Source organism: Streptomyces bikiniensis, from assembly GCF_000716625.1.
Taxonomy (GTDB): Bacteria; Actinomycetota; Actinomycetes; order Streptomycetales; family Streptomycetaceae; genus Streptomyces; species Streptomyces bikiniensis.
On sequence record NZ_JNXJ01000016.1, the window covers coordinates 1 to 55,467 of the forward strand.

Genomic DNA, 55,467 nt, shown 5'->3' on the forward strand with positions numbered 1-55,467 from the left:
GGGCGGGGGCGGTGGGGGCCTTGTCCCGGGGGGCCCGGGGGGCCCGGGGGCCACGGGGGTCCCGGGGGTCTTGGGAGTCCTGGGAGTCGCGGGGGCCCTGAGGGTCCCGGGAATCGTGGGAATCGCGGGGTGCCGTGGTCGTGCTCACGCGGCTTCCTCCTCGGTGAGCTGGGAGAGGACGATCTCCCGGTAGGTGGGGTCGTCCCGCAGGAGGGACGCGTGGGTGCCGGTGGCGACGACCCGCCCCCGGTCGAGGACGACGATCCGGTCGGCGTGGCGGACGGTGGAGATCCGCTGGGCGACCACCACCACGGTGGAGCCGGCCGTCTCCTCGGCGAGCGCGGCCCGCAACCGCGCGTCGGTGGCGGCGTCGAGGGCGGAGAAGGAGTCGTCGAAGAGGTGGAGGCGGGGGCGGGCGGCGAGGACGCGGGCGATGGCGAGCCGCTGGCGCTGGCCGCCGGAGAGGTTGGCGCCGCCCTGGGAGACGGGGGCGTCGAGGCCCGCGTCGAGTTCGCGTACGAAGTCGGCGGCCTGGGCGGTCTCCAGGGCGCGCCACAGCTCCTCGTCGGTGGCGTCGGGCCGGCCGTAGCGGAGGTTGGAGGCGATCGTGCCCGAGAAGAGGTACGGCTTCTGGGGGACGAGTCCGACGGTCCGCGCCAGGAGGGCGGGGTCGAGGGTGCGGACGTCGGCGCCGTCGACCAGGACCCGGCCCTCGGTGGCGTCGAAGAGGCGGGGCACGAGGCCGAGGAGGGTCGACTTGCCGCTGCCGGTGGAGCCGACGATCGCGGTGGTCTCGCCGGGCCGGGCGGTGAACCGGACGTCGTGCAGGACGGGTTCCTCCGCGCCGGGGTAGCGGAAGCCGACGCCGTCGAGTTCGAGCCGGCCGGGGCCGTGGAGTTCGCGGACCGGGTGGGCGGGCGGGACGACGGAGGAGCGGGTGTCGAGGACCTCGCGGACGCGTTCGGCGCCGGCCTCGGCGCGCGGCATGTGCATCAGGAGGAAGAGGGCCATCATCACGGACATGGAGGTCTGGAGCAGGTAGCCGAGGAAGGCGACGAGCCCGCCCGGCTGGAGGGCGCCGGAGTCGATGCGGTGGGCGCCGACGTACACCAGGGCGACGGTGGTCAGCTCCCAGATCACCAGGACCGTGGGGAACATGACGGCCTGCAACCGGCCGGCCCGCAGACCGACGGCGAACAGCTCGTCGTTGGCGGCGGCGAACCGTTCCCGCTCGTGCCGGTCGCGGACGAACGCGCGGACGACCCGGACGCCGGTGATCTGTTCGCGCAGGATGCGGTTGGTCCGGTCGACGCGGAGCTGCATGCCCCGGAAGAGGGGCCGCAGGCGCAGCACGACGGTGCCGACGGCCCCGGTCATCACGGGTACGAAGAGGACGAGGACGAGGGCGAGCGGCACGTCCTGGCGCAGGGCCATGGCGATGCCGCCGACGCACAGGAGCGGGGCGGCGACCAGCATCGTCAGGACGAGGACGGTGAACGTCTGGATCTGCTGGACGTCGTTGGTGGTGCGGGTGATGAGGGAGGCGGCGCCGAAGCGGCCCCGCTCCCGGGCGGAGAACTCCTGGACGCGCCGGAAGACCTCGGAGCGCAGGTCGCGGGCGACGCCCATGGCGATGCGGGCGCCGGTGTAGGTGGCGGCGGCGGCCGCCGCGACCTGGAGGAGGGTGACGGCGGTCATGGTGGCGCCGCCGGAGAGGACCCGGCCGGTGTCGCCGCGCAGCACGCCGTGGTCGATGAGGCCGGCGTTGAGGGCGGGCAGGGCGAGGGAGGAGAGGGTCTGGACGAGCTGGAGGCCGACGAGGAGGGCGAGGAGGGCCCGGTACGGCCGGAGACGGGGGAGGACGATCCGGAACAGCACGGTGCCGCCTCCTCACGCGCCGTACGGGCGGACGGACTTGGCGTCCCGGAGGGCGTGGCCCCACCAGGCGAGCTGGTCGAGGAGGGCCTTGGCCGCACCCTCGGCCCCGGCCGGGTCCTTGTGCCGTCCGTCCTCGTCGAACTGCTCGTGGGCGTGCTGGAAGGAGACGGTGTCCCGGACGGTGACGGCGTGCGTCTCGGCGAAGACCTGGCGGAGCTGTTCGACGGCCCGCAGGCCGCCGGAGATCCCGCCGTAGGAGACGAAGCCGACGGGCTTGGCCTGCCATTCGGTGTAGTGCCGGTCGATCAGGTTCTTGAGGGCGGCGGGGAAGGAGTGGTTGTACTCGGGGGTGAGGACGACGAAGGCGTCGGCGGCTTCGAGGGCGGGGGTGACCTTGGCGAGTTCGGCGCGGACGGCCGGGGAGGGGGCGTACGAGAGGGAGGTGGGGAGGTCGACCCCGGCGAGGTCGACGACCGTGGTGGTGAAGTCCTCGCGCTCGGCGAGGCGGGAGAGGAGCCAGTCGGCGAGGACGGGGGCGAAACGCCCTTCGCGGTCGCTCGCGACGACGAGGGCGAGGGAGAGGGGGGCGGGGGGAGCGGAAGGGGCGGAAGCGGTGGGGGGAACGGTGGGCTGCGTGGAGTTCGTGAGGTCCATGCCGGTGATCGTGGTACCTCAAGTTTGGTTGAGGTCAAGCGGTGTCCGGGACCGCGCGGCGGGAACGGCCGGGGCCCTCGGTCACCCGTTCGGCACCGGTCGCGAGCCGGCGTGTCGAAAACGCCTCCGACCTGCGAAAACGTACGGTTTCCAGGCGGCGCGCCGTATCGAACGGCCCCATCCTGATGCCCCATCAGCAGGCGGAGGGGGCGCGGCGGTCCTTATCTCGGTCACAGAAGGTCCGTCTCCGGGAAGTCCCTCCCGGGAGGACCGTCCCGGCATGACCGCACGCGCGCTTCGGAGGACCCCATGCGCACCACTGCCCGCCTGCTCACCGGTACCGCCCTGACGGTCGCCGCGCTCGGGGCGTTCGCCGTCCCGGCGGCGCACGCCGGCGAAGAGTGGAACGACTCCGGGGGGCGGCACGAGACCCTTGAGATCTACCCGTCGTCCGCGTCCCCCGGCACCACCGTCACCGTGAACACCCTCGCCTGCGGCAAGAACGGGCGCGGCGTCGGCGACGCGAACGCGCTCGGCGCGGGCGAGTTCCACCTGAAGCCGAGCACCCACAAGGAGATCGTGGTCGGCCAGTTCACCGTGCCCCAGCACGCCAGGGCCGGTACGTACGGCATCAGCGTGGCCTGCGACAACGGCAAGACGGCCCGGGGCGACCTGACCGTCACGCACCGGCGTCCCAGCGGCCACGTCCAGACGGGTGTCGGGGGCAGCGTCGGCCCCGACACCGCCCAGGTCGCGGCGGGCGCGGCGGTGCTGGCCGCGGCCGCCGTCGGCGGTGCCCTGCTCCTGCGCCGCCGGGCGAGCGGCGCGCGGGGGCACTGAGGCACCGCCCCTTCCTGCCCCCGCCGCACGCCCGCACGGGCCCGGCGGGGGCAGGACCACATCCCGGCGCGTTCCGGCGGCGCCGCGAGGGACCGAAGAGACGGACCCGAGGGACCGAAGAGACGGCCGCGAAGGGCGCGAAGGACCGAAGGACGCGACGGCCCGAAGAGACGGAAGGGAGCCGGGCAGGTGAGCAACAGGAGCAAGGGCTGGGGCATAGCGGTGGCCGCCTGCGTGGGCGTCTGGCTCGTCCAGAACGGCTCGGCGGACGTCACCCCGCCCGTACCGTCCGCCGCCCAGGCCTTCGCCGCCGGGCCGAGCGTCCACACCGACGCCGCCGCCGACCCGCTGCCGCCCTCGGCGCCCGTACGGCTGCGCATCCCCGAGACCGACGTGGACGCCCCGGTGACGGGGCTCGGCCTGGCGGCGGACGGCTCGCTCGAAGTGCCGCCGGCCGGGGACAGGAACCTGGCGGGCTGGTACGAGGGCGGGACCGCGCCCGGCGCGAAGGGCACCGCGATCGTCGCGGGCCACGTCGACAACGCGGAGGGGCCGGCCGTCTTCTACACCCTCGGCGCGCTGAAGAAGGGCCACCGGATCGAGGTGGACCGGGAGGACGGGCGCACCGCCGTGTTCACGGTCGATGCGGTCGAGGTGTACGAGAACGACGCCTTCCCGGACGACAAGGTGTACGCCGAGGCGGACCGGGCCGAGATCCGGGTCATCACCTGCGGCGGCGGCTTCTCGAAGAAGAACGGCTACCAGGGGAACGTGGTCGCCTTCGGACACCTCATCGGGGTCAGGGGACCCGCCTCCTGAAGGTTCGGGCCCATCGACGGCTCAGGACCGCTGACCGCTCACGCCCACTGGTCGAAGGCGAGCTTCGCGACCAGCGAGAAGACGACCACGAGCAGCACCCCGCGCACGAACCCGGCGCCCCTGCTCAGCGCCATCCGGGCCCCGACCGTCCCGCCGACCAGGTTGAAGACCGCCATGACGGCGGCGAGCTGCCAGTACACGGTGCCCTGGTACGCGAACATCGCGAGGGCGCCCGCGTTGGTGCAGACGTTGACGATCTTGGCGGTGGCGGAGGCGGTCACCAGGTCGAGGTGGAGGACGGCGGTCAGGGCGAGGACCAGGAAGGTGCCGGTGCCCGGCCCGAACAGACCGTCGTAGAAGCCGATCCCGCCGCCGACGACCACGATCGCGGTCACGATCCGGGCCCGGGTCAGCGGCCCCCGCTCCTCCCCCTCGGCCCGCGCGCCGAAGGAGGGCCGGAGCATCACGAAGGCCGCCACCCCGAGCAGCACCACCATGATCACCGGGCGCAGCACGTCGCTGCTGATCCCGGCGGCGAAGAAGGCGCCGGCCATGGAGCCGGTCAGGGCCGCGAGCCCGATCCGCACGGCCGTCCCGACCCGGACGGGCGCCTTGCGGACGTAGGTGACGGCGGCGCCGGTGGTGCCGACGATGGCGACGGCCTTGTTCGTGCCGAGGATCTGCGCGGCCGGGGCGTGCGGAAGCCCGAGCAGCAGGGCGGGCAGCAGGAGCAGCCCGCCACCGCCCACCACGGCGTCGATCCAGCCCGCCAGGAGCGCGGCGAGGCAGAGCAGGACGAGGGCGGTCAGCGATGTCTCGGGCATGGGCACGACCCTAGGGACGTGATCGTTGGCCCGTCCATCAATCCCGGGAGAGTTGAGCTACGTCAGAGCTTGCCGTGCCCGGCGGGCGGTCGGGCGCGGGCGGCGCGGCCGGGGTGACGGTGGCGGTGAGCAGGGTCGCGGCGAGCGCCCCGGTGCCGAGGAGCCCGGCGGCGAGGAGGCGGCGGGCCCGTGCCACCGGGGAGGCCGGGGCGCCGTGCCCGGCGGTGGCCGGAGCCCCGGCGGGAGTCCTGGTCGCGTTCGCGGGTCTACGCACGGTCGAAGTCCTCGCTGTGGATGCGGGCGGCCGGGACTCCGGCCCGGCGCAGGGAGGCGGTCGCGGCCCGGGCCATCGCGGGCGGGCCGCACAGGTACACGTCGTGGGCGGCGAGGTCGGGCACGAGGTTGCGCAGGGCCCGGGGCGCGAGGGGGTCGAAGGAGCCGTCGGAGGGGCCGAGGAGGAAGTGGAGGGCGGCCCGCCGCTCGCGGGCGATGGCCTCCAGCTCCTCGCGCAGGACGACGGAGGCGGCGTCCGGGGCGCGGTAGAGGAGGGTCACGTCGCCGGGCCCGCCGGGCAGGGTCTCGAAGAGGGCCCGCAGCGGGGTAATGCCGACCCCGCCCGCGAGCAGCAGGACCTTGCGGCGGGTACGGCGGTGGGCGGTGAGCGCGCCGAAGGGCCCGGTGGCGAGGACGCGGGTGCCGGGGCGCAGCCGCCGGACGCGGCGGGTGTGGTCGCCGAGCGCCTTGACGGTGATCCGCAGGGTGTCGTCGCGGACGGGCGCGGAGAGCGAGAAGGGCAGGGCGGTGGCCCACAGGCCGCGCCGCAGAAAGCGCCAGCGGAAGAACTGGCCGGGTTCGGCGCGCAGGTGGTCCACTCCCCTGCCCCGGATCAGGACCGAGACGACCCCGGGTCCCTCGTCGCGGACCTCGGCGACCCGCAGGTCGTGGCGGAGGGCGGCGCGGACGGGGACGACGATCCGGTACCAGACGAGGAGGACGGCGACGAGGGCGTGCGCCAGGGACCAGAGCCAGCGGGTGAGCAGGCCGCCGGCGATGTCGGGGCCCGCGAGCTGGTGGACGAAGCCGAGCGCGGCGGCGAGCAGTGCGCCGAGGTGGACGGCCCGCCAGGTCTCGTGCCGGAGCCTGCGCCGTACGGAGCGGGCGGAGGTGATCCCGACGGCGACGAGCAGGGCGGTGCCGGCGGTGGCGGCGGCGATCGCGCCGTACGAGAGGAGGTCCCCGGCGGCGGTGAACAGGTCGGCGTGGGTGTGGACGGCGTGGCCGCAGAGGGCGAGGACGCCGTGGGCGGCGATCAGGCCGAGGACGTACCGGCCGCCGAGGGCGTGCCGGCGGGCGAGCCGGTCGGCGCCCACGCCGTGTTCGACGGCCGGGACCCGGGCCATGAGCAGCAGCAGGACGAGGACGCCGTACCCGGCGAGGAGCCCGGTGAGGTGGGCGCCGGACGCGAAGAGGACGTCGAGCCGGGCGGAGGGCCGGGCCTGGAGGCCCCAGAGGAGGCCGACGCCCCCGGCCCCGGCGGCGATCCCGGTCCGCAGCCGCCCGGGGGCGAGCCGGAGGGCGGGGACGGGCGGGGCGGCGGGCGGGACCGGAGGGCGCCGTCGGCGGCGGGGCTCTTCGGCCCGCGGCGCGGCGAGGGGCGCGAGGGGTACGTAGAGGGGGTGGCTGGCCTCGGTGGTCACATCCGGCACCCTAGGGGCGCCCGTATACGGGAATCCGCAGCTCAGCCGCGTCCGTCCGATCCTTAAGGCGGCCTTGAGGCGAGGCTGACCACGGGTTAACCCCGGGGCCGGTCCGGCGGGTCTCGCGGCGGACGGGGCCGGGTCCCTCACGGCGAGCGGGCCCACGGCCTCTCACGGCGAGCAGCCTCGCGGCCTCTCACAGCGAGTGGGCCGGCGGTCCCTCACGGCGAGCAGCCTCGCGGCCTCTCACAGCGAGCGGGCCCACGGCCTCTCACGGCGAGCGGCCCGGCGGTCCCTCACAGCGGGCGGGACCGGGAGCGGAGATCAGCGTTCCGTACGGGAAACAGACGGGATGCCGCCGGGTAACACCGGCCCCGCACGCTTCCGGCATGAGTACACGGATCGTGGTGGTCGGGGGCGGGACGGCGGGCGCCCGGCTCGCCCGGCGCCTGCCCGTCACCCTCCTCGGCGAGGAGCCGCACGCACCGTACAACAGGGTGCTGCTCGCCGACGTCCTCGCCGGGCGGTACGCCCCCGAGGTGATCGCCCTGCCCGGGACCCGCGAGCCGGCCCGGCTCGGGACGCGGGCGGTGCGGATCGACCGGGCGGCCCGGACGGTGGAGTGCGCGGACGGCTCGCGCGTCGGCTACGACCGGCTGGTCCTGGCGACGGGCTCCAACCCGGTGCTGCCCCCGCTGCGCGGACTGCGCGGGGCGGCCCTTCCGGCGGGCGTCCACCCCTTCCGCACGATCGACGACTGCCTGGCGCTGCGCGCGGCGGTACGGCCCGGAGTGCGGGCCGTGGTCGTCGGCGGCGGGCTCCTCGGGGTGTCGGCGGCCCGCGCGCTCGCGGAGGCCGGCGCGGACGTGGTCCTCGCCCAGCAGGGCGAGCGCCTGATGGAGCGCCAGCTGGACGTCCACGCGTCGGCGCTGCTCCGGGAGCACGTCGAGTCGCTGGGTGTCGAGGTGCACACCGAGTGCCGGGTCGGCGGCCTGCGGCAGCGGGACGGGGCGGTCACGGCGGTCGAACTCGCCGACGGCTTCGTGCTCGACGCCCGGGTCGTGGTCCTGGCCTGCGGGGTGCGGCCCCGGGTGGCCCTGGCCCGGGAGGCGGGGCTCGACGTCGCCACCGGGATCGTGGTGGACGACGAGCTGCGGACCTCCGACCCGCTGATCCACGCGGTGGGCGACTGCGCGGAGCACGCGGGCCGGGTGTACGGGCTCGCGGGCCCGGCGCTCGAACAGGCGGACGCACTGGCGGAGGTGCTGGCGAGGGAGACCGGGGCCGGGGCCTCCGACGCGCCCGCGTCCGGCACCACCGGAGCCACCGGAGCCACCGGCACCACCGGCACCACCGACACCACCGGCACCACCGACACCGCTGGCACCACCGACACCGCTGGAGCCCCGCCCGCCTACACCGGCACCCGCGCCCTCACCCGGCTCACCCTCACCGGCCCGCGCCCGCTCGACCTGGCCGCCTTCGGCGAGGTCACCGCGCGGCCGGGCGACGACACCGTCCAGCTCACCGACCCCACCCGCGGCGCGTACCGCAAGGTCGTCGTCCGGGGCGACCGGCTCGTCGGGGGCGTCCTCCTCGGCGACCTGGCCGCGGTCGGCGCGCTCGCCCGGGCCTGGGAGGGCGACGAAGCCCTCCCGGAGGCCCCCCTGCTCCACCTGCTCACCCACGACGGAGGCTCCTGACATGAGCGCTGACGCTGACACGCGTGCCCGCACGAGCGCCGGTACGGCCGCGCACACCCCGACGATCGTCCTGGTCGGCCACGGAATGGTCGGACAGCGCTTCCTGGAGGCGCTCGCCGACCGCGGCGTCACCCGGCGGGCCCGGATCGTGGTCCTCTGCGAGGAGCCGCGCCCGGCCTACGACCGCGTCCAGCTCACCTCGTACTTCTCCGGGAGGACCCCCGACGACCTCTCCGTGGTCGGGGCGGGGTTCATGGAGGAGCACGGCATCGAGCTGTACGTGGGGGACGCGGCCGAGTCGGTGGACCGGGCGGCCCGGACGGTCACCGCCCGCTCGGGCCGGGTCTTCGCGTACGACACGCTCGTCCTGGCCACCGGCTCGTACCCCTTCGTCCCGCCGGTGCCCGGCAGGGACGCCCGGGGCTGCTTCGTCTACCGCACGATCGAGGACCTGCTCGCGATCGAGGAGTACGCGAAGACGGCGACGACCGGCGCGGTGGTCGGCGGCGGGCTGCTCGGTCTGGAGGCGGCGGGCGCGCTCAAGGGCCTCGGCCTGGAGACGCACGTGGTGGAGTTCGCGCCGCGCCTGATGCCGGTGCAGGTGGACGAGGGCGGCGGCGCGGCCCTGCTGCGCACGATCGAGCGGATGGGGCTGAGCGTCCACACGGGGACGGGGACGCAGGAGGTCGTGACGGCGGACGGCGCCGTGACGGGCATGCGGCTGTCGGACGGCTCCGAACTGGACGTGGACATGGTCGTGTTCTCGGCGGGCGTACGGCCCCGGGACCAGCTGGCCCGGGACTGCGGCCTGGCCGTGGGCGAGCGCGGCGGCATCGCCGTGGACGAGCGGTGCCGGACCTCGGACCCGGCGGTCTTCGCGATCGGGGAGTGCGCGCTCGCGGTCGACGGGCGGGTCTACGGCCTGGTGGCGCCGGGCTACGAGATGGCGCAGACGGTGGCGGCGGTCCTCTCGGAAGAAGTGGACGAGGAGGACCGGGGGTTCACGGGCGCCGACGTGTCGACCAAGCTGAAGCTGCTCGGCGTGGACGTGGCATCGTTCGGTGACGCGCACGGCACGGCCGAGGGCTGTCTGGACGTCGTGTACTCCGACTCCCGCTCGGGCGTCTACAAGAAGCTGGTGGTGGACGGCGAGGGCGTGCTGCTCGGCGGCGTGCTGGTCGGTGACGCCGACTCGTACGGGCTGCTGAGGCCGCTGACCGGTACGGTGCCGCCCGTCTCCCCCGAGCAGCTGGTGCTTCCGGCGGGCGCGGGCGCGCCGGTGGCGCTCGGCCCGTCGGCGCTGCCGGACGAGGCGGTGATCTGCTCCTGCCACAACGTCACGAAGCACGCGATCGGCCAGTGCTCCTCGCTCGCCAAGGTGAAGAAGTGCACCAAGGCCGGTACGGGCTGCGGCAGTTGCGTGAAGGTGATCGAGAAGCTGCTGCCGGCCCCCGCCGACCAGGGGCTCTGCGGCTGCTTCCCGTACGGCAGGAGCGAGCTGTACGAGATCGCCCGCACCCTGCGCGTGACCTCGTTCGCCGCGCTGCTCGACTCGCACGGGCGGCCGGAGGCGCGGGGCGGGGAGGGCTGCGAGGTCTGCAAGCCGACCGTGGGCTCGATCCTGGCAAGCCTCAACAACGGCTACATCCTGGACGGCGAGCAGGCCTCCCTCCAGGACACCAACGACCACTTCCTCGCCAACATGCAGCGCAACGGCTCCTACTCGGTGGTGCCGCGCATCCCCGGCGGCGAGATCACCCCGGACAAGCTGATCGTGATCGGCGAGGTGGCCCGGGACTACGGCCTCTACACGAAGATCACCGGCGGTCAGCGGATCGACCTGTTCGGCGCGCGGGTGGACCAGCTCCCGGCGATCTGGACGCGGCTCGTGGACGCGGGCTTCGAGTCGGGGCACGCGTACGGCAAGGCGCTGCGCACGGTGAAGTCCTGCGTCGGGCAGACCTGGTGCCGGTACGGCGTGCAGGACTCGGTGAGGATGGCGATCCAGCTGGAGCTGCGCTACCGGGGCCTGCGCTCGCCGCACAAGCTGAAGTCGGCGGTCTCGGGCTGCGCCCGCGAGTGCGCCGAGGCGCAGTCGAAGGACTTCGGGGTCATCGCGACGGCGAACGGCTGGAACCTGTACGTCGGCGGGAACGGCGGCGCGACCCCGCGCCACGCGGACCTGCTGGCCCAGGACCTGTCGGACGCCGAACTGGTCCGGCTGATCGACCGGTTCCTGATGTTCTACATCCGGACGGCGGACCGGCTGGAGCGGACCTCGACCTGGCTGGAGCGCCTGGAGGGCGGGCTCGACCACCTCAGGGACGTGGTGGTGCACGACTCGCTCGGGCTCTGCGACGAGCTGGAGTCCCTGATGGCGGCGCACGTCGACGCCTACCAGGACGAGTGGGCGCAGACCCTGGACGACCCGGAGCGGCTGCGGCGCTTCGTCTCCTTCGTGAACGCCCCGGACGCGCCGGACCCCTCGGTCCGGTTCGTGCCGGAGCGCGACCAGATCAAGCCGGACCTGACGTTCCTCACCCTGGAAGGGGTCGCCTCCCGATGAAGACGCCCGAACCGCGGAAGACGCCCGAACCGCTGAAGACGCTCGAACTGTCCCTCTCCCCCGAGTCCTGGATGACCGTCTGCGAGGAGAGCCGGCTGACCCCGGGCCGCGGCGTGGCGGTGCTGCTGCCGGACGGCCGGCAGGCGGCGGTCTTCCGGGACCGGTCGGGCCGGACGTACGCGATCGACAACCGCGACCCGTTCACGGGGGCGCAGGTGCTCTCCCGGGGGCTGATCGGCTCGGCGGGCGGACGCCCGTTCGTGGCCTCGCCGCTCCTGAAGCAGCGGTTCGACCTGGAGACGGGCCGCTGCCTGGACGACGAGGAGGTCGCGGTGGCGGTGTATCCGGTGCGTGCGGTCCAGCTCGATCCGGCGCTCCCCTAAGGAACTTGACCGATCGTTCCAGATAAATCTAGGGTCATGTCGTGGCCAGGACCAAGGAATTCGATCCGGACGCCGCGCTCCGGGCAGCCCTCGAACTGTTCTGGGCGCGCGGCTACGAGGCGACGACGATGGCGGACCTCGTGGAGCACCTCGGGGTGGGCCGCGCCAGCATCTACGCGACCTTCGGGAGCAAGCACGAGCTGTACCTGAAGGCGCTGGACCGGTACGCCGAGAGCCAGGACCCCCGGCTCGTCGAGGAGCTGTCCGCGCCGGGCCCCGCCCTGCCGGCCGTCCGGGCGCTCGTCCGCCGCTTCGCCGCCGAGGCGGCGACCGACGGGGAGCGCCTGACCGGCTGTTTCGTCACCAACTCGGCGGCGGAGCTGGGGCCGCACGACACGGCGGTGGCCCGCCGGGTCGAACTGAGCTGGGAGCAGCTGGAGACGCTGCTGCACGCGGCGCTCGTCCGGGCCCGCGCCGGGGGCGAGCTCCCGGCCGGCCGCGATCCGCGCGCGCTGGCCCGGATGCTCCTGGTCCTGCTCCAGGGCGTCCGGGTGGTCGGCAAGGCGTCGAGCGACCCGGCCAGGGTGCGGGACGCGGCGGAACAGGCGCTGACCCTGCTGGACTGAACGATCCGCCGGCCTGGACGGTCCGGGGACGGGCACCCTCGCGGGTGCCCTTCCTTCGGTCCTCATATTGGAACGTACGGTCAAGAATTTGCCGTCACGACAGAAGGAGTCCCTCGTGTCCGCACGCTTCACCGATCGCGTCGTCCTCGTCACCGGAGCCGGTTCCGGTCTCGGCCGGGCCGTCGCGCTCGCCTTCGCCGCCGAGGGCGCGAAGGTCGTCGCCGCCGGACGCACGGCGGAGACGCTGGAGGAGACGGTCGCCCTGATCGGGGCCGCCGGGGGCACCGCCGCGGCGGTCACCGCCGACGTGACCGACGCCGACTCCACCCGGGAGCTGGTCCGGCGCACGGTCGAGCTCTTCGGCGGCCTGGACGTCGCCGTGAACAACGCGGGGATCTTCCGGGGCGGCGGCCACAGCGCCGCCGACCTCCCCCTGGAGGACTGGAAGGCCCTGCTCGACGTCAACGTCACGGGGGTCCTGCACGCCCTCCAGGCCGAGGTGGCGCACATGCGGGCGCACGGCGGCGGGGCGATCGTGAACGTCTCGTCCAACCTGGGCGCGCACGTCCGGGTCCCCGGCGTCTCCGGCTACCAGGTCTCCAAGGCGGCGGTGTCGGCGCTGACCCGGGCCGCGGCCCTGGACCACGTCGGCGACGGGGTCCGGATCAACGCGGTCAGCCCCGGCGCCTCGGAGTCCACGATGTCGCTGCGGCCCGGCGAGACCGAGGCCGAGCGGGAGGTCCGGATGAAGGGCGAGTCGCCGCTGGGCCGGATCTCGTCCGCCGCGGAGGTGGCGGCGGCGGTCCTCTACCTCGCCTCGGACGCGGCCGGCTCCGCCGTCGGCACGGACCTCGTGGTCGACGGCGGCGTCGCGGCCTGAGTCCCCGCCCGGTCCGGGGCTCAGCCCTGGTCGGCGGCCGGGTCCATCCAGAAGACCTCCCAGTGGTGGCCGTCCAGGTCGGTGAAGGAGCGCCCGTACATGAAACCCATGTCCATGGGCTCCTTCGCCGGCGTGCCACCGGCGGCGAGGGCCGCGTCGGCCAGCGCGTCCGCCTTCTCGCGGCTCTCGGCGCTCAGGGTGATCAGGACCTCGGTGGCCTTCGTGGCGTCGGAGATCTCCTTGCCCGGGGCGGTGAACTCCTTGAACTTCTTCTCGGTGAGCAGCATCGCGAAGATCGTGTCGCTGATGACGAGACAGGCGGCGGTGTCGTCGCTGAACTGCGGGTTGAAGGAGTAGCCGAGCTTCTCGAAGAAGGCCTTGCTGGCGTCGAGGTCCTTCACGGGCAGGTTCACGAAGATCATCTGCGGGGCCATGGCGTTCTCTCTTCCTCGGTCGGCCGGCCCGCTCGGTGCGGTTCCGGCGCTTTCAAGAGGTAGGACGGGGACGCCGCCCGGAACTCATCGCCGTTCCGGAAAGAATTTTTTCGCCCGGCCCGGCCCGCCGAGGTCGGGTGGGGTCGGGCGGGGTCGGGCGGGGTCAGGCGACGGTACGCAGCCGGAGGGCCGCCAGGGGGACGAACCCGCCGTTTCCGCCCCCCGTGGACGCGTCGGGCCCGGCGAGCCGCCGCAGCATGGCCAGGGCGATCCGCTCCCCCTGCGCCTTGGCCCGCTCGGCCCGCGGCCCCGCGTGGAGGCCGTCGACGGAGGCGCGCCAGAGCTGCACCCAGCGCCCGAAGTGGGCGGCGGTGAGCGGCCGGACGGCGTGGAGGGCGGCGTGCGGCGCGAAGGCGTCCCGCCCGTAGGAGGCGGTACGGAACAGGGCCCGCTCCCAGAAGTCGGTGATCCCCGGCAGGTGCGCCTCCAGATCGGTCCCGGCGACCTCCGTGAAGAAGGGCCCGACGAGCGGATCGGCGAAGGCCTCGCCGTAGAAGCGGCGCAGCAGCACGTCGAGGTCGGCGCGGTCGCGGATGTCGCGGGTCGCGCGGGTCTCCCTGGTCTCCCTGGCGGCGGACATGCCCCCAGTCTCCCCCGGACCGGGCGGCTCCCCCAGTGCCGAAGGTCCCGGGCCCCGCGCCCGGCCCCGCTGCCCGGGCCTCGGTCGTCCGCCGCGCTCCAGCGGTGCAGCGTCCCGCCCTCGTCGTACGTGAGCCGGGTGCCGTCGCCGTCCGGGCTCGCCGAGGCGCCGCCCCGGCCCCGGTCCGGCCAGGGCATCGGGAGGACGGCCGAGGGCGCCGACTCCCCCGCGAACAGGTCCTCCAGGTCGTGGACCTCCGGGTCGTCGCCGTGGAGGAGCGGGGCGCGGTGGGGCGTCCCGGCGGATCTCGAGGGCGGTGCCCCGGACCAGGGACGCGGCGCCCGGCAGCCGTACCGAGTCGAGCGGGCGGGCGCGGACCGGCCGCACGGTGACGGACACGGTCCGAAGGCAACGCCCACCACCGACAGCCCGCCCCCGGCCCCGGCCTGCTCCAGCCGCCCCCGGCCTCCTCCGGTCACCCCCATGCCCCCCCCCGCATCCCGGCCTCCTCCGGTCGCCCCGCACCCGCCGTCTCCCCTTCACCGCTCGTTGGCGCCCCGTCAACTCCCCGCTCCTAGGTTCCGGAGACGCGCGACCCCGGCGCCGACCGGTGCGGCGGGGCGGTTCACCATCCTTCTCGGGAGTGAGACGTGGAGCGACGCGGTTTCCTGCGCGGAGCGGTCATCGGTACCTCGGCCGCCGCCTTCGGCGGCAGCCTGTGGCACGGTGCGGCCTTCGCCGCCCCGGCCCAGCCCGGCACCGGCCCCTACGGGGCGCTCGGCCCGGCGGACGCGAACGGCATCCAGCTTCCGGCCGGGTTCACCAGCCGGGTGATCGCCCGGTCCGGCCAGACGGTCAGCGGCACCTCGTACACCTGGCACAGCGCCCCCGACGGCGGCGCCTGCTTCGTCGACGGCACCGGCTGGATCTACGTCTCGAACTCGGAGATCAACCCCAACGGCGGCGCGAGCGCGGTGAGGTTCAACGCGTCGGGCACGATCACCGGCGCGTACCGCATCCTCTCCGGCACCCGGCAGAACTGCGCGGGCGGCGCCACCCCGTGGAACACCTGGCTGTCCTGCGAGGAGGTGTCCCTCGGGTACGTCTACGAGTCGAACCCGTGGGGCGGCACGGCGTACCGCCGGGACGCGATGGGCCGCTTCAAGCACGAGGCGGCGGCGGCCGACCCGGTCCGCAGGGCGATCTACCTGACCGAGGACGAGTCGAACGGCTGCTTCTACCGCTTCCTGCCCACCACCTGGGGCAACCTCTCCTCCGGCACCCTCCAGGTCCTCAAGGCGTCCACGGCCACCTCCGGCACCTTCACCTGGCAGAACGTGCCGGACCCGGACGGTTCCCCGACCGCCACCCGCGACCAGGTCTCCGGCGCCAAGCGCTTCAACGGCGGCGAGGGCTGCTACTACGCGGACGACACCGTCTGGTTCACCACCAAGGGCGACAACCGGGTCTGGCAGGTCAACCTCGCCGCCGGCACGTACGAGCTGGCCTACGACGACTCGCTGGTCTCCGGCGGCGCCCCGCTGACCGGCGTCGACAACGTCACCGGCACCTCCTCCGGCGACCTGTACGTCGCCGAGGACGGCGGGAACATGGAGATCTGCGTCATCACCCCGGACGACGTCGTCGCCCCGTTCCTGCGGATCAACGGCCAGTCCGGTTCGGAGATCACCGGACCGGCCTTCTCCCCCGACGGCAGGCGGCTGTACTTCTCCAGCCAGCGGGGCACGAGCGGCAGCTCCTCGGGCGGCATCACCTACGAGGTGACCGGCCCGTTCCGCGCGTAGCAGCGCAGCTCCACCTTCTTCTGCTGGGCGCCGCCGAGGAGTGCGGCGCCCAGCGGCGTCAGGGTGTGCAGGACCGCGTTGCCGTGGCGCAGGGTCGCGATGAGCCCGGCCTCGCGCAGGACGCCCGCGTGCTGGCTGGCCGAGGCGAGCGACACCCCGGCGCGGCGGGCGAGTTCGCTGGTCGTGCCGCCGTCCCCGATGGCGTGCAGCACCGCCGAGCGGGTCTGGCCGACGAGCTTGGCGAGCGAGGAGCCGCCCGGCGCGCGGACGGTCGGCGCCTCGCCGTGGGTGACGGGGTAGACGAGGACCGGCGGCAGCGCGGGGTCGCGCAGCACGACCGGGGTCCCCCGGCAGAAGTACGAGGGCTGGAGCAGCAGCCCCCGCCCGTCGAGGTGCACGTCCCGGTCCACCGGGTAGTCGGCCTCCAGGACGGGCGCGCGCCAGCGCAGCATCGGCGGCAGCGAGGCGAGCAGTTCCTCGGCGCCGCCGTCCAGGAGGGCCCGGCCGCGGCGGGCCCGGTCGGCCTCGACGCGGGCCCGGATGTGCGGCCAGTACGGCTCGACGACGGCCCGGTGGTAGCCGCGCAGGGCCCCCAGGAGCCGGTCGAAGGGCTCCGCTCCCCCGTCGGCGAGGGCGCGCAGCGAGTGGGGCACGGTCCGTCCGCCGGAGCGGTCGGCGGCGAGCAGCGAGAGCTCCCCGCGCAGCCGGCCCGGGTCGGTCGCGCGGATCGCCTGCAGGCCCTCGTCCAGGCCGTTGACGCCCTCGGCGGGCGTCAGGAAGTCGGGGAAATAGCCCCTGCTGGGGACGAGGGCGGCGAGGAGCCGGGTCTCACCGCCGAGCCGCGTCCGGACCTCGGAGCGCCATTCTCCGTAGACGACGGGGCCGCGCCGGTCCCTTAAACGGTGAAAGCTCAGAATCGTTTCCCACAGAACATCCGGCCGGGCCGCCGTCCGCACCCCCGCCAAGTCGTTTCCGGTGAAATGAATCCGCAGCATGAGGTCCCCACCTGTGCACTCGCAACCACCCCCGACGACGAGTATGCACAGCATCACTGCACGTTACCAGGGTGTTTCAGCCACAGTTGAAAAGCATCGCGGCGAACGAGGCGGAACCGAAAAGCTGTACGGGTCGGGCAGGAAACCTTCTGGACCGAGGTGACGTGGTGAAGACCGTGGGGGGCTTTGCCCGTCCGGCGGCGGTCGGCGAGGGTTGCGGCTCACCTGCCCGGCATCGGTAAAGGGCGCGGCCCCCGGGTGGGGATCCGGGGGCCGCGCCCGCCCCGCCCTTTGCGGCGCGGAAACAGAAAAGTTCAACGGCGAATAATTCAAACGGCCGTAATTGAACACGAATCCACATCCGAACGACGGCCCGGCGAAATGAGCGGCCGCCCCCCGGGAGAAACACGACGGGACGGACACCTCCGCACAAAGGTGTCCGTCCCGTCCCTGTGAATCCGGAGCCGCCGCCCGCCGGTGAGGGTGGTGAAGTGGACCGGCGACGGCCCCGGGGGTTCGGTGAACCCGCTGCTGAACGGGGGTTCAGCAGGAGTTCGGGCCCGTTCCTGAACCGGGGTTCAGGAGTGGCCGGGCCTCCGGCCGGACCGGAGCCCGGCGGAGGCCCGTACCGCCTCAGCGGCTGTCGCTGCCCTTCGACTCGGCCGCCGCGCGGCCCGCCTCCAGGCGCGCCACCGGGATCCGGAAGGGCGAGCAGGAGACGTAGTCGAGGCCCACCTCGTGGAAGAAGTGCACCGACTCCGGGTCGCCGCCGTGCTCGCCGCAGACGCCGAGCTTGATGTCCGGGCGGGTGGCGCGGCCGGCCTCGACGGCGCTGCGGACCAGGGAGCCCACGCCGTCCTTGTCGATGGTCTCGAAGGGACTGACGCCGAAGATGCCCTTCTCCAGGTACGCGGTGAAGAAGCTGGCCTCGACGTCGTCGCGGGAGAAGCCCCAGACCGTCTGCGTCAGGTCGTTGGTGCCGAAGGAGAAGAACTCGGCGGCCTCGGCGATCTGTCCGGCGGTCACGGCGGCGCGCGGCAGCTCGATCATGGTGCCGAGCGCCAGCCTGAGGTCGACGCCGGTCTGCGCCCGGACCTCCTCGATGACCTGCTCGGCCTCCTCGCGGACGATCTCCAGCTCCTGGACGGTGCCGACGAGCGGGATCATGATCTCGGCGCGCGGGTCGCCCTTGGCGTCGATCCGCTGGGCCGCGGCCTCCGCGATGGCCCGGACCTGCATGGTGAACAGGCCGGGGATGACCAGGCCGAGGCGGACGCCGCGCAGGCCCAGCATCGGGTTCTGCTCGTGCAGCCGGTGGACGGCCTGGAGCAGGCGCAGGTCGTTCTCGTGCGGCTCCTTGCGGGACTCCGCGAGGGCGACGCGGACCGACAGCTCGGTGATGTCGGGCAGGAACTCGTGCAGCGGCGGGTCGAGCAGCCGGACCGTGACGGGCAGCCCGTCCATGGCCTCGAAGAGCTCCACGAAGTCCTGCTTCTGGAGCGGCAGGAGGGCCTTGAGGGCGTCCTCGCGCTCGGCGTCGGTGTCCGCGAGGATCAGGCGCTCGACGTACTGGCGGCGCTCGCCGAGGAACATGTGCTCGGTGCGGCACAGGCCGATGCCCTGGGCGCCGAAGCGGCGGGCGCGCGAGGCGTCCTCGGCGTTGTCGGCGTTGGCGCGGACCCGCAGGCGGCGGACGCGGTCGGCGTAGGCCATGATCCGGTGGACGGCCTGGACCAGCTCGTCGGCGTCGTCGGCGCCGGCGTGCATCCGGCCCTCGAAGTACTCGACCACCGGGGACGGCACGACGGGCACCTCACCGAGGTAGACCTTGCCGGTGGAGCCGTCGATGGAGACGACGTCGCCCTCCTCGACCACCTGGCCGTCGGCCGTGGTCATCCGGCGGCGCTTGGTGTCGACCTCCAGCTCCTCGGCGCCGCAGACACAGGTCTTGCCCATGCCGCGGGCGACGACGGCGGCGTGCGAGGTCTTGCCGCCGCGCGAGGTGAGGATGCCCTCGGCGGCGATCATGCCGTCCAGGTCGTCGGGGTTGGTCTCGCGGCGGATGAGGATGACCTTCTCGCCGGAGCGGGACCACTTGACGGCCGTGTACGAGTCGAAGACGGCCTTGCCGACGGCGGCGCCCGGGGAGGCGGCGATGCCGCGCCCGATCTGCTCCACCTTCGCGTTCTCGTCGAACTTGGGGAACATCAGCTGGGCGAGCTGGGCGCCGTTGACGCGCTGGAGCGCCTCGGCCTCGTCGATCAGGCCCTGGTCCACGAGCTGGGTGGCGATGCGGAAGGCGGCACCGGCGGTGCGCTTGCCGACGCGGGTCTGGAGCATCCAGAGCTGGCCGCGCTCGATGGTGAACTCGATGTCGCAGAGATCCTTGTAGTGGGTCTCCAGGGTCTCCATGATGTGCATGAGCTGGTCGTACGACGCCTTGTCGATCGACTCCAGGTCGGCGAGCGGCACCGTGTTGCGGATGCCGGCGACGACGTCCTCGCCCTGCGCGTTCTGGAGGTAGTCGCCGTAGACGCCCTGGTGGCCGGAGGCGGGGTCGCGGGTGAAGGCGACGCCGGTGCCGGAGTCCGGACCCAGGTTGCCGAAGACCATCGAGCAGACGTTGACGGCGGTGCCGAGGTCGCCCGGGATGCGCTCCTGGCGGCGGTAGAGCTTGGCGCGGTCCGTGTTCCAGGAGTTGAAGACGGCCTCGATGGCGAGGTCCATCTGCTCGCGCGGGTCCTGCGGGAAGTCGCGGCCGGTCTGGGCCTTCACGATCTTCTTGAACTGCTTGACGACCTTCTTGAGGTCGGCGGCGTCCAGGTCGGTGTCGCTGGCGACCTTCTTCGCGGCCTTGACCTCGTCGAGGGCGTCCTCGAAGAGCTCGCCGTCCACGTCGAGGACGGTCTTGCCGAACATCTGGATGAGCCGGCGGTACGAGTCCCAGGCGAAGCGCTCGTTGTCGGCCTGCCGCGCGAGGCCCACGACGGACTCGTCGGAGAGGCCGATGTTGAGGACCGTGTCCATCATGCCCGGCATGGAGAACTTGGCGCCCGAGCGGACGGAGACGAGCAGCGGGTTGTCGGCCTGGCCGAGCTTCTTGCCCATCGTGCGCTCCAGGGCGTCGAGGTGGGCGGTCACCTCGTCGCGGAGCTCGACCGGCTCCGAGCCGCTCTCCAGGTAGACCTTGCACGCCTCGGTGGTGATCGTGAAGCCGGGGGGGACCGGGAGGCCGAGGTTGGTCATCTCCGCCAGGTTCGCGCCCTTGCCACCGAGCAGGTCCTTCAGGTCCCTGTTGCCCTCGGTGAAGTCGTAGACGAACTTCTGATCATTGTTTTCCGACACGGGCCACGACTCCTCGACGACTCGGTTGGCTGCCCTGACGGCGAGGAACATACCCAGATCGAAGGCTTCTAGGGAGGTACGCCTAGCGGTCAGCTGGTCTTAACCACCCGTCCGCCAGCGCTTCGAAAGTAACCGAGCGGTAGCTTCCGCTTTCAGGGCCCGAAGACGCGATGACTCAAAACAGAGGTAAGCCGCTCAGGTGAGCGATCATCGCGACTTTTGCGTTCAACTCCTGAACACAAAAAGGGTGGCACCGGGTGCCACCCTTCAGGCGGTGCAGTCGCCCGTAACCTGCTCATGTGAGCACCTACCCCCTCAAGGGTGGCGAGGATCACTCCCCGGGAAAGGCCGGATCTCAGCCGCCGGACGTGTCCAGCTCGGCGTCCTCGCTCACGCCGGAGCAGTCGTACGGGTCCTTCAACCAGCCGTCCGGCAGGACGACTCGGTTGTTTCCGGACGTACGGCCCCGAGGGCCGTCCGCGCCGACGGGCCACGGCTGGTCCAGGTCGAGCTCGCTCAACTGAGCGCGCAGCTCGTCCAGGGACGAGGTGATCGCCAGCTTCTTACGCATCTCCGAACCGACCGCGAAGCCCTTCAGGTACCAGGCCACGTGCTTGCGGAAGTCGATGACACCGCGTGCCTCGTCCCCGAGCCACTCGCCGAGCAGCCGGGCGTGGCGCACCATCGCGTCCGCGACCTCCCGCAGCCCCGGCTGCGCGTACGAACCCGTGCCCTCGAAGCCCGCCACGAGGTCCCCGAAGAGCCACGGGCGGCCCAGGCAGCCGCGTCCGACCACCACTCCGTCACAGCCGGTCTCGCGCATCATCCGCAGGGCGTCGTCGGCCGACCAGATGTCGCCGTTGCCGAGGACCGGGATCTCCGGCACGTGCTCCTTGAGGCGCGCGATGGCGTCCCAGTCGGCCGTGCCGCCGTAGTGCTGGGCCGCCGTCCGCCCGTGCAGGGCGATCGCCGTGACGCCCTCCTCGACCGCGATCCGGCCCGCGTCCAGGAAGGTGATGTGGTCGTCGTCGATGCCCTTGCGCATCTTCATCGTGACCGGCAGGTCGCCCGCGTTGGTCACGGCCTCGTGCAGGATCGCCCGCAGCAGCGGCCGCTTGTAGGGCAGGGCCGAGCCGCCGCCCTTCCGGGTCACCTTGGGGACCGGGCAGCCGAAGTTCAGGTCGATGTGGTCGGCCAGGTCCTCGTCCACGATCATCCGCACGGCCTTGCCGACCGTCACCGGGTCCACTCCGTACAGCTGGATCGAGCGCGGCTTCTCCGTCGCGTCGAACCGGATGAGCTGCATCGTCTTCTCGTTGCGCTCGACCAGGGCGCGCGTCGTGATCATCTCGCTCACAAACAGCCCCTTGCCGCCGGAGTACTCGCGGCAGAGGGTGCGGAAGGGGGCGTTGGTGATGCCGGCCATGGGGGCGAGCACCACCGGCGGCTGCACGATGTGCGGCCCGATGGCGAGGGGGGTGAACGCGGTCATCCGCCCATTGTCGCGCACGGCGGCGGTCACGGGTCGGCCGTACGGCCCGAACATGCCCGACCTCACATCCGGGCGGCGTCCTGCGGGGGTACGGGCGGCGGCGGCCGCCGCCCGTACCCCTGTGCGCCTTCCGGTCCCCGCCACCAGCGGACGGGGGCGGTCCTCGGGTCGTCGAAGACGGCGTCGCCCCGGCCGGTCCGGAGCTTCAGCGTGCCGTCGGCGTCCCGGGCGGGGATGTCCGCCCTCCCGTCCCCGACGACGGTCTCGGTGGAGGTCCAGTTCCGGACGGCGGGCTTCTTCGGCTGGAAGGTGCCGTCCGGTCCGCGGATCCACACCATGAGATCGCCGGAATCCACGGCCGCCTTCCTCCCGACCGCGAAAAGGGCCCGGGCGGGGAACGCCTCGGGCCCTTCGTCGTGCGGTGCCGGTTACTCCCGGCCGGTACCGGTCGTATCGGCGCTCCCGGCGCCCTCCGTGCCGCTCGCGGCTTCCTGCGCGCGCTCGCGCATCTTCCTCAGGAGTTCCTGCTTCTGGTCGGCGGCCGTGCGCCGGTCGGCGGCGCGGCTCCGGGTGGTGGCCTGCTGGTCGGCGCGGGACAGCTTCTTGCGCTGTCCGCCGACGCCGAGGAGGTTGTTGCGGCTCTTCGCCACGGGGTTCTCCCGTCGTTCGGTGAGGTGGTCGGTGGTCGCGGGCCCGGTCAGCCCCGGCGCTGGGCGCTCACTCGTAGATCTGGAAGAACGAAGACATGCCGGGGACGCTACCCCGGCCGCTCCCCGGAGGCACCCGGTTTTCCCCGCACCACTCCAAGGAATGACAGATATTGAAATCTGTCATCGCCCATGTCAAGGTTGAACCATGACCACGACACCGAGCACCACCCCCGCCCCCGACCGCATCCCCACCCGCCGGCTGGGCGCCGCCGGCCCCCGGGTCTCCGTCCTCGGCCTCGGCTGCATGGGCATGTCCGCGCTGTACGGCGAGAGCGACCGCGCCGAGTCGATCGCGACGATCCACGCCGCCCTGGACGCCGGGGTGACCCTCCTCGACACCGGCGACTTCTACGGGATGGGGCACAACGAACTGCTGATCGCCGAGGCGCTGCGGACCGCGCCCGCCGGCGCCCGCGAGCGGGCCCTCACCAGCGTGAAGTTCGGCGCGCTCCGCACCGTCGAGGGCGATTTCACCGGGTACGACGGGCGGCCGGCCGCCGTGAAGAACTTCGCGGCGTACTCGCTCCAGCGCCTGGGCGCCGACCACATCGACGTCTACCGGATCGCCCGCGTCGACCCGGACGTGCCGATCGAGGAGACCGTCGGCGCCATCGCCGAGCTGGTCGAGGCGGGACACGTGCGGCACGTCGGGCTCTCCGAGGTCGGCGCGGACACCCTGCGTCGGGCGGCGGCCGTCACCCCGATCTCGGACCTCCAGATCGAGTACTCGCTGATCTCCCGGTCCATCGAGGAGAAGATCCTGCCGACCGCCCGCGAGCTGGGCATCGGGATCACGGCGTACGGCGTGCTCTCGCGCGGCCTGATCAGCGGCCACTTCACCCGGGACCGGGAGCTGGCGCCGGGCGACTTCCGGGGCATGAGCCCGCGCTTCCAGGGCGAGAACCTCCGGCGGAACCTGGACCTGGTGGACCGGCTGCGGGCGCTCGCGGAGGCGAAGGGCGCCTCCGTCGCGCAGATCGCCGTCGCCTGGGTCCTGGCCCAGGGCGAGCGGCGGGGCGCGGACGTCGTGCCGCTGGTCGGCGCCCGGCGCCGGGACCGGCTCGCGGAGGCGCTGGGCGCCCTGGACGTCGTGCTCGACGATGCCGACCTGGCCGCGATCGAGGAGGCCGTCCCGGCGGGCGCGGCGGCCGGCGAGCGGTATCCGGCGGCGCAGATGGCCCACCTGGACAGCGAGCGGTCGTGAGCGCCGACGGCCCCCGGCCGCCGGGTACTGTCCTTCCATGGCCGCCACCGAGACCCTGACCGCAGAGCGCATCCTCGAAGCCACCGAGGAGGTGCTGCGGCGCTACGGCCCGGCGAAGGCGACCGTGGTGGACGTGGCCCGGGTCCTCGGCGTCAGCCACGGCAGCGTCTACCGCCACTTCCGCACCAAGGCGGCGCTGCGCGAGGCGGTGACCGAGCGGTGGCTCTCGCGCACCGAGACCGCCCTCGCCGAGCTGACCGCGGCCCCGGACCGGCCGGCGCCGGAGAAGCTCCACGCCTGGTTCGCCCACCTCTTCGAGGCCAAGCGGCACAAGGCGGGCGACGACCCCGAGCTGTTCGCCACGTACAACGTGCTGATCGACGAGAACAGCGGAGTGGTCGAGCAGCACATCGGCGTCCTGATCGACCAGGTGCGGTCGATCGTGGCGGAGGGCGCCCGGGAGGCCGAGTTCACCGCCCCCGATCCGGACGCGACCGCCCGCGCCCTCTTCGACGCGACCTCCCGCTTCCACGACCCGGCCTACGCGCCGGAGTGGCGGCGCCCCACGATCGAGACCGAGTTCGAGGCCGTGGTGGGACTGCTCCTGCGCGGCCTGCGCGCCTGACGCCCGGCGGGTTCCGTACGACAGGGAAGCCCCCGGCTCCGTGGTCCGGAACCGGGGGCTTCGCCGTACTGCCGTATGACAGAGGTGCCGCGACTCAGCAGCCGAGGAGGCGGCTGCCCAGGTAGCCCTGGATCTGGTCGAGGGAGACGCGCTCCTGCTTCATGGTGTCGCGCTCGCGCACGGTCACCGCGTTGTCCTCCAGGGTGTCGAAGTCGACGGTGATGCAGAACGGGGTGCCGATCTCGTCCTGGCGGCGGTAGCGGCGGCCGATGGCGCCGGCGTCGTCGAACTCGATGTTCCAGTTCTGGCGCAGGTCCGCCGCGAGGCCTTTGGCCTTCGGGGAGAGCTGCGCGTTGCGGGAGAGCGGCAGGACCGCGGCCTTGACCGGGGCCAGGCGGTGGTCGAGGCGCATGACGACGCGCTTCTCCATGACGCCCTTGGCGTTGGGGGCCTCGTCCTCGGTGTACGCGTCGAGGAGGAAGGCCAGCATCGTGCGGCCGACACCGGCCGCCGGCTCGATGACGTACGGCGTGTAGCGCTCGTTGGACTCCTGGTCCAGGTAGGTCAGGCTGGCGCCGGAGGCCTTGGAGTGGGCGCTCAGGTCGTAGTCCGTGCGGTTGGCGACGCCCTCCAGCTCGCCCCACTCGCTGCCGCCGAAGGAGAAGCGGTACTCGATGTCGGCGGTGCGCTTGGAGTAGTGGGAGAGCTTCTCCTGCGGGTGCTCGAACCAGCGCATGTTCTCCTCGCGCAGGCCCAGGCCGGTGTACCAGTTCCAGCGCTGCTGCATCCAGTACTCCTGCCACTCCTCGTCCTCGCCCGGCTTGACGAAGAACTCCATCTCCATCTGCTCGAACTCGCGGGTCCGGAAGATGAAGTTGCCCGGAGTGATCTCGTTCCGGAAGGACTTGCCCATCTGCGCGATGCCGAACGGGGGCTTCTTCCGCGCGGTCGTCTGCACCTGGGTGAAGTTGGTGAAGATGCCCTGGGCGGTCTCGGGACGCAGGTACGCGACGGAGCCGGAGTCCTGGGTCGGGCCGAGGTGGGTGGAGAGCAGGCCCGAGAAGTTCTTCGGCTCGGTGAAGGTGCCCTTGTTGCCGCAGTTGGGGCAGTTGAGGTCGGCGAGGCCGTTCTCGGGGAGACGGCCGTGCTTCTCCTCGTACGCCTCCTCCAGGTGGTCCGCGCGGAAGCGCTTGTGGCAGGAGGTGCATTCGGTCAGCGGGTCGGTGAAGGTGGCGACGTGACCGGACGCCTCCCAGACCTCGGTCGCCAGGATGACCGACGAGTCGATGCCGACGACGTCCTCGCGCGAGGTGACCATGTAACGCCACCACTGGCGCTTGATGTTCTCCTTGAGCTCGACGCCCAGGTGCCCGTAGTCCCAGGCGGCGCGCTGACCGCCGTAGATCTCACTGCAGGGGAAAACGAAGCCACGGCGCTTGCTCAGGCTGACGATGGTGTCGATCTTGTCGGCGGCCACGGTGCTCTCTTCATTACGACGACGAAGTGCGAATGCCACAGGTTACCGGCGCCCGTACCCTCCGCATCAAATCGGTTCCCGGTACGAAGGGGGTCGGGGCGTCGGGCGGCCGGGCGGGGCGTCGCGTGGGAAGGACCACATACACGGCAATTGACAACCGTTTCCAATTTTGTTGAAAATGAGTGTCATGAACGTACGCCGTCTGATACCCACCACCGCCCTCGCCGGAGCCGTCGCGCTCGGCCTCGTCTCCCTCTCCGCCTGCGCCGGGACCTCCGACGCCGCCGACGGGGACAAGGGCGGCAAGCTGGACGTGGTGGCGTCGTTCTATCCGATGCAGTACCTGGCCGAGCGGATAGGCGGCGGCCACGTCGCCGTCGAGACGCTCACGAAGCCCGGCGTCGAGCCCCACGACCTGGAGCTGAAGCCGAGGCAGATCGGCGCGCTCGGCGAGGCCGACGTCATCCTCTACCTCAAGGGCGTCCAGCCCGCCGTGGACGAGGCCATCGCCCAGGCCGGCGTCGAGAACACGGTCGACGCCACGACCCTCACGAAGCTCGAAGCGCACGGCACCGGGGCCGGTCACGATCACGGCCACGGCGAAGAAGGCCACGACCACGCCGACGAGCACGCCGGCGAAGAGGGCCACGACCACGGCTCCGAGGCCGGCGCCGACCCCCACGTCTGGCTCGACCCCGTGAAGTACGCCGAGGTCGCCAAGGGCGTCGGCAGCGCCTTCGAGAAGGCCGACCCGGACCACGCCGCCGACTACAGGAAGAACACCGACGCCCTGGTGAAGAAGCTCGGCGACCTGGACACCGAGTTCGAGACGGGCCTGAAGAACACCGCGACCCGCACCTTCATCACCACGCACTCCGCCTTCGGCTACCTCGCCGAGCGCTACCACCTGGACCAGGAGGGCATCTCCGGCCTCGACCCCGAGTCCGAGCCGAGCCCCGCCCGCATGAAGGAGCTCCAGGAGATCGCGGCCAGGGACAAGGTCTCCACGGTCTTCTTCGAGACCCTGGCGAGCGACAGGACGGCGAAGACCCTCGCGGGCGACACCGGTCTGAAGACCGACGTGCTCGACCCGCTGGAGGGCGTCACGGACAGGTCCCGGGGCAGCGACTACATCGAGGTCATGCGCTCCAACCTCACCGCGCTGAAGAAGGCCCTCGGCGCCAAGTGACCACAGCACAGCAGGAGGTACGGCCCATGGACCGGGAACCCGCAGCGACACCCGTCATCTCCGTCCGCGGAGCCGCCGCGGCCCTCGGCGCCCGGCCCGTCCTCCGGGGCGTCGACCTCACCGTCCACCGCGGTGAGGTCGTCGCGCTGCTCGGCGCCAACGGCTCCGGCAAGTCCACCGCCGTCCGCTCCGTCATCGGCCAGGTGCCGCTGACCGGCGGCACGATCGAGCTGTTCGGCACCGAGCAGAAGCGGTTCCGCGACTGGGCCCGCGTCGGCTACGTGCCGCAGCGCACCACCGCCGCGAGCGGCGTCCCCGCCACCGTCCGCGAGGTCGTCACCTCGGGCCGCCTCTCCCGCCGCCGGTTCGGCCGGCTCGCCAAGGCCGACCGGGCCGCCGTCGAGCGGGCCATCGCCCTCGTCGGCCTCGCCGACCGCGCCGGGGGCCCCGTGGACGCCCTCTCCGGCGGCCAGCACCAGCGGGTCCTGATCGCCCGCGCGCTCGCCTCCGAACCCGAACTCCTGATCATGGACGAGCCGATGGCGGGCGTGGACCTCGCCAGCCAGGAGGTCCTGGCCTCCACCCTGCGCGAGCAGGTCGCGGGCGGCGCCACCGTCCTGCTCGTCCTGCACGAGCTGGGCCCCCTGGAGCCGCTGATCGACCGGGCCGTCGTCCTGCGCGACGGCTGCGTCGTCCACGACGGGCCGCCGCCCGAGGCCGTCGGCCAGCACGCCCTGCCCGGCCACGACCACGTACATCCGCACGCGGCCGGCGAGCCGCTCCGCACGGGACTGCTGAGCTGACCATGGAATTCCTCGAACCCGCCTTCATGCAGCGGGCGCTGATCGCCGCCCTCCTGGTCGGGATCACCGCCCCCGCCGTCGGCGTCTACCTCGTCCAGCGCCGCCAGGCGCTGATGGGCGACGGCATCGGACACGTCGCCATGACCGGTGTCGGCCTCGGCTTCCTGCTGAACTCCAGCCCGGTCTGGATGGCGACCCTCGTCGCCGTCGCCGGCTCGGTCGCGATGGAGCTGATCCGGGCGTACGGCAAGACCCGCGGCGACCTGGCGCTCGCCCTGCTCTTCTACGGCGGCATGGCGGGCGGCGTCCTGCTGATCAACCTCTCGCCGACCGGCTCGAACGCCAACCTCACCTCGTACCTCTTCGGCTCGCTGACCACGGTCTCGCCGGAGGACGTCACCGCGATCTCGGTCCTGGCCGCCTTCGTGGTCCTGGTCACGGTCGGCCTGCGCCGCCGGCTCTTCGCGGTCAGCCAGGACGAGGAGTTCGCCCGGGTCACCGGCCTGCCGGTGCGCGCCCTGAACCTGCTGATCGCGGTCACGGCCGCGGTGACCGTCACCGTCGCCATGCGGGTCGTGGGCCTGCTCCTGGTCAGCGCGCTCATGGTGGTCCCGGTCGCGGCGGCCCAGCAGCTCACCCGCTCGTTCCGCGCCACGTTCGCCGGCGCCGTCCTCATCGGGGTCGTCGTCTCCCTGTCGGGCACGCTCACCACGTACTACGTGGAGGCCCCGCCCGGCGCGACGATCGTGCTGTACGCGATCGGGGTCTTCGTCCTGCTCACGCTGCTCGCCACGCCGCTCGCGAGGCGGCGGGCGCGGGCGGCCGAGGCGGAGGCGGCGGACCCGGCGGCCTGCGACGTACGGGTTCCGGCCGGGCGGCGGCCGGGCGACGACGCGAGGGTGTGAGCCACGACCGGTCCCGGGGGCGCGGGGGGCTGGCAGAATGGCGGGGGCAGACAAGCATCCAAGGAGGCCCCCGTGGTGACGGCAGGACCCCCCGTACGCGGCCGCTCGACCAGGCAGCGGGCCGCCGTGTCGGCGGCACTGAACGAGGTGGACGAGTTCCGCAGCGCCCAGGAGCTGCACGACATGCTCAAGCACCGCGGCGACTCGGTCGGCCTCACCACCGTCTACCGCACGCTCCAGTCCCTCGCGGACGCGGGCGAGGTCGACGCGCTGCGCACCAGCGACGGCGAGACGGTCTACCGCCGCTGCTCGACCGGCGACCACCACCACCACCTGGTCTGCCGTCTCTGCGGCAAGGCCGTGGAGGTGGAGGGCCCGATGGTGGAGCAGTGGGCCGAGGCGATCGCCGCGGAACACGGCTTCGTGAACGTGGCGCACACGGTGGAGATCTTCGGCACGTGCGCGGAGTGCGCCGAGAAGTGACCCGACATACGCGGGACGCACGCAGGGCCCGCACCGGACGGTTCCGGTGCGGGCCCTGCTCCGTCTCCGCGGCTCAGCGCTTGTCGAGGACGGCCAGGTCGGCCGGGTCGACGCCGCCGAAGCGGCGGTCGCGGGAGGCGTACTCGACGCAGGCGCGCCACAGGTCGCGGCGGTCGAAGTCCGGCCACAGCACGTCCTGGAAGATCATCTCGGCGTAGCTGCTCTGCCAGATGAGGTAGTTCGAGGTGCGCTGCTCGCCGCTCGGGCGCAGGAAGAGGTCCACGTCCGGCATGTCCGGGTAGTACAGGTACTTCTGGAAGGTCTTCTCGTTGACCTTCGACGGGTCCAGCCGGCCGGCCGCCACGTCCCGGGCGATGGCCTGCGCCGCGTCCGCGATCTCGGCGCGGCCTCCGTAGTTGACGCAGAAGTACAGGGTCATGGCGTCGTTGCCGACGGTCTGCTCCTGGGCGATCTGGAGCTCCTGGACGACCGACTTCCACATCTTGGGCATGCGGCCGACCCAGCGGATGCGGATGCCCAGCTCGTCCATCTCGTCGCGGCGGCGGCGGATGACGTCCCGGTTGAAGTTCATGAGGAAGCGGACCTCGTCGGGCGAGCGCTTCCAGTTCTCGGTGGAGAAGGCGTAGAGGGAGAGGTTCTTGACGCCCATCTCCAGGCAGCCCTTGAGCACGTCCAGGACGACGCCCTCGCCGACCTTGTGGCCCTCGGTGCGCGGCAGGCCCCGCTCCTTCGCCCAGCGGCCGTTCCCGTCCATCACGCAGGCCACGTGGTTCGGCACCAGCTCGGCCGGGAGCTTCGGCGGGCGGGCGCCGGACGGGTGCGGCTCGGGGAGCTTGTACTCCCGGCGCTGCCGCCCGAGGATTCCGCGTCGTGCGATGGCCATGGCGATGGATCTCCTACCTAGGTCTTCTCTACGTATCGCAGGGAGCGCAGGCCGCGCTCCAGGTGCCAGTGCAGGTAGGCGGAGACGAGTCCGCTGCCCTCCCTGACGTGACGCGGCTCGCACGCGTCCGCCGTCGCCCAGTCGCCGGTGAGGAGCGCGCTGAGCAGGCCGATGGCCTCCGCAGAGGGTACGACGCTTCCGGGTACCCGGCAGTCGCCGCATATGACTCCGCCCGCCGCGACCGAGAAGAACCGGTTCGGCCCCTGGAGTCCGCATTTGGCGCAGTCCTCGAAGCTGGGCGCGTAGCCGTTCACGGCGAGGGAGCGCAGCAGGAAGGCGTCCAGGATGAGGTGGGGGGCGTGCTCGCCCCGGGCGAGGGTCCGCAGGCCCCCGACGAGGAGCAGGTACTGCTGGACGGCCGGCTCGCCCTCGTGGTCGGTGAACCGCTCGGCCGTCTCCAGCATGGCCGTGCCGGCCGTGTAGCGGGCGTAGTCGGTGACGATCCCGCCGCCGTACGCGGCGATCGTCTCGCTCTGCGTGCAGAGCGGCAGGCCGCGCCCGATCAGCTCGCTCCCCCGGGCGAAGAACTGCACGTCGACGTGGGAGAAGGGTTCGAGCCGGGCCCCGAACTTCGACTTCGTGCGCCGCACGCCCCGCGCCACGGCGCGTACGCGCCCGTGACCGCGCGTGAGGAGGGTGATGATGCGGTCCGCTTCACCCAGCTTCTGGGTGCGCAGCACGATGCCGTCGTCGCGGAACAGACTCATGCGGTCCATTCTCCCGTACGGCACCGACACCCGGACCCGGGGCCGGGCGCCGGCGCCCTACGGGAGGGCCGCGTCGTACGGGAGGGCTACCGGGCCCCGCCGCCGCTCAAGGCACCTCGCCCCGGCTGCGGGCGTTGACGTGCGCGGTGGCGGCGCTCAGCCGCTCGGCCGAGGTCGCCTCCCGCACCCCCTCGGGGTCCACGTCCCACTCGCGCCCTCCGCCGAGCGCGCGGATCTGGACGTAGGGGCCCTCGTGCCCCATGACCCTCCCGACCCGTCCGGTGCGGATCTCGACGACGTACGACCCGATGGGCAGCGTCACGATCGACTCTCCTCCCTCGGCAGTACGGCGGCGGCGAGAAGCCGGGCCGTTTCCACCGTGCAGCATCCCAATTCCACGAGCGGCCTCGGGGGATCGGCGGCGAGGGTGACGACGTCGAGGCCGAGCGAGGGAAGGGTGATTCCCGCACTCGCGAGCGCCTCGCGCAATTCCGCCACCGCCTCCTGTGCGGCTCCGACCGTCCCCGTGGACGCCTTCGTGATGTCTTCCTTCACCAACGTATGCCTTTCTGAATCCATTTCCCGCTTCGCCTCTCCAGGGTGACCCCTGATCCGTAGAATCGACAGCTGCGCACGCCGACAACTGCGCAGTAGGGCAGGGGAGTTAAGCCATGGCCAGAGGCAAGCGGCAGGACGTGTGGGAGTTCTTCGGGGACCTCCTGAAGGAACACAGGGAGGGGGCGGGGCTCTCACAGAGCGAGCTGGGCGGACGGGTGTTCGTTTCGGGCGGTTACATCGGCCTGTTCGAGCAGGGAATTCGAAAACCCCAACTGGACGTCGCGAAAAGAATCGACGAGGTCCTACAAACCGGCGGTATTTTCGAACGAACATGGCGAAAGCTCATCGACAACTCACCGTACGCGTCTTATTTCCACGCGGTGGCCGAGCTGGAGGCCGTGGCGACGAAGATCTGCGAGTTCGCGCCGACGGTCGTGCCGGGTCTGATGCAGACGGCCGAGTACGCACGGGCGGTGACGCTGGCGATGCACCCGTTCGCCACGGAGGAGTTCGTCGAGGAGAAGGTCAGCTCTCGGGTCGAGCGGGCGAAGATCCTCACGGACGCTACAAGGCCCGAGTATTGGGTCATCCTCCACGAGAACGCCGTCCTGATCCCCGTAGGAGGACCAGCGGTGATGGCGGCGGCACTGGAGCACATCGTGGGGCTGATCCGGGGGCGACAGGTCCTGGTGGCCCTGCTCCCCCGCGCGGCCGGAGCACACTCCGTCATGGAGGGCTCCCTGCGGTTGATGGAGTTCAAGGACCAGCCGCCAACGGCCTATACAGAAACAGCGTTTTCGGGGACGCTCCTTGACGATCCGGCGGTGGTGAAGCAGGCACAGCGCGCCTACGATCTGCTCAGGGTCGCCGCGCTGTCGCCGGAGGCGTCCCTCGCACTGATCGAGTCGGCGGCGGAGGACTTCAGACGATGCGCGCGTACGACCTGACCCACGCCAACTGGTTCAAGAGCAGCTACAGCAATGCGTCGGGCGGCGACTGCGTCGAAGTCTCGTACGACTTCACGGGCGCCGCCTGGCGCAAGAGCAGCTACAGCAACGGCGACGGTGGCAACTGCGTCGAGGTCCTGGACGACGTCCCCGGTGTCGTTCCGGTCCGGGACAGCAAGAACCCCGGCCCCGTCCTCGTGGTGCGGGCCGACGCCTGGGCCGCGTTCGTCGGCGGCCTGACCTCGTGACGGCCGCCTCCCCCCTCGTGCTGCGCGGGCGCGACGGCGCCGTCCTGCGCTTCACGGGGGCGGCGGTCACCCTCGGCCGGGCGGACGGCGAGCACTACATACCCCTGGCGGCGATCGAGAGCGTCTACGCCGAGGGGCGCTCCGTCGAGGTCGAACTGATCTCCCGCGCCGAAGCCGAACCGGTCGTCTACCGGGTCGAGGACGTGAGCGAAGCCGCCGCCACCGCCTTCGTACGGGCCGTCGACGCCGCCCTGCCCGACGAGGTCGCGGACGTCGACGGCTCCACCCTCGTCACCCACCGCCCGCCCGTCCCCCCGGCACGACGCCGTTACCGCGGAGCGGTGGTCCTGGCCGGGATCGCCGCACCCGTCATCGCCCTGGACGTGTTCCTCGGCGTGGTCGGCCGGGCGGAGCACGCGATCGCGTTCTGGCTGCCGCTCGTGGTCACCGCCATCGGCGGGTTCCTGGTCTGGGGCATGGGGCGGGACCTGTACCGGATGTGGTACCTGCCGAGGCACGGCATCACGGTGGCCGCGGAGTTCTCGCACTTCACCAACAAGTCCAGGGTGTACCTCTACAGGGACACCACGGGCGCCACCCACAGGTACACCACCACCACGGCCGGCCCGGTGGAGGTGTCGTACCACCCGCGTGACCCGAGTGTGGCGATCCACCTCGAAGGGTCCTATGTGCGCTGCATGATGGCGTTCATGACCCTCGTCGGCTGCGGCATGGCGGGCGGCGGCGTCTTCTGGGGTGGCGCCCTGGTCGTCTCGGCCCTGCAGGGCTGAGACGCGGAGACCCGCCCCGCCTAGCCCCGCTTATGGAAGTCATAAGGTCGGCTTATGACCCCATAGACCGGGGCCGGGTACCGCTCCGCGTCGTGCATTATTTAGGGTGACCTAAGTGTCGGCGGCTTCGCCGCCATGTCGCTGCGAAGGGAACCCAGTCATGCCCCGCCCCCTCCGGGTCGCGATCGTCGGCGCCGGCCCCGCCGGAATCTACGCCGCCGATGCGCTGCTGAAGTCCGAGGCCGCCGCCGAGCCGGGCGTGTCGATCGACATCTTCGAGCGGATGCCGGCGCCCTTCGGCCTCATCCGCTACGGCGTCGCCCCCGACCACCCGCGCATCAAGGGCATCATCACCGCGCTGCACCAGGTCCTCGACAAGCCGCAGGTGCGCCTCTTCGGCAACGTCGACTACGGCACCGACGTGCACCTGGACGACCTGCGCTCCTTCTACGACGCCGTCGTCTTCTCGACCGGCGCCATGGCGGACCGCGAGCTGAAGATCCCCGGCGTGGAGCTGGACGGCTGCCTCGGCGCCGCCGACTTCGCCTCCTGGTACGACGGCCACCCGGACGTCCCGCGCACCTGGGACCTGTCGGCCGAGAAGGTCGCCGTCCTCGGCGTCGGCAACGTGGCCCTCGACATCGCCCGCATCCTGGCGAAGACGGCGGACGAGCTGCTGCCGACCGAGATCCCGCCGAACGTCTACGAGGGCCTGAAGGCCAACAAGGCGCTCGAAGTGCACGTCTTCGGCCGCCGCGGCCCGGCGCAGGCGAAGTTCAGCCCGATGGAGCTGCGCGAGCTGGACCACTCCCCCAACATCGAGGTCATCGTCAACCCCGAGGACATCGACTACGACGAGGGCTCGATCGCGGACCGCCGCAAGAACAAGCAGACCGACATGGTCGCGAAGACCCTGGAGAACTGGGCGATCCGCGACGTCGGCGACCGCCCGCACAAGCTCTTCCTGCACTTCTTCGAGTCCCCGGTCGAGGTCCTCGGCGAGGACGGCAAGGTCGTCGGCCTGCGCACCGAGCGCACCGAGCTGGACGGCACCGGCAACGTCCGGGGCACCGGTCAGACCACTGACTGGGACGTCCAGGCGGTCTACCGCGCGGTCGGCTACCTCTCGGACGAGCTGCCCAAGCTCCCGTGGGACGCCGTCAGCGGCACCGTCCCGGACCAGGGCGGCCGGGTGATCCAGGAGAACGGCGAGCACCTGGCGTCGACCTACGTCACCGGCTGGATCCGGCGCGGCCCGGTCGGCCTCATCGGCCACACCAAGGGCGACGCCAACGAGACCGTGGCGAACCTCCTGGACGACTTCGCGAACGGGCGCCTGCTCGACCCGGCCACCCCGGAGACGGACGCGGTCGTGGCCTTCCTGGAGGGCAAGGGCGTCACGTACACCACGTGGGAGGGCTGGTACGCCCTCGACGCCGCCGAGAAGGCGCTCGGCGAGCCCGAGGGCCGCGAGCGCGTGAAGATCGTGGAGCGCGAGGACATGCTGCGCGCGAGCGGCGCGATCGAGTAACGGCGGGACGCACAGCACACGACTCCGCGGGGGTCCGGATCTCCTCCGGCCCCCGCGGAGTCGTGTCTCCGCGTCTTTCCCGGGCTCAGGAGACGGTGCGCGCCGAGGTGAGCAGCCGGACGGTGTCGTCCGGGGGCAGCGAGAGCGCGGTGCCGACGGTGCCCAGGACCTCCATCTCGGCCGGGCTGTACGGACCGTCCGCGAGGGCGATCCGGGCGGCCTGGACGAGGATCGACTCCCGTCCGGAGGGGGCGAGGTGCGGGGCGAGCGGTTCCAGGGCCTCATGCAGCTCGATCGCGAGGATCGTGCCCTCGGGGTTCACCTCGGGCATGAAGCGCCCCGTGTCGGCCTCCAGGGCCTCCACGAGGTCCACGAGCTGGACGGCCGTGCACTCCGCGAAGCCGGCGGACCTGACCGCGCTGACGGCCCGGTCCAGGACCGCGCGGGAGCCGGTGCCGCCGGCCGCGAGGACGGCCAGGGCGACGGTGTGCACGCCGTCCCGCAGCATCGCGGAGAAGCGGCTCGTCGTCGGGCGGTCGAGCACCTCCGTACCGAAGTGCGTGTGACAGGCCGCGCACTCGACCACCGGGCCCGTACAGCCCCGGGGCAGGACGGGGACGCCCAGGACGGCGAACCTGCGGCGGCCGGTGCGGCGCCGGTAGTTGCGGTCGCCCCCGCACGCCTCGCAGAAGAACTCGCCGTCCCCCACGGTGTTCCAGGAGGTGCGGATCCCGCAGATGCCCACTTTCCCACCACGTGAATTCCGGGCAGACCGCATACGCACCTCCTCGACGCCCCGGCTGCGCTGCCGGCGTGGGCGTGATGTTAACCACATCCGTGATGTGGCGTCAGTACCCCGTCGTCAGTTCACCGTGGAGATGGCCGAGACACGTCACCGTTCGACCGCCGCGGAATCACCCTCCCGGGTGGTCCCGCACGCCCCTCCCCGCCCTCGCGCGGGCCCGGGCACGACGCTGCCCCGCGTCCTCCGGGAGGGCACGGGGCAGCGGGGTCGGGGCGGGTCAGCGGGCGGCGCGGTTGACCGCTGAGATGACCGCCTTCAGGGAGGCGCGGGTCGTGTTGGCGTCGATGCCGATGCCCCACAGGACCTTGCCGTCGATGGCGCACTCGATGTACGAGGCGGCCTGCGCGGAGGCGCCCTCGCTCATCGTGTGCTCCTGGTAGTCCAGCAGGCGGGCGTCGACGCCGACGTCCTGCAGCGCGGCGAAGAAGGCCGAGATCGGGCCGTTGCCGGAGCCGGTCAGGACCGTGTCGACGCCGTCCACGACCGCCTCGACGGTCAGCGTGTCCGTGCCGTCCGTGTCGGAGGTGGTCTGGCCGGAGCGCAGCTGGATGCGACCCCAACGAGCCGCGGCGTTGTCCGGGTTGGGCAGGTACTCGTCCTGGAAGACGGACCAGATCGCGGCCGGCGTGACCTCGCCGCCCTCGGAGTCGGTCTTCTGCTGGATGATCCGGGAGAACTCGATCTGCATCCGGCGGGGCAGGTCCAGCTTGTGGTCGTTCTTCAGGACGTACGCGATGCCGCCCTTGCCGGACTGCGAGTTGACCCGGATGACGGCCTCGTAGGAGCGGCCGACGTCCTTCGGGTCGATCGGCAGGTACGGGACCGCCCACTCGATGTCGTCCACGCTCTTGCCCTGGGCGGCCGCGTCGGCCTCCATGGCGTCGAACCCCTTCTTGATGGCGTCCTGGTGGGAGCCGGAGAAGGCGGTGTAGACCAGGTCGCCCGCGTAGGGGTGGCGCGGGTGGACCTCCATCTGGTTGCAGTACTCGCTGGTGCGGCGGATCTCGTCGATCTGCGAGAAGTCGATCTGCGGGTCGACGCCCTGGCTGAACAGGTTCATGCCCAGGGTCACCAGGTCCACGTTGCCGGTGCGCTCGCCCTGGCCGAACAGGCAGCCCTCGACGCGGTCGGCGCCGGCCATGACGGCCAGCTCGGCCGCCGCCACGGCGGTGCCCCGGTCGTTGTGCGGGTGGGCGGACAGGCAGACGTACTCCCGGCGGGTCAGGTTCCGGGACATCCACTCGAACCGGTCCGCGTGCGTGGACGGCGTCGAACGCTCCACGGTGGCGGGCAGGTTGAGGATGATCTCGCGGCCCGGGCCCGGCTGCCAGACGTCGCAGACGGCCTCGCAGACCTCCAGGGCGAAGTCCAGCTCGGTGTCGGTGAAGATCTCGGGGCTGTACTGGTAGCCGAAGGTCGTCTCCGGGCCCAGCAGCTTCTCCGCGTACTCCATCACCAGGCGCGTGCCGTCCACGGCGATCTGCTTGATGTCCTCCTTCGAGCCGCGGAAGACGACCCGGCGGAAGGTGGGCGCGGTGGCGTTGTACAGGTGGACGGTGGCGCGCCTGGCGCCGACCAGGGACTCCACGGTCCGCTCGATCAGGTCCTCGCGGGCCTGGGTCAGGACGGAGATGGTGACGTCGTCCGGGATCGCACCCTCTTCGATGATGGAGCGCACGAAGGCGAAGTCGGTCTCGCCGGAGGACGGGAAGCCGACCTCGATCTCCTTGTAGCCCATGCGTACGAGCAGGTCGAACATCTCGCGCTTGCGGGCCGGGGACATCGGGTCGATCAGGGCCTGGTTGCCGTCGCGCAGGTCGGTGGACAGCCAGCGGGGGGCCTTGGTGATGCGCCGGTCGGGCCAGGTGCGGTCGGGGATCTCGACGGCCTCGTACCGGCCGTACTTGTGGATCGGCATCCCGGACGGCTTCTGCAGCGGGGCCTCGTTGGTGACGGGCGTGGGGCGGCCGATGAACGGGGACTGCGACATTGCGTGGGGCTCCTCGGGTCCAGCAGGGGGAGGACGGCCGACTGTCGAACGCAACACCAGGTCCCGCGGGGAGGGGGTCGGCCTACGACTACAGGCCCTCGCCGCGGCAGCTAAGGAGAAGCAGCCCGAAACGCATGATGTGCCGCAGCTTAGCCCAGGGACGTGGAGGCGGACGTCCCGTTCCAGTATGCGGGACGCTCCCGGAATCAAACTCGAACAGTGACGGATCACTCCATTTCGCCAATCGCCGTCTCTCCTAGTGACAGCTTCGTCACGCACTGCCACATTGCTGGAATGAGCGCACACACGCCTGTCTTCTGTTCGATCGTGCCGCCGCACCTCCTGGAGCACCTGGCGCACTCTCCCCGCGCCGCCGTGGCCGCCGTCGCCCGTCGCACCCTGGCCGCGGACGCCTCGGCCCGCGCCGCCCGGGCGCTGCCCCGGCCGGGCTCTCCCCCGACGGCCGCGCCCCGCGCCGCCGCCCGGCCGCACCGCACCGTCCACGACTGCCGGCACGGCACCGACCTGCCGGGCGGGAAGGTCCGCGCCGAGGGCGAGGAGGCGACCGGCGACGCCGCCGTCAACCGCGCGTACGCGGGCCTCGGCGCCACCTTCGACCTCTTCCTGAACGCCTTCGGGCGCGACTCGATCGACGGTTCGGGGCTGCCGCTGATCGCCTCCGTCCACTACGACCGGGACTACGCCAACGCCTTCTGGAACGGCGAGCAGATGGTGTTCGGGGACGGCGACGACGAGATCTTCCTCGACTTCACCCTGCCCGTGGACGTCATCGGCCACGAACTGGCCCACGGCTTCACCCAGCACACGGCGAACCTGGAGTACTTCAGCCAGTCCGGCGCCCTCAACGAGTCCGTCTCGGACGTCTTCGGCTCCCTCGTGAAGCAGTACGCCCTCGGGCAGAGCGCCGAGGCCGCGGACTGGCTCATCGGCGAGGGCCTCTTCCACCCGAACGTGCAGGGCAGGGCCCTGCGCTCCATGAAGGCCCCGGGCACGGCGTACGACGACGACGTCCTCGGCAAGGACCCGCAGCCCGCCCACATGGACGACTACGTCCGCACCAGCGGCGACAACGGCGGGGTGCACATCAACTCCGGCATCCCCAACCACGCCTTCTACCTGGCGGCGACCGAGCTGGGCGGCAACGCCTGGGAGCGGGCCGGGCGGATCTGGTACGACGTGATGACCGGCGGGACCCTCACCCCCGGGACCCGGTTCGCGGAGTTCGCGGCGGCCACGGTGAAGGCGGCGAAGGACCGGTACGGCGACGGGGCGGAGATCCAGGCCGTCCTGAAGTCCTGGGCCGCGGTGGGCGTGCCGGTGGACTGAGCCGGGGTAGGGAAGGGCTCATGCGGATTCGGGTACGGCGCACGGGCGGTTTCGCGGGGATCGAGCGGTCGGCGGAGGTGGACACCGCGGGCCGCCCCGACGCCGGGGAGTGGGCCGCCCTGGCGGGGGCGGCCCTCGCGGCGGCCGGCGCGGGCGACGGGGACGGTGACCGCTCCCGCGTCCCGGACGGCTTCTCGTACGAGATCACGGTCGACGGCCGCACGGTCCGCTGCGGGGACCCGGGCCTGACGGAAGCGCAGAGGACCCTCATCACGAGGGTCCTCAAGGAAGGCGCGTGACTCCGTGACGGGGCTCTAGAAGCCGAGCTTCCTGAGCTGCTTGGGGTCCCGCTGCCAGTCCTTCGCGACCTTCACGTGCAGGTCGAGGAAGACCGGGGTGCCGAGAAGGGCCTCGATGTGCTTGCGGGACTTCATGCCGACCTCCTTGAGGCGGCTGCCCTTGGGGCCGATGATGATGCCCTTCTGGCTGGGGCGCTCGATGTACACGTTGGCGTGGATGTCGAGCAGCGGCCGGTCCGCCGGGCGGTTCTCGCGGGGGATCATCTCCTCCACGACCACCGCGATGGAGTGCGGCAGCTCGTCCCGTACGCCTTCGAGCGCGGCCTCGCGGATCAGCTCCGCGACCATGACCTGCTCGGGCTCGTCCGTGAGGTCGCCCTCCGGGTAGAGCGGCGGGGACTCGGGGAGCAGCGGGATGAGCAGGTCCGCGACGAGCTGGACCTGCTTGTCGCCCACGGCCGAGACGGGGACGATCTGCTGCCACTCGAAGCCCAGCTCCTTGCCGAGCTGGTCGACGGCGATGAGCTGCTCGGCGAGGGTCTTGGAGTCGACCAGGTCGGTCTTGGTGACGATCGCGACCTTGGGGGTCTTCCTGATCTCCGCCAGCTCCTTGGCGATGAAGCGGTCGCCGGGGCCGAGCTTCTGGTCGGCGGGCAGGCAGAAGCCGATCACGTCGACCTCGGCCCAGGTGGTGCGCACGACGTCGTTGAGCCGCTCGCCCAGGAGGGTGCGCGGCTTGTGGAGCCCGGGGGTGTCGACCAGGATCAGCTGCGCGTCGGGGCGGTGCACGATGCCCCGGACGGTGTGCCGGGTGGTCTGCGGCCGGTTCGAGGTGATGGCCACCTTCTGGCCGACCAGAGCGTTCGTGAGGGTGGACTTGCCCGCGTTGGGGCGGCCGACGAAGCAGGCGAAGCCGGCCCGGTGGACGGCTTCGGTTTCTTGGTTGCGAGCGCTCATGGGGGCCATTGTCCCCGATGAGCGCCCGCGCCACGCACCCAGTGGGTACGGAGGGGCCGGCGGCGCGCCTCAGCCGGCCGTGACGGCCTTCCGCAGCCGCCCGTCCGGGCCCGCGAGCAGGACCGGGGTCCCGGGGCCGCCGAGGTCCCGCACGGCCGCGCGGTCCTCGTCCGAGGCCGCCTCGGCGGTCGTCACGACGGCCGCCGCCTCCAGGGACTCGGCACCGCTGGCCACCGCCATCGCGACGGCGGTCCGCAGGGCGCTCAGCCGGAGCGAGTCCAGGGCCACGGTCCCGGCCACGTAGGTCCGGCCGGTCTCGTCGCGCACGGCCGCGCCCTCGGCCACGCCGTTGCGGGCCCGTGCGCTCCGCGCCAGGGTGATGATCTTGAGGTCCTCGGCGCCGAGGTCGCCGTGCTCGCTGCTGAGTGTCATGGACCGAGCATAGGTCGGCTCCCCGGGCGGCCCCGGGTCAGGGGCGGTCGAGGCGGAGCCGTACCGCCTTCGGCAGGCCCGCGACGACGAGGTCGTACGAGTCCTCGACCAGCTCCCGGACCATGGGGGCCGGGAGCTCGCCGACGGTCACGGTGTTCCAGTGCCGCTTGTTCATGTGGTGGCCGGGGGCGATCGCCGGGTGCTCCGCGCGGAGCCGTACGGCCTCGTCCGGGTCGCACTTGAGGTTGACCCTCAGCGGCTCGGAGTCGAGGGCCGAGAGCGCGAAGAGCTTCCCGGCGACCTTGAAGACGGAGGTGTCCGGGCCGAAGGGGAACTCCTCCGTGGCGTCGTCGAACTCCAGGCAGAGGGCACGCAGCTCGTCGGGGGTCACTCGGGCTCCTCGGGGGTCACTCGGGTTCCTCGGGGGTCGACTCCGGCTCCCCGGGGGTCACTCCGACTCTTCGGGGGTCACTCCGGCTCTTCGGGGGTCACTCCGGCTCTTCGGGGGTCACTCCGGCTCCTTCTCCGCCGCGACCGGTTCCACCGGCTCCACGAGCACGGTGACGATCTTGTTCCGCCGGCCGGCCGGGGACTCGGCGGTCAGCCGCAGCGAGCGCCCGTCGGGCAGCTCCACGACGGACTTCGCGCCCGAGATGGGGACGCGGCCGAGGGCCTTGGCGAGCAGGCCGCCGACGGTCTCCACGTCCTCGTCGTCGTACTCGTCGGGGCCCAGGCCGTACAGCTCGCCGAGGTCCCCGATGTCGAGGCGGGCGGTGACCCGGTAGCGGTCCTCGCCGAGCTCCTGGACCGGCGGCAGCTCCCGGTCGTACTCGTCGGTGATCTCGCCGACGATCTCCTCCAGGATGTCCTCGATGGTGACGATCCCGGCCGTGCCGCCGTACTCGTCGACGACGACGGCGACGTGGTTGCGCTGCTGCTGCATCTCGCGCAGCAGGTCGCCGGCGTTCTTGGTGTCGGGCACGAAGGCGGCGGGCCGCATCGCGGTCGACACCAGATCGGACTCCGACTCCCGGTTGACGTGCGTCCGGCGGGCCAGGTCCTTGAGGTACACGATGCCGACGATGTCGTCCTCGTTCTCGCCGGTGACCGGGATGCGGGAGAAGCCGGAGCGCAGGGCGAGGGTGAGGGCCTGGCGGACGGTCTTGTACCGCTCGATGCAGATCAGGTCGGTGCGGGGCACCATCACCTCGCGCACGAGGGTGTCGCCCAGCTCGAAGACGGAGTGCACCATGCGGCGCTCGTCGTCCTCGATCAGCGACTCCTGCTCGGCGAGGTCGACCAGGGCCCGCAGCTCGGCCTCGGAGGCGAAGGGGCCCTTGCGGAAGCCCTTGCCGGGGGTGAGCGCGTTGCCGATGAGGATCAGGAGCTGCGGGATCGGGCCCATGATCCGGGCCAGCGGCACCAGGACGTACGCGGCGGCGGTCGCCGTGTTCAGCGGGTGCTGGCGGCCGATGGTGCGCGGCGAGACGCCGACGGCCACGTACGAGACGAGGACCATGACGGCGATCGCGATGAGCAGCGCCTCCCAGGTCTCCGGGAAGGCCTCCAGGCAGGCGTACGTGACGAGGGCGGCCGCCGCCATCTCGCAGGCGACGCGGACGAGCAGCGCCACGTTGAGGTAGCGGGTCGGGTCGGAGGTGACCTGGGCGAGCTTCCCGGCCCCGCGCCGCCCGGACCGTACGGCCTCGGCGGCGCGGAAGCTGGAGATCCGGGCGAGACCGGCCTCGGCGCAGGCGGCGAGCCACGCCACGACGACGAGCGCGACCGCCCCGAGGATCAGCGAGACGTCCATCGGGGTCAGGAGACGGTGGGCGCCGGGGAGGGGCCGGTCAGGCCCTTCTCCGCGCGCCAGCCGTCGACGATCGCCGCCTGGAGGCCGAACATCTCGGCCTTCTCGTCGGGCTCCTCGTGGTCGTACCCGAGGAGGTGCAGCACCCCGTGGACGGTGAGGAGCTGGAGCTCCTCGTCCATGGAGTGCTGCGTCGGCGCGTCCTTGCCCTGCTGGGTGGCGACCTCGGGGCAGAGCACGATGTCGCCGAGGAGCCCCTGCGGGGGCTCCGCGTCGTCCTTCGCCGGCGGACGCAGCTCGTCCATCGGGAAGGACATGACGTCGGTGGGCCCGGGCAGGTCCATCCACTGGATGTGGAGCTGCTCCATCGCCTCCGCGTCCACGACGATCACCGAGAGCTCGGAGAGGGGGTGGATGCGCATGCGCGCGAGCGCGTAGCGGGCGATGTCGAGGATCGACTGCTCGTCGACCTCGGTGCCGGACTCGTTGTTGACGTCGATCGACATGGTGGTTCTGTGACTACTTCCCGTTGCGGCCGTTGCGGCTGTCGTACTGCTCGTACGCGTCGACGATACGGCCGACGAGCTTGTGCCGGACGACATCCTGCGACGTGAGCGTGGAGAAGTGGACGTCCTGGACCCCGTCGAGGATGTCGCGGACCTGCCGCAGACCGCTCTTCGTCCCGTTCGGCAGGTCGACCTGGGTGACGTCACCGGTGATGACGATCTTCGAGTCGAAGCCGAGGCGGGTGAGGAACATCTTCATCTGCTCGGGGTTCGTGTTCTGCGCCTCGTCCAGGATGATGAACGCGTCGTTCAGGGTGCGACCCCTCATGTACGCCAGGGGCGCGACCTCGATCGTGCCGCTCGCCATGAGCTTGGGGATGGAGTCCGGGTCCAGCATGTCGTGCAGGGCGTCGTAGAGCGGGCGCAGGTACGGGTCGATCTTCTCGTAGAGCGTGCCCGGCAGGAAGCCGAGCCGCTCGCCCGCCTCGACGGCGGGCCTGGTCAGGATGATCCGGTTGACCTGCTTGGACTGCAGGGCCTGGACCGCCTTGGCCATGGCGAGATAGGTCTTGCCGGTGCCCGCGGGGCCGATGCCGAAGACGATCGTGTGCTTGTCGATGGCGTCGACGTACCGCTTCTGGTTGAGCGTCTTGGGGCGGATCGTGCGGCCCCGGCTGGACAGGATGTTCTGCGTGAGCACCTCGGCGGGGGTCTCCTCGCCGCCCTCCGCCGATCCCTCGCCGCCCGCCCTGAGCATGGCGATCGAGCGTTCCACTGCGTCCTCCGTCATCGGCTGACCGGTGCGGAGCACCAGCATCATCTCGTCGAACAGGCGCTGGATCAGGGCGACTTCCGCCGCGTCGCCGACCGCGCTCACCTGATTGCCCCGGACGTGGATGTCGGTGTCCGGGAAGGAGCGCTCGATCACCCGGAGCAGGGCGTCTCCGGAGCCGAGCAGGGTCACCATCGGATGCTTGGCCGGGACGGTGAAGTGGGCGCGGGCCTGTCCGCGCGCCCCGTCGTGGGACGCTCCGTCGCGGGCTGTGGGTGTCTGAGTCATGGGCCGGCACTGTGGCCTGCGCATACCTCCCGTCGCAGGGTTCTCGCTGCTCGACAACCTCTGGATCACCAAGCCTACGACTTGGCACCGACAAGACCTAAGGGGTTTACGGAGGGCCGTTCGAGTGGAGCGCGTCCTTCCGGGCGGGGCGTCCTACGAGGCGGCCGCGCGGAAGCCGATCGTCGGGACCGCCCTGCGCAGCGGCCAGGGCCGGGCGGGGGCGGGCAGGAGGCGCTCCAGGAAGGCGTAGCGGCCGCGCAGGGCCTCGGGGTCCTGCCGGGCGTGGCCCTGGACCCGCTGCCACCAGGCGGCGACCTCGTCCCAGGTGGGGGCGGAGAGGGAGCCGCCGAACTCCTGGACGGAGAGGGCGGCGGTGAGGCCCGCGAAGGCGAGCCGGTCGGCGAGGGGCCAGTCGGCGAGGGTCCCGGTGACGAAGCCGGCGACGAAGACGTCCCCGGCGCCGGTCGGGTCGAGCGCGGAGACCTGGATGGCGGGGACCTCGGCGGTCTCGCCGGTGGCCCCGTCGACGGCGTAGGCGCCCTCGGCACCGAGGGTGACCACGGCGTAGCGGACCTTGTCGGCGAGGGCGCGGGCGGCGGCCCGGGGGCAGTCGGTGCGGGTGTAGCGCATCGCCTCGGCGGCGTTGGGCAGGAACGCCTCGCAGTGCTCCAGGTCGGGCAGGGCCGCCAGGTCCCAGCGGCCGGTGTCGTCCCAGCCGACGTCGGCGAAGACCTTGGCCCCGGCGCGGGCGGCCTGGGCGACCCACTCCTCGGGGCGGCCGGGGGCGAGGGAGGCGACGGCCGCGCGCGCGTGCGGCGGACAGGCGGGCAGGGCGCCGTCGGGCGGCGGGGCCTCGTGGCCGTGGGAGACCATCGTGCGCTCGCCCTCGTAGGCCATGGAGACGGTGACCGGGGAGTGCCAGCCGGGGACGGTGCGGGAGAAGGAGAGGTCGATGCCCTCGCCCTGCTCCAGGGCGTCCCAGCAGTACTCGCCGTAGTGGTCGTCGCCGAAGGCCGCGGCGAGGGAGGTGTGCAGGCCGAGGCGGGCGAGGGCGGTGGCCATGTTGGCGACGCCGCCGGGGCTGGAGCCCATGCCGCGGGCCCAGGACTCGGTGCCGCGGACGGGGGCGCTGTCGAGGCCGGTGAAGATGATGTCGAGGAAGACCGTGCCGGTGAGGAAGACGTCGCAGGCGGGGTCGGTGGGCTCGCGCAGGCGCTCCAACGGGTCGACCTCGGCGTCGTGTTGCGGCTGCTCTCCCCTTGCTGTGGTCACGGCGGACTCCCCGGTCGCGGTGCGGATCCGCCCAGTGTGCCCGATGGGGGGCGGGAGACGGGTGGGACGCACGAGGAAGGCGGTTCCTTTACCCGAAAACCGCCCCGCCAAACCTCCAGTGACCCGGATCACGTGGCGTACCGGCGGATACCGTCTTCTCCCGCCCCTCGCCCGCTTGATACACATGGTTCCGCGACCCCGTGCCCCTCGCGCACCACCGGGCGCTCCACCCCTCCCCTTCTTGTTCCTGGGAACGCCCATGTCGTCGCGGTCTCGCGGCGCGGGGGCCCTCGTCGCCCTCGTCGCGCTCTTCACGGCCGGTTACCTGGCCCCGTACCTCCTGCCGACCGTCGTCGGCCGGCTCTCCGCCGGGCTCGGCCTCACCCCCGCGCAGGCGGGCCTGGTCGGCTCCGTGCTGCTGCTCGGCTCCTCGACCGCCGGTTTCACGCTCGCCGCGCGCGGCGAGCGGATCGGGCCGCGCCGGGCGGCCCGCGCGGGCCTGCTCGCCATGATCGTCGGGTACGGCTCCGCCGCCGCGGCCGGCACCGTGCCGCTGGTGGTCGCGGGCGCCGTCCTCGGCGGCCTCGGCTCGGGCACGGCGACGGCGGTGGCCGCCGCCGGGATCGCCGGGCGCCGGGACCCGCACCGGGCCTCGACCCTCGGCCTGCTCTCCGTCTCGGCCGCGGCGGGCGCCCTCTACCTGACGCTCCCCCACCTGGGCACCGGCCACGCGCCCCCGTTGCTCGCGATCGTCTGCGCGGCAGCGCTGGTGTGGCCGGTGACGGGGCGTCTGGAGGGCGGTGCGCGGGCGCGTGCGGATGCGGATGCGGGTGCCGCGCATGTGGCGGGGCCGCTGCCGTACCGGCGGGCGGGGGCCGTCCTCGCGGGCGGCATCCTGTGCTGGTCCCTCGCGCAGAACGCCCTGTGGGGCGTGAGCGGACGCATCGGGACCACGCAGGCCGGGCTCTCCGAGGTCACCGTCGGCGCGGTCTTCGCGGCGGCGCTCGGCGCGGGGCTCGCCGGGGTCACGGCGGCGGGGGCGCTCGGCTCGCGCCTGGGCCGGGCGGTGCCGATCGGGGCGGGCACGGTGGTCATCGCGGGCTGTGTGCTGCTCAGCTCGGCCGCCGGGGACCTGGTGTCCTTCGCGGCCGGCGAGATCCTGTGGAACGCCGTCTACCCGGTCGTCCTGTCGTACCTCCTGGGCCTGGCCGCCTCACTCGACCCGCGCGGCCGGTGGGCCGTCCTGGTCGGCTCGGCGTCGTCCCTGGGCGTGGCCTGCGGTCCGGTGACCGGCAGCCTCCTCTCGGAGGGCGCGGGCTATCCGGGCATGGGCGCGGTCCTCTGCTGCCTGCTCCTCCTGGTGGCCGCCCCCATGACGGCCGTGGCCCGCCACGCCGCCGGACGCCCCCTGGTCCCCGGCTCGGTCCGCCGCCGCGGCGGCGCCCCGGCGGCCGTCCTCGCCGGCAGCGCGTCGGCCACGCCGTCCCTGGTGCCCCAGGTGGGGGCTCCGGAGCAGCCGGTGGCTTCGATCCGGGTGCCGGTCGCGGCGGGCCGGCGGCGCTTGACGAAGTCGACGTTCGGGTTGGCGAGGCCGAGCGATCGGGGATGAGGGGGGTGGAGGCCTGTGCGGGGCGCCTGCGGCGGGCTTGTCCCCCACCCCTCCCCGCATTCAGCCCGTCCGGCGTTTGAGGACACGCCCGCAGGGCGTACGGGGGTCCGGGGGCCCGCCCCCGGTTTCGGGAAGGCGCGGGGTGGGGAAAGGGCCCCGCGCAGCGGCCCCGGCCCCGGCCCCGGCCCCGGCCCCGGCCCCGCGACCCCGCTCCCCTACCCTCCGAACTCGTACGCCTCCACCTCCGCCAGATACCGCTCCCTCCGCTCCTCCTCGTCCTCCAGGAACGACGCCAGGAAGGAGTTCCGGGCCAGCTCCCGCAGCTGGTCCTGCGTGAGGCCGAGCGCGTCGCGGACGCCGTCGTAGTTGTCGCCCGCGTAGCCGCCGAAGTAGGCGGGGTCGTCGGAGTTGACGGTGACGAGGAGGCCGGCCGACATCATCGCGCGGAGCGGATGGTCGGCGAGGGTGTCGATGACGCGGAGGCGGACGTTCGACAGGGGGCAGAGGGTGAGCGGGACCCGCTCGCGGGCGAGCCGGGCGACGAGGTCGGGGTCGTCCATGCAGCGCAGCCCGTGGTCGATCCGCTCGACGCCGAGGACGTCGAGCGCCTCGCGGACGTACGCCGCGGGCCCCTCCTCGCCCGCGTGCGCGACGCGGCGCAGACCGAGCCGGGCGGCCTCCTCGTACACCTCGCGGAACTTGGCCGGCGGGTGGCCGACCTCGGCCGAGTCGAGGCCGACGCCGGTGATCCGGTCCAGGTACGGCTCCGCGGCCTCCAGGGTGGCGAGGGCCGACTCGGCGGACTCGTCGCGCAGGAAGCACATGATGAGCCGGGTGGAGACGCCGTACCGCTCCTCGGCGCGGTCGAGGGAGGCGGTCAGGCCCTCGATCACGGTGTCGATCGGGACGCCCCGGGCGGTGTGCGCCTGCGGGTCGAAGAAGATCTCGGCGTGCCGGACGCCCTGGGCGGCGGCCCGCTCCAGGTAGGCGTCGGCGAGTTCGGTGAAGTCCTCGGCGGTGCGCAGGACCGCCATCAGGCCGTAGTACAGGTCCAGGAAGGACTGGAGGTCGCTGAACCGGTACGCCTCGCGCAGGGCGTCGGTGTCCGCGTACGGCAGGGTGACGCCGTTGCGCGCGGCGAGCGCGAAGGCCAGCTCGGGTTCGAGGGTGCCTTCGATGTGGAGGTGCAGTTCCGCCTTGGGTACGGGCATGTTCACGTTCGTTTCGGTACGGGGACCCTCATGAGGTCCTGGGCAATGCTCAGCTCGCCGTCGAACCCGGCCGCCCGCGCCTGCCGTTCGAACGCGGCGGGGTCGTGGTAGCGCTGCGAGAAGTGGGTGAGGACGAGGTGCCGCACGCCCGCGTCCCGGGCGACCGCCGCGGCCTGTCCGGCCGTCAGGTGCCCGTGGTCGGTGGCGAGGCGGACGTCCTCGTCCAGGAAGGTCGACTCGATGACGAGCATGTCGGCGCCCTCTGCGAGGGCGTGCACGCCCTCGCAGAGCCGGGTGTCCATGACGAAGGCGAAGCGCTGGCCGCGCCGGACCTCGCTGACCTGGCCGAGGGTGACGCCGTTCAGGACGCCGTCGCGCTGGATCCGGCCCACGTCGGGTCCCTCGATGCCGTGTGCGGCGAGCTTCTCGGGCAGTATGCGGCGCCCGTCGGGCTCGACCAGGCGGTAGCCGTAGGACTCGACGGGGTGGGAGAGCCGGTGCGCTTCCAGGGTGTACGCGTCCGTGACGGCGAGGGGCCCGTCGGCGGAGACGGGCGCCTCGACCAGCTGCACGGTCTCGCGGTAGGCCGTGGCGTACCGCAGCCGCTCGAAGAAGCGCTGTCCGCTCGCCGGGTAGTGGGCGGTGACCGGGTGCGGGACCTGGTCGAGGTTGATCCGCTGGATCACCCCGGCCAGGCCGAGCGAGTGGTCGCCGTGGAAGTGCGTGACGCAGATCCGGTCGAGGTCGTGCGCGGCGACCCCGGCGCGCAGCATCTGGCGCTGGGTGCCCTCGCCGGGGTCGAACATGATGCCCCCGCCGTCCCAGCGCAGCAGGTAGCCGTTGTGGTTGCGGTGCCGGGTCGGGACCTGGCTGGCGGTTCCGAGGACGACCAGTTCGCGTACGGACACGGCTTATCCGGGGGGCCAGTTGAGGCCGCGGCCGCCCAGGACGTGCGCGTGGGTGTGGAAGACGGTCTGGCCCGCGCCCGCGCCGGTGTTGAGGACGATCCGGTAGCCGGTGCCGTCGGTCTTCTCCTGGGCGGCGACCTCGCCGGCCTCGCGCAGCAGGTCGGCGGCGACGTCCGGCGCTCCGGCCGCGAGGGAGGCGGCGTCCGGGTAGTGGAGGCGCGGGATCACCAGGACGTGGGTGGGCGCCTGGGGGTTGATGTCGCGGAACGCGACGGTCGTCTCCGTCTCGCGCACGATCGTCGCGGGCACCTCCCCCGACACGATCTTGCAGAACAGGCAGTCGCTCTGCGGCTCTCCGGCCATGGTCCGGGCCTCCTCGCCTCCGTCGGTCAGTACACGCGCATGCTATCCGCCGACGCCGACAAGATCGGTTCCGTTGTCCACAGGGGCGGGGCCGGTCCTCGGGCGGGGCCGGTCCTCGCGCGGGGTCGGTCCTCGGGCGGAGTCAGTCCTTGGGCGCGCGCCGGTTCAGGAACGAGCGGCTCACCCAGTACGTGATGATCACGGCCCAGAACAGCGGTGTGCCGAGCCCGCCGACCGCCCCCGCGTCGAGGTTCCAGAGGGCCATCGTCACCACCGAGTACAGCCCGAGCAAGCCCACGGCCGTCGCCATGGCGAGCACCGGCCGGCAGCCGCGGGCCACCAGGAGCAGCGGACGGCGCAGGCGGGGCGGCAGCCGGCGGCCCATCCACAGCACCCAGCCGCCCCAGGCGCCGACGAGGACGGCCGCGCCGATCAGGAACGGGACCAACGCCTCGGCCCCGGTCGCACCGGTACGGACGGGGGCGGAGCCGAGCGCGGAGGCGACGAAGCCGAGCAGGGCGACCCAGCGGGCCCCGGCGGCGGTGTTCCAGGCCATGGCCTCCAGGTTGTAGCGGGCCTTGCGGTCCTGGAGGTCGAGCGCGGCGGAGGCGACGAACCCCTCGGCGGCCTGCGTCCACGCCCCGCGCCGGAACCAGCGGCGCCGCAGCCGGAGCAGCGAGAGGTTGTTGTGGGCCTCGCTGCTCTGCGGGTTGAGGCGCAGCGCCGTCTCGTACGCGCGCTGCGCGGTGGCGTGGTCGCCCCGGCGCTGGGCGGTGAGGCCGACGAGGAAGTGGGCCGCGTCCTCCTCGGGCGCGAGGTGCACGGCGGCCCGGGCCGCCTCGTACGCCTCGACGGTACGCGCGGGCGTGCGCGCGTGCTCGCCGTGCTCGGTGAGGGCGGTGCCGAGCGCGTAGTGGGCGCCCCAGTACTGCGGGGCGAGCGCGACGGCGTGCCGGGCGGTGGCCTCGGCCTCCTGGAACCGCTTCTGGGAGAGGAGGATCTGGACGCGTATCAGCCAGGCGCCGAGCAGTTCGGGATCGGCCCGCAGCGCCTGGTCCGCGGCGGCCAGGGCGGCGGGGTGGGCGCCGTCCCGGTGGTGGCAGCGGGCGAGCAGGACGAGGGCGTCGGCGTCCTCGGGGTCGGTCGCCAGGTGCTGGGCGGCGAGCGCCCCGGCCTGGGCGTACCGCCCGGCCTCGTACAGCGCCTCGGCGCGCCGCAGCGCGGCGCCGGGGAGGCCCGGGGTGTCCTGGGCGGTCACAGCTTGCGCTTCCGCTTGAGGTGGGCGAGCAGGTCGTCGTAGAGGCCGCCCTCGTTGGCGAACATGGCGACGTTCCGGGCGGCAGCGAACCACGGCTCCGTGGACGGCTTGATCTGCTTGGCCGCGCCGAGCAGGTCCTTGGTCGTGATCAGGCGTACGGAGCCGCTGCGGGCGGAGTCGAGGAGCGCGGCTTCGGCGGCCGTCTCGCAGACGTGGGCGAGGTCGGCGCCGGAGAAGTCCTCGGTGGCCTTGACGAGCTTGCCGAGGTCGACGGCCTCGATGGGGCGCTCGCGCAGGTGGTAGCGGAGGATCGCCTCGCGGGCGGCGGCGTCGGGCGGCAGCACGAGCAGGGTGCGGTCGAGGCGGCCGGGGCGGCGGAGGGCGATGTCCACGTCCCAGGGGACGTTGGTGGCGGCGAGCACGAAGACGCCCTCGTTGCCGGCGCCGCTCGCGATGCCGTCGAGCTCGGTGAGGAGCTGGTTGACGACGTTGCGCAGGCCGCTGTGGTGGGTGCGGGAGCGCTTGGCGCCGAGGGCGTCCAGCTCGTCGAGGAAGACGACGCAGGGGGCCTGGCGGCGGGCGGTCTCGAAGATGTCGTGGATGTTCTTCTCGGAGGCGCCGATCCACATGTCGAGGACGTCGGAGAGCGAGACGGTGAGGAAGCTCGCGCCGAGTTCGCCCGCGACGGCCCGGGCGATGAAGGTCTTGCCGCAGCCGGGCGGGCCGTAGAGGAGCAGGCCGCCGCGCAGCGACTTGCCGTACAGCCTGCGCAGTTCGGGGTTGCGCATGGGGGCGAGGAAGGCGGCCTCCAGGCGGTCCTTGACCTCCTCCATGCCGCCGACGTCGGCGAGGCGCACGGTGCCGGGGGCGTCGACGTCCCAGGCGGCCGCGTCCCCGGCGGTCCCGTCGCCGTCGGCGGCCTGCGGGTCCTCCAGGAAGCGGGGTCCGACGAGGTCCTGGACCTGCTGCTCGGCGGCGTCCCAGTCGAAGGAGGGGGCGGGGGCGCTCGGGGCGGGGGCTTCTGTGGTCGTCGGTTCCGGGGCCGGGGCCCCTGCGGCCGTCGGTCGCGGCGCCGCGGGCATCCCCATCGCGCGGACCATCAGGGCGCGGGCGTTCTCGTCCCCGGGCGCGTGCTGGAGGGCGACGGCCGCCTCCGCGACGGCCTCGTCGCCCCGTCCCTCCGCGAGGAGGAGTTCGGCGAAGTGGAGGCGCAGGGGCACGTCGCCGGGGGCGGCGGCCACGGCGGCGCGGAGACTGCGGATCAGGGGGGACTCGTCGGCCATGCGGCCACCCTAAGGAGCCCCCGGGGGCGGCCGTCCACCGGGTTCGTCACATCTCCTCGCCGCGCCGCCCTCCGTACACTGCGCCGCATGAGACGGGACGGGGCGCTGCGCAGGCTGACGGTGGACGACGGGACGGTCTGGCTCTGGAACGTCCGGCACCGGCACCCCGACTGCCGGACCGTGCTGGGCCTGCGCCGCGCCGGTTCCCCGCGGGCCGTGCTGCGGCTGGTCTTCCGGGAGGAGCCGGGCCGCGCGGTGGCCGGTTTCACGATGGGTCGGCACGAGGTGCTCGCCGTCGGGGGCGGCTGGCTGAACCTCGACGAGCCCGGGGTCGTCCGCCGGTTCCTCGACGCGGCGGTGGCCCGCGGCCTCGTCCCGGCCGCGAACGGGGTGCGGGAGGAGGACGGGTGGCCGCTGTTCGACGCGCTGACGGCCGACGCGTCCCGTCCTCCGGCGCCCTAGCTCCAGCGGCCCGTCCGCCCCAGGACCAGCGCCGTCGCCGCCGTGCCCGCCGTGGAGGTGCGCAGCACGCTGCGGCCCAGCCGGTACGGCTCCGCCCCGGCCGCCCCGAAGGCGGCCAGCTCCTCCGGGGAGACCCCGCCCTCGGGCCCGACGACCAGGACGACCGAGCCCTTCGCGGGGAGGTCGGCGGTGGCGAGCGCGCCGCTGGGGTGGTCGCGGTCCTCGTGCAGGACGGCCGCGAAGTCGGCCTCCGCGAGGAGGGCGGCGACCTGCTTCGTCGTCATGAGGTCCGCGACCTCGGGGAAGCGGGTGCGGCGCGACTGCTTGCCGGCCTCGCGCGCGGTGGACCGCCACTTGGCGAGCGCCTTGAGGCCCCGGTCGCCCTTCCACTGGGTGATGCAGCGGGAGGCGGCCCACGGGACGATCGCGTCCACGCCGGTCTCGGTCATCGTCTCGACGGCCAGCTCGCCCCGGTCGCCCTTGGGGAGGGCCTGGACGACGGTGATCCTGGGCTCCTCCTCGGGGTCCTCGTGGACCTCGGCAACCCGTACGGTGAGCTGGTCCTTGCCCTCGGCGGCGACCACCGCGCAGGCGGCCCAGCGGCCCCGGCCGTCGGCGAGGACCAGTTCCTCGCCCTCCCGCAGCCGCTTCACGGAGACGGCGTGCCGCCCCTCGGGGCCGTCCAGGAGGAAGTTCCCCGCGCCGGGGACGGCGTCGACGACGAAGACGGGTGCGGTCACGAGGTGCTCCTGTGGGGCAGTTCCGAGAGGGCGGTGTCGAGTTCGGCGGCGAGGACCCCGACCAGTTCCCCGGCGGGGAGCGCGCGGGCGAGGCGGTGGCCCTGGCCGGCCCAGAGGGCCATGCCCTGGGCGTCGCCCGCGGTGGCGGCGGCCCTGCGCAGCGGGGCGGTGAGGTGGTGGACCTCGGGGTAGGCGGCGGGGGCGTACGGGCCGTGCTCGCGCGTGAAGCGGTTGACGAGGCCGCGCGCCGGGCGCCCGGAGAAGGCCCGGGTGAGGGCGGTCCGGGTGAACAGCGGGTCGGTCAGGGCCCCCTTGTGCAGCGGGTGGGCGCCCGACTCGGGGCAGGGGAGGAAGGCGGTGCCGAGCTGGGCGGCGCCGGCCCCGGCGGCGAGGACGGCGGCGATCTGGGCGCCGCGCATGATCCCGCCGGCGGCGACGAGCGGGAGGCGGACGCTCTCGCGGACCCGGGCGACGAGGGTGAGCAGTCCGGTGCCGGGCGTGCCGTCCTCGTCCGGGTCGTCGCGGTGCGTCCCCTGGTGCCCGCCGGCCTCGACGCCCTGGACGCAGACGGCGTCGGCCCCGGCGCGCTCGGCGGCCAGGGCCTCCTCGGCGGAGGTGACGGTGACGATCGTGTACGTGCCGGCGCGCGCGAAGGCGGCGAGGACGTCGGGCGCGGGGCAGCCGAAGGTGAAGGAGACGACGGGGACCGGGTCCTCCAGGAGGATGGCCAGCTTGGCGTCGTAGGCGTCGTCGCGGGAGTCGTCGGTCTCGCCGAGCCGGGTCGCGTACCAGTCGGCCTCTCCGGCGAGCTGGTGGCGGTAGACCTCGACGGCGGCCGGGTCGGCGGGCCGTCCGGTCGGCGGCATGAAGAGGTTGACGCCGAAGGGGCGCGCGGTGAGCCCGCGTACCTGCTTGATCTCCTGGTAGAGCCCTCCGGCCGTCTTGTAGCCGCCGGCCAGGAAGCCGAGCGCCCCGGCCTCGCAGACGGCTCCGGCGAGCTCGGGACAGGAGGCGCCACCCGCCATGGGGGCCTGCACGATCGGGAACGGAGAGAGATCGTTCAGTGCGGTGGTGGACATATGGGCATCGTGTCATGCCGCAGGGAGGGGTATGGAAAGGGGCGGTATCCATACATGGATACCGCCCCTCCCTGTAGGTGAAGCCGTACGTGAAGCCGTACGTACGACGGACCTACCGCCCGTTGAACGCGTCCTTCAAGCGCGAGAACAGCCCCTGCTGCCCCGGCTGACTGTGCTGACCCGGGGGACGACCCCCGGACCCCCGGCAGAGCGCCTACCGCCCGTTGAACGCGTCCTTCAGCCGCGAGAACAACCCCTGCTGCCCCGGCTGGAACTGGCCGGTCGGCCGTTCCTCGCCGCGCAGCTTGGCGAGCTCGCGCAGAAGGCGCTCCTGCTCCGCGTCGAGCTTGCTCGGGGTCTGGACCTCGACGTGCACGATGAGGTCGCCGCGCCCGTTGCCGCGCAGGTGGGTGACGCCGCGCCCGTGGAGCGGGATCGACTGGCCGGACTGGGTGCCGGGCCGGATGTCGACCTCCTCGACGCCGTCGAGGGTCTGCAGCGGCACCTTGGTGCCGAGCGCGCCCGCCGTCATCGGGATCGTCACCGTGCAGTGCAGGTCGTCGCCGCGCCGCTGGAACGTCTCGTGCGGGGTCTCGTGGATCTCCACGTACAGGTCGCCGGCGGGGCCGCCGCCGGGGCCGACCTCGCCCTCGCCCGCGAGCTGGATGCGGGTGCCGTTGTCGACGCCGGCCGGGATCTTGACCGTGAGGGTGCGGCGGGAGCGGACCCGCCCGTCGCCCGCGCACTCGGGGCACGGCGTGGGGACGACGGTGCCGAAGCCCTGGCACTGCGGGCAGGGCCGGGAGGTCATGACCTGGCCCAGGAAGGACCGGGTGACCTGGGAGACCTCGCCGCGGCCGCGGCACATGTCGCAGGTCTGCGCGGAAGTGCCGGGCGCGGCGCCCTCGCCGGAGCAGGTCGTGCAGACGACCGCCGTGTCGACCTGGATGTCCTTGGTGGTGCCGAAGGCCGCCTCGTCGAGGCTGATCTCCAGACGGATCATGGCGTCCTGGCCGCGGCGGGTGCGCGAGCGCGGGCCGCGCTGCGAGGCCGTGCCGAAGAAGGCGTCCATGATGTCGGAGAAGTTGCCGAAGCCGCCCGCTCCGAAGCCGCCCGCGCCGCCTCCGCCGGAGGACGAGAGCGGGTCGCCGCCGAGGTCGTAGACCTGCTTCTTCTGCGGGTCCGAAAGGACCTCGTAGGCGGCGTTGATCTCCTTGAAGCGTTCCTGCGTCTTCGGATCGGGATTGACGTCCGGGTGCAGCTCGCGCGCGAGCCTCCGGAAAGCCTTCTTGATCTCGTCCTGGGACGCGTCGCGGCGCACGCCGAGTACGGCGTAGTAGTCCGTGGCCACTT

57 protein-coding genes (1 of these 57 only partly in view) are annotated in these 55,467 nt (G+C 72.7%); 22 read left to right on the plus strand and 35 right to left on the minus strand.

What is annotated here, in order from left to right; genetic code table 11:
* Positions 1 to 144: 144 nt before the first annotated feature.
* Positions 145 to 1,878 (minus strand): ABC transporter ATP-binding protein, encoded by a 1,734-nt coding sequence (locus OO47_RS15255; protein ID WP_030210938.1) that lies wholly within the window; start codon positions 1,876 to 1,878, stop codon positions 145 to 147.
* 12 nt (positions 1,879 to 1,890) lie between these two features.
* The gene (locus OO47_RS15260; protein ID WP_030210940.1) at positions 1,891 to 2,532 is read right to left on the minus strand and encodes an NADPH-dependent FMN reductase; all 642 of its coding nucleotides are present in this window, start codon (positions 2,530 to 2,532) and stop codon (positions 1,891 to 1,893) included.
* 309 nt (positions 2,533 to 2,841) lie between these two features.
* On the opposite strand from OO47_RS15260, the gene OO47_RS15265 reads away from it, so the two are divergent.
* Together OO47_RS15265 and OO47_RS15270 are read left to right on the plus strand one after the other, a co-directional pair.
* A complete protein-coding gene (locus OO47_RS15265; protein ID WP_030210941.1) occupies positions 2,842 to 3,372 on the plus strand; it encodes a hypothetical protein in 531 nt (176 codons plus the stop codon).
* Positions 3,373 to 3,561: 189 nt separating this feature from the next.
* Positions 3,562 to 4,191, plus strand: a complete 630-nt coding sequence (locus OO47_RS15270) for a class F sortase (RefSeq protein WP_030210945.1) — start codon at positions 3,562 to 3,564, stop codon at positions 4,189 to 4,191.
* A 38-nt stretch (positions 4,192 to 4,229) separates the two neighbouring features.
* Here OO47_RS15270 and OO47_RS15275 read toward each other — a convergent pair whose 3' ends face one another.
* The 3 genes from OO47_RS15275 to OO47_RS15280 are packed head-to-tail and all read right to left on the minus strand — an operon-like array spanning position 4,230 to position 6,712.
* Positions 4,230 to 5,015, minus strand: a complete 786-nt coding sequence (locus OO47_RS15275) for a TSUP family transporter (protein WP_030210947.1) — start codon at positions 5,013 to 5,015, stop codon at positions 4,230 to 4,232.
* 37 nt (positions 5,016 to 5,052) lie between these two features.
* Positions 5,053 to 5,289: a hypothetical protein gene (locus OO47_RS36870; RefSeq protein WP_158708660.1), complete on the minus strand. Its 237-nt coding sequence runs from the start codon at positions 5,287 to 5,289 to the stop codon at positions 5,053 to 5,055.
* Entirely contained in the window at positions 5,282 to 6,712 is a 1,431-nt protein-coding gene (locus OO47_RS15280) for a ferredoxin reductase family protein (RefSeq protein ID WP_078489669.1), read from the minus strand. Before OO47_RS15280 ends, OO47_RS36870 begins: the two co-directional genes overlap by 8 nt.
* A 389-nt stretch (positions 6,713 to 7,101) precedes the next feature.
* On the opposite strand from OO47_RS15280, the gene OO47_RS15285 reads away from it, so the two are divergent.
* The 5 genes from OO47_RS15285 to OO47_RS15305 all read left to right on the plus strand — a co-directional run bounded on the left by OO47_RS15285 (position 7,102) and on the right by OO47_RS15305 (position 12,870).
* Positions 7,102 to 8,415 carry an NAD(P)/FAD-dependent oxidoreductase gene (locus OO47_RS15285; protein WP_030210952.1) on the plus strand — a complete coding sequence of 438 codons (1,314 nt, stop codon included), beginning with the start codon at positions 7,102 to 7,104 and terminating at the stop codon, positions 8,413 to 8,415.
* A gap of 1 nt (position 8,416) precedes the next feature.
* A complete protein-coding gene (nirB, locus tag OO47_RS15290) occupies positions 8,417 to 10,981 on the plus strand; it encodes a nitrite reductase large subunit NirB (protein WP_051715730.1) in 2,565 nt (854 codons plus the stop codon).
* Positions 10,982 to 11,052: 71 nt separating this feature from the next.
* The gene (nirD, locus tag OO47_RS15295) at positions 11,053 to 11,364 is read left to right on the plus strand and encodes a nitrite reductase small subunit NirD (RefSeq protein ID WP_407696308.1); all 312 of its coding nucleotides are present in this window, start codon (positions 11,053 to 11,055) and stop codon (positions 11,362 to 11,364) included.
* 41 nt (positions 11,365 to 11,405) lie between these two features.
* Positions 11,406 to 11,990 carry a TetR/AcrR family transcriptional regulator gene (locus OO47_RS15300; RefSeq protein WP_030210957.1) on the plus strand — a complete coding sequence of 195 codons (585 nt, stop codon included), beginning with the start codon at positions 11,406 to 11,408 and terminating at the stop codon, positions 11,988 to 11,990.
* Between the two features lie 115 nt (positions 11,991 to 12,105).
* The gene (locus OO47_RS15305) at positions 12,106 to 12,870 is read left to right on the plus strand and encodes an SDR family NAD(P)-dependent oxidoreductase (RefSeq protein WP_030210959.1); all 765 of its coding nucleotides are present in this window, start codon (positions 12,106 to 12,108) and stop codon (positions 12,868 to 12,870) included.
* A 20-nt stretch (positions 12,871 to 12,890) separates the two neighbouring features.
* Here the strand turns inward: OO47_RS15305 and OO47_RS15310 are convergent, their stop codons facing one another.
* The gene (locus OO47_RS15310; RefSeq protein ID WP_030210960.1) at positions 12,891 to 13,304 is read right to left on the minus strand and encodes a VOC family protein; all 414 of its coding nucleotides are present in this window, start codon (positions 13,302 to 13,304) and stop codon (positions 12,891 to 12,893) included.
* A gap of 163 nt (positions 13,305 to 13,467) precedes the next feature.
* Entirely contained in the window at positions 13,468 to 13,944 is a 477-nt protein-coding gene (locus OO47_RS15315; protein ID WP_030210963.1) for a group III truncated hemoglobin, read from the minus strand.
* A gap of 650 nt (positions 13,945 to 14,594) precedes the next feature.
* On the opposite strand from OO47_RS15315, the gene OO47_RS15320 reads away from it, so the two are divergent.
* Positions 14,595 to 15,749 (plus strand): alkaline phosphatase PhoX, encoded by a 1,155-nt coding sequence (locus OO47_RS15320; RefSeq protein WP_030210965.1) that lies wholly within the window; start codon positions 14,595 to 14,597, stop codon positions 15,747 to 15,749.
* Here OO47_RS15320 and OO47_RS15325 read toward each other — a convergent pair.
* From OO47_RS15325 to OO47_RS15345, 5 genes are all read right to left on the minus strand, one after another.
* A complete protein-coding gene (locus OO47_RS15325) occupies positions 15,719 to 16,744 on the minus strand; it encodes an ArsR/SmtB family transcription factor (RefSeq protein ID WP_030210967.1) in 1,026 nt (341 codons plus the stop codon). The genes OO47_RS15320 and OO47_RS15325 overlap by 31 nt on opposite strands.
* Positions 16,745 to 17,377: 633 nt before the next feature.
* Positions 17,378 to 20,089 (minus strand): pyruvate, phosphate dikinase, encoded by a 2,712-nt coding sequence (ppdK, locus tag OO47_RS15330; RefSeq protein WP_030210969.1) that lies wholly within the window; start codon positions 20,087 to 20,089, stop codon positions 17,378 to 17,380.
* Between the two features lie 355 nt (positions 20,090 to 20,444).
* Positions 20,445 to 21,581 carry a tRNA dihydrouridine synthase DusB gene (gene dusB, locus OO47_RS15335; protein WP_030210970.1) on the minus strand — a complete coding sequence of 379 codons (1,137 nt, stop codon included), beginning with the start codon at positions 21,579 to 21,581 and terminating at the stop codon, positions 20,445 to 20,447.
* Positions 21,582 to 21,643: 62 nt separating this feature from the next.
* On the minus strand, positions 21,644 to 21,937 hold the full coding sequence (locus OO47_RS15340; RefSeq protein ID WP_030210977.1) for a hypothetical protein: 294 nt from the start codon (positions 21,935 to 21,937) through the stop codon (positions 21,644 to 21,646).
* A gap of 72 nt (positions 21,938 to 22,009) precedes the next feature.
* Positions 22,010 to 22,231, minus strand: a complete 222-nt coding sequence (locus OO47_RS15345) for a DUF6243 family protein (RefSeq protein ID WP_030210979.1) — start codon at positions 22,229 to 22,231, stop codon at positions 22,010 to 22,012.
* 205 nt (positions 22,232 to 22,436) lie between these two features.
* Between OO47_RS15345 and OO47_RS15350 the strand changes: the two genes are divergently transcribed.
* Positions 22,437 to 23,495, plus strand: coding sequence for an aldo/keto reductase (locus OO47_RS15350; protein WP_051715734.1), 1,059 nt, complete (start codon positions 22,437 to 22,439; stop codon positions 23,493 to 23,495).
* 37 nt (positions 23,496 to 23,532) lie between these two features.
* Positions 23,533 to 24,120, plus strand: a complete 588-nt coding sequence (locus tag OO47_RS15355; protein ID WP_030210985.1) for a TetR family transcriptional regulator — start codon at positions 23,533 to 23,535, stop codon at positions 24,118 to 24,120.
* A 94-nt stretch (positions 24,121 to 24,214) separates the two neighbouring features.
* On the opposite strand, the gene OO47_RS15360 is transcribed toward OO47_RS15355, so the two are convergent.
* Positions 24,215 to 25,597: a glycine--tRNA ligase gene (locus OO47_RS15360; RefSeq protein ID WP_030210987.1), complete on the minus strand. Its 1,383-nt coding sequence runs from the start codon at positions 25,595 to 25,597 to the stop codon at positions 24,215 to 24,217.
* 187 nt (positions 25,598 to 25,784) lie between these two features.
* Here OO47_RS15360 and OO47_RS15365 point away from each other — a divergent pair, with 187 nt between their 5' ends.
* From OO47_RS15365 to OO47_RS15380, 4 genes are all read left to right on the plus strand, one after another.
* Positions 25,785 to 26,786 carry a metal ABC transporter substrate-binding protein gene (locus tag OO47_RS15365; RefSeq protein ID WP_030210991.1) on the plus strand — a complete coding sequence of 334 codons (1,002 nt, stop codon included), beginning with the start codon at positions 25,785 to 25,787 and terminating at the stop codon, positions 26,784 to 26,786.
* A 26-nt stretch (positions 26,787 to 26,812) separates the two neighbouring features.
* Positions 26,813 to 27,589 (plus strand): metal ABC transporter ATP-binding protein, encoded by a 777-nt coding sequence (locus OO47_RS15370; protein ID WP_030210993.1) that lies wholly within the window; start codon positions 26,813 to 26,815, stop codon positions 27,587 to 27,589.
* Positions 27,590 to 27,591: 2 nt separating this feature from the next.
* Entirely contained in the window at positions 27,592 to 28,494 is a 903-nt protein-coding gene (locus OO47_RS15375; protein WP_030210995.1) for a metal ABC transporter permease, read from the plus strand.
* 72 nt (positions 28,495 to 28,566) lie between these two features.
* A complete protein-coding gene (locus tag OO47_RS15380) occupies positions 28,567 to 28,977 on the plus strand; it encodes a Fur family transcriptional regulator (protein WP_030210997.1) in 411 nt (136 codons plus the stop codon).
* 73 nt (positions 28,978 to 29,050) lie between these two features.
* Here the strand turns inward: OO47_RS15380 and OO47_RS15385 are convergent, their stop codons facing one another.
* The 4 genes from OO47_RS15385 to OO47_RS15400 form a co-directional block, all read right to left on the minus strand.
* Complete coding sequence (locus OO47_RS15385) at positions 29,051 to 29,875, minus strand: isoprenyl transferase (RefSeq protein WP_030210999.1); 825 nt, start codon at positions 29,873 to 29,875, stop codon at positions 29,051 to 29,053.
* A gap of 23 nt (positions 29,876 to 29,898) precedes the next feature.
* Positions 29,899 to 30,648 (minus strand): DNA repair protein RecO, encoded by a 750-nt coding sequence (gene recO / locus OO47_RS15390; RefSeq protein ID WP_030211001.1) that lies wholly within the window; start codon positions 30,646 to 30,648, stop codon positions 29,899 to 29,901.
* Positions 30,649 to 30,754: 106 nt separating this feature from the next.
* A complete protein-coding gene (locus OO47_RS15395) occupies positions 30,755 to 30,970 on the minus strand; it encodes a hypothetical protein (RefSeq protein WP_030211002.1) in 216 nt (71 codons plus the stop codon).
* Positions 30,967 to 31,203, minus strand: coding sequence for a hypothetical protein (locus OO47_RS15400; protein ID WP_229991658.1), 237 nt, complete (start codon positions 31,201 to 31,203; stop codon positions 30,967 to 30,969). Before OO47_RS15400 ends, OO47_RS15395 begins: the two co-directional genes overlap by 4 nt.
* Positions 31,204 to 31,319: 116 nt before the next feature.
* Between OO47_RS15400 and OO47_RS15405 the strand changes: the two genes are divergently transcribed.
* The 4 genes from OO47_RS15405 (at position 31,320) to OO47_RS15420 (ending at position 34,723) form a co-directional block, all read left to right on the plus strand.
* Positions 31,320 to 32,153, plus strand: a complete 834-nt coding sequence (locus tag OO47_RS15405; RefSeq protein WP_030211005.1) for a helix-turn-helix domain-containing protein — start codon at positions 31,320 to 31,322, stop codon at positions 32,151 to 32,153.
* On the plus strand, positions 32,135 to 32,401 hold the full coding sequence (locus tag OO47_RS15410; protein ID WP_030211006.1) for a DUF397 domain-containing protein: 267 nt from the start codon (positions 32,135 to 32,137) through the stop codon (positions 32,399 to 32,401). Before OO47_RS15405 ends, OO47_RS15410 begins: the two co-directional genes overlap by 19 nt.
* A complete protein-coding gene (locus OO47_RS15415; RefSeq protein ID WP_051715736.1) occupies positions 32,398 to 33,192 on the plus strand; it encodes a DUF3592 domain-containing protein in 795 nt (264 codons plus the stop codon). The genes OO47_RS15410 and OO47_RS15415 overlap by 4 nt, the downstream gene beginning before the upstream one ends.
* 160 nt (positions 33,193 to 33,352) lie before the next feature.
* On the plus strand, positions 33,353 to 34,723 hold the full coding sequence (locus tag OO47_RS15420; RefSeq protein ID WP_030211008.1) for an FAD-dependent oxidoreductase: 1,371 nt from the start codon (positions 33,353 to 33,355) through the stop codon (positions 34,721 to 34,723).
* 85 nt (positions 34,724 to 34,808) lie between these two features.
* Here OO47_RS15420 and OO47_RS15425 read toward each other — a convergent pair whose 3' ends face one another.
* Positions 34,809 to 35,501, minus strand: a complete 693-nt coding sequence (locus OO47_RS15425) for a tellurite resistance TerB family protein (protein WP_030211010.1) — start codon at positions 35,499 to 35,501, stop codon at positions 34,809 to 34,811.
* Positions 35,502 to 35,745: 244 nt separating this feature from the next.
* Positions 35,746 to 37,518 (minus strand): 2-isopropylmalate synthase, encoded by a 1,773-nt coding sequence (gene leuA / locus OO47_RS15430; RefSeq protein ID WP_030211013.1) that lies wholly within the window; start codon positions 37,516 to 37,518, stop codon positions 35,746 to 35,748.
* Between the two features lie 294 nt (positions 37,519 to 37,812).
* Here leuA and OO47_RS15435 point away from each other — a divergent pair, with 294 nt between their 5' ends.
* The gene (locus tag OO47_RS15435) at positions 37,813 to 38,865 is read left to right on the plus strand and encodes a M4 family metallopeptidase (protein WP_030211016.1); all 1,053 of its coding nucleotides are present in this window, start codon (positions 37,813 to 37,815) and stop codon (positions 38,863 to 38,865) included.
* A 20-nt stretch (positions 38,866 to 38,885) separates the two neighbouring features.
* Positions 38,886 to 39,164: a protealysin inhibitor emfourin gene (locus tag OO47_RS15440; RefSeq protein ID WP_030211018.1), complete on the plus strand. Its 279-nt coding sequence runs from the start codon at positions 38,886 to 38,888 to the stop codon at positions 39,162 to 39,164.
* A 15-nt stretch (positions 39,165 to 39,179) separates the two neighbouring features.
* On the opposite strand, the gene era is transcribed toward OO47_RS15440, so the two are convergent.
* From era to OO47_RS15475, 7 genes are all read right to left on the minus strand, one after another.
* Positions 39,180 to 40,130, minus strand: a complete 951-nt coding sequence (gene era, locus OO47_RS15445) for a GTPase Era (protein ID WP_399610850.1) — start codon at positions 40,128 to 40,130, stop codon at positions 39,180 to 39,182.
* A gap of 60 nt (positions 40,131 to 40,190) precedes the next feature.
* Positions 40,191 to 40,553: a hypothetical protein gene (locus OO47_RS15450; RefSeq protein ID WP_030211024.1), complete on the minus strand. Its 363-nt coding sequence runs from the start codon at positions 40,551 to 40,553 to the stop codon at positions 40,191 to 40,193.
* 37 nt (positions 40,554 to 40,590) lie between these two features.
* Entirely contained in the window at positions 40,591 to 40,944 is a 354-nt protein-coding gene (locus tag OO47_RS15455) for an MmcQ/YjbR family DNA-binding protein (protein ID WP_030211025.1), read from the minus strand.
* Between the two features lie 117 nt (positions 40,945 to 41,061).
* Entirely contained in the window at positions 41,062 to 42,366 is a 1,305-nt protein-coding gene (locus OO47_RS15460; protein WP_030211028.1) for a hemolysin family protein, read from the minus strand.
* A 5-nt stretch (positions 42,367 to 42,371) separates the two neighbouring features.
* A complete protein-coding gene (gene ybeY / locus OO47_RS15465) occupies positions 42,372 to 42,869 on the minus strand; it encodes an rRNA maturation RNase YbeY (RefSeq protein ID WP_030211030.1) in 498 nt (165 codons plus the stop codon).
* Between the two features lie 13 nt (positions 42,870 to 42,882).
* A complete protein-coding gene (locus OO47_RS15470) occupies positions 42,883 to 43,929 on the minus strand; it encodes a PhoH family protein (protein ID WP_051715738.1) in 1,047 nt (348 codons plus the stop codon).
* A gap of 153 nt (positions 43,930 to 44,082) precedes the next feature.
* Positions 44,083 to 45,201, minus strand: a complete 1,119-nt coding sequence (locus OO47_RS15475; protein WP_030211033.1) for a carbohydrate kinase family protein — start codon at positions 45,199 to 45,201, stop codon at positions 44,083 to 44,085.
* Positions 45,202 to 45,460: 259 nt separating this feature from the next.
* Between OO47_RS15475 and OO47_RS15480 the strand changes: the two genes are divergently transcribed.
* A complete protein-coding gene (locus OO47_RS15480) occupies positions 45,461 to 46,810 on the plus strand; it encodes an MFS transporter (RefSeq protein WP_030211034.1) in 1,350 nt (449 codons plus the stop codon).
* 215 nt (positions 46,811 to 47,025) lie between these two features.
* Here OO47_RS15480 and OO47_RS15485 read toward each other — a convergent pair whose 3' ends face one another.
* The 5 genes from OO47_RS15485 to OO47_RS15505 form a co-directional block, all read right to left on the minus strand.
* Positions 47,026 to 48,021 (minus strand): adenosine deaminase, encoded by a 996-nt coding sequence (locus tag OO47_RS15485; protein WP_030211035.1) that lies wholly within the window; start codon positions 48,019 to 48,021, stop codon positions 47,026 to 47,028.
* 2 nt (positions 48,022 to 48,023) lie between these two features.
* On the minus strand, positions 48,024 to 48,929 hold the full coding sequence (locus tag OO47_RS15490) for a ribonuclease Z (protein ID WP_030211037.1): 906 nt from the start codon (positions 48,927 to 48,929) through the stop codon (positions 48,024 to 48,026).
* A 3-nt stretch (positions 48,930 to 48,932) separates the two neighbouring features.
* Positions 48,933 to 49,292, minus strand: coding sequence for a histidine triad nucleotide-binding protein (locus tag OO47_RS15495; RefSeq protein ID WP_030211046.1), 360 nt, complete (start codon positions 49,290 to 49,292; stop codon positions 48,933 to 48,935).
* A 142-nt stretch (positions 49,293 to 49,434) separates the two neighbouring features.
* Positions 49,435 to 50,550 carry a tetratricopeptide repeat protein gene (locus tag OO47_RS15500; protein WP_030211049.1) on the minus strand — a complete coding sequence of 372 codons (1,116 nt, stop codon included), beginning with the start codon at positions 50,548 to 50,550 and terminating at the stop codon, positions 49,435 to 49,437.
* A complete protein-coding gene (locus OO47_RS15505) occupies positions 50,547 to 51,833 on the minus strand; it encodes an ATP-binding protein (protein ID WP_030211050.1) in 1,287 nt (428 codons plus the stop codon). Before OO47_RS15505 ends, OO47_RS15500 begins: the two co-directional genes overlap by 4 nt.
* 87 nt (positions 51,834 to 51,920) lie before the next feature.
* Between OO47_RS15505 and OO47_RS15510 the strand changes: the two genes are divergently transcribed.
* Positions 51,921 to 52,295 carry a hypothetical protein gene (locus tag OO47_RS15510; protein WP_030211054.1) on the plus strand — a complete coding sequence of 125 codons (375 nt, stop codon included), beginning with the start codon at positions 51,921 to 51,923 and terminating at the stop codon, positions 52,293 to 52,295.
* Here OO47_RS15510 and OO47_RS15515 read toward each other — a convergent pair.
* From OO47_RS15515 to hrcA, 4 genes are all read right to left on the minus strand, one after another.
* Positions 52,292 to 53,035: a 16S rRNA (uracil(1498)-N(3))-methyltransferase gene (locus OO47_RS15515; protein WP_030211055.1), complete on the minus strand. Its 744-nt coding sequence runs from the start codon at positions 53,033 to 53,035 to the stop codon at positions 52,292 to 52,294. The genes OO47_RS15510 and OO47_RS15515 overlap by 4 nt on opposite strands.
* Positions 53,032 to 54,114: a nitronate monooxygenase gene (locus tag OO47_RS15520; protein WP_030211058.1), complete on the minus strand. Its 1,083-nt coding sequence runs from the start codon at positions 54,112 to 54,114 to the stop codon at positions 53,032 to 53,034. Before OO47_RS15520 ends, OO47_RS15515 begins: the two co-directional genes overlap by 4 nt.
* A gap of 214 nt (positions 54,115 to 54,328) precedes the next feature.
* Positions 54,329 to 55,465, minus strand: coding sequence for a molecular chaperone DnaJ (gene dnaJ, locus OO47_RS15525; protein WP_030211060.1), 1,137 nt, complete (start codon positions 55,463 to 55,465; stop codon positions 54,329 to 54,331).
* Positions 55,466 to 55,467 carry a 2-nt sliver of a heat-inducible transcriptional repressor HrcA gene (gene hrcA, locus OO47_RS15530; protein WP_030211063.1) on the minus strand. The gene runs 1,018 nt beyond the window's last position, so a 2-nt sliver of its 1,020-nt coding sequence is all that appears in the window; its start codon lies beyond the right edge, outside the window; the stop codon is cut by the window's right edge — 2 of its three bases fall inside, at positions 55,466 to 55,467.

Excerpts from the sequence above, each read along its gene's own strand:
- OO47_RS15260 (WP_030210940.1), bottom strand. The coding sequence starts at position 2,532 with ATGGACCTCACGAACTCCACGCAGCCCACCGTTCCCCCCACCGCTTCC.
- OO47_RS15265 (WP_030210941.1), top strand. The coding sequence starts at position 2,842 with ATGCGCACCACTGCCCGCCTGCTCACCGGTACCGCCCTGACGGTCGCC.
- OO47_RS15275 (WP_030210947.1), bottom strand. The coding sequence starts at position 5,015 with ATGCCCGAGACATCGCTGACCGCCCTCGTCCTGCTCTGCCTCGCCGCG.
- OO47_RS15285 (WP_030210952.1), top strand. The coding sequence starts at position 7,102 with ATGAGTACACGGATCGTGGTGGTCGGGGGCGGGACGGCGGGCGCCCGG.
- nirB (WP_051715730.1), top strand. The coding sequence starts at position 8,417 with ATGAGCGCTGACGCTGACACGCGTGCCCGCACGAGCGCCGGTACGGCC.
- nirD (WP_407696308.1), top strand. The coding sequence starts at position 11,053 with ATGACCGTCTGCGAGGAGAGCCGGCTGACCCCGGGCCGCGGCGTGGCG.
- OO47_RS15310 (WP_030210960.1), bottom strand. The coding sequence starts at position 13,304 with ATGGCCCCGCAGATGATCTTCGTGAACCTGCCCGTGAAGGACCTCGAC.
- OO47_RS15315 (WP_030210963.1), bottom strand. The coding sequence starts at position 13,944 with ATGTCCGCCGCCAGGGAGACCAGGGAGACCCGCGCGACCCGCGACATC.
- OO47_RS15325 (WP_030210967.1), bottom strand. The coding sequence starts at position 16,744 with ATGCTGCGGATTCATTTCACCGGAAACGACTTGGCGGGGGTGCGGACG.
- dusB (WP_030210970.1), bottom strand. The coding sequence starts at position 21,581 with ATGACCGCGTTCACCCCCCTCGCCATCGGGCCGCACATCGTGCAGCCG.
- OO47_RS15350 (WP_051715734.1), top strand. The coding sequence starts at position 22,437 with ATGACCACGACACCGAGCACCACCCCCGCCCCCGACCGCATCCCCACC.
- OO47_RS15355 (WP_030210985.1), top strand. The coding sequence starts at position 23,533 with ATGGCCGCCACCGAGACCCTGACCGCAGAGCGCATCCTCGAAGCCACC.
- OO47_RS15365 (WP_030210991.1), top strand. The coding sequence starts at position 25,785 with ATGAACGTACGCCGTCTGATACCCACCACCGCCCTCGCCGGAGCCGTC.
- OO47_RS15370 (WP_030210993.1), top strand. The coding sequence starts at position 26,813 with ATGGACCGGGAACCCGCAGCGACACCCGTCATCTCCGTCCGCGGAGCC.
- OO47_RS15375 (WP_030210995.1), top strand. The coding sequence starts at position 27,592 with ATGGAATTCCTCGAACCCGCCTTCATGCAGCGGGCGCTGATCGCCGCC.
- recO (WP_030211001.1), bottom strand. The coding sequence starts at position 30,648 with ATGAGTCTGTTCCGCGACGACGGCATCGTGCTGCGCACCCAGAAGCTG.
- OO47_RS15405 (WP_030211005.1), top strand. The coding sequence starts at position 31,320 with ATGGCCAGAGGCAAGCGGCAGGACGTGTGGGAGTTCTTCGGGGACCTC.
- OO47_RS15410 (WP_030211006.1), top strand. The coding sequence starts at position 32,135 with ATGCGCGCGTACGACCTGACCCACGCCAACTGGTTCAAGAGCAGCTAC.
- OO47_RS15420 (WP_030211008.1), top strand. The coding sequence starts at position 33,353 with ATGCCCCGCCCCCTCCGGGTCGCGATCGTCGGCGCCGGCCCCGCCGGA.
- OO47_RS15425 (WP_030211010.1), bottom strand. The coding sequence starts at position 35,501 with ATGCGGTCTGCCCGGAATTCACGTGGTGGGAAAGTGGGCATCTGCGGG.
- leuA (WP_030211013.1), bottom strand. The coding sequence starts at position 37,518 with ATGTCGCAGTCCCCGTTCATCGGCCGCCCCACGCCCGTCACCAACGAG.
- OO47_RS15435 (WP_030211016.1), top strand. The coding sequence starts at position 37,813 with ATGAGCGCACACACGCCTGTCTTCTGTTCGATCGTGCCGCCGCACCTC.
- OO47_RS15440 (WP_030211018.1), top strand. The coding sequence starts at position 38,886 with ATGCGGATTCGGGTACGGCGCACGGGCGGTTTCGCGGGGATCGAGCGG.
- era (WP_399610850.1), bottom strand. The coding sequence starts at position 40,130 with ATGGCCCCCATGAGCGCTCGCAACCAAGAAACCGAAGCCGTCCACCGG.
- OO47_RS15450 (WP_030211024.1), bottom strand. The coding sequence starts at position 40,553 with ATGACACTCAGCAGCGAGCACGGCGACCTCGGCGCCGAGGACCTCAAG.
- OO47_RS15460 (WP_030211028.1), bottom strand. The coding sequence starts at position 42,366 with ATGGACGTCTCGCTGATCCTCGGGGCGGTCGCGCTCGTCGTCGTGGCG.
- ybeY (WP_030211030.1), bottom strand. The coding sequence starts at position 42,869 with ATGTCGATCGACGTCAACAACGAGTCCGGCACCGAGGTCGACGAGCAG.
- OO47_RS15470 (WP_051715738.1), bottom strand. The coding sequence starts at position 43,929 with ATGACTCAGACACCCACAGCCCGCGACGGAGCGTCCCACGACGGGGCG.
- OO47_RS15480 (WP_030211034.1), top strand. The coding sequence starts at position 45,461 with ATGTCGTCGCGGTCTCGCGGCGCGGGGGCCCTCGTCGCCCTCGTCGCG.
- OO47_RS15485 (WP_030211035.1), bottom strand. The coding sequence starts at position 48,021 with ATGCCCGTACCCAAGGCGGAACTGCACCTCCACATCGAAGGCACCCTC.
- OO47_RS15495 (WP_030211046.1), bottom strand. The coding sequence starts at position 49,292 with ATGGCCGGAGAGCCGCAGAGCGACTGCCTGTTCTGCAAGATCGTGTCG.
- OO47_RS15505 (WP_030211050.1), bottom strand. The coding sequence starts at position 51,833 with ATGGCCGACGAGTCCCCCCTGATCCGCAGTCTCCGCGCCGCCGTGGCC.
- OO47_RS15510 (WP_030211054.1), top strand. The coding sequence starts at position 51,921 with ATGAGACGGGACGGGGCGCTGCGCAGGCTGACGGTGGACGACGGGACG.
- OO47_RS15520 (WP_030211058.1), bottom strand. The coding sequence starts at position 54,114 with ATGTCCACCACCGCACTGAACGATCTCTCTCCGTTCCCGATCGTGCAG.